General features: G+C 67.1%; 56 protein-coding genes, 1 tRNA gene and 3 pseudogenes. 31 read left to right on the top strand and 29 right to left on the bottom strand.

Features of this window, described 5'->3' with window-relative positions; genetic code table 11:
- Positions 1–45 precede the first annotated feature (45 nt).
- Positions 46–630 carry a hypoxanthine phosphoribosyltransferase gene (hpt, locus tag MSM1_RS04820; protein WP_213440440.1) on the top strand — a complete coding sequence of 195 codons (585 nt, stop codon included), beginning with the start codon at positions 46–48 and terminating at the stop codon, positions 628–630.
- Positions 631–644: 14 nt separating this feature from the next.
- On the opposite strand, the gene MSM1_RS21530 is transcribed toward hpt, so the two are convergent.
- Together MSM1_RS21530 and MSM1_RS04810 are read right to left on the bottom strand one after the other, a co-directional pair.
- On the bottom strand, positions 645–902 hold the full coding sequence (locus MSM1_RS21530; RefSeq protein ID WP_236054748.1) for an SIMPL domain-containing protein: 258 nt from the start codon (positions 900–902) through the stop codon (positions 645–647).
- Positions 903–1,038: 136 nt separating this feature from the next.
- Complete coding sequence (locus tag MSM1_RS04810; RefSeq protein WP_213440439.1) at positions 1,039–2,232, bottom strand: LLM class flavin-dependent oxidoreductase; 1,194 nt, start codon at positions 2,230–2,232, stop codon at positions 1,039–1,041.
- Between the two features lie 253 nt (positions 2,233–2,485).
- On the opposite strand from MSM1_RS04810, the gene MSM1_RS04805 reads away from it, so the two are divergent.
- From MSM1_RS04805 to MSM1_RS04750, 12 genes are all read left to right on the top strand, one after another.
- A complete protein-coding gene (locus tag MSM1_RS04805) occupies positions 2,486–2,764 on the top strand; it encodes a hypothetical protein (RefSeq protein WP_213440438.1) in 279 nt (92 codons plus the stop codon).
- A 60-nt stretch (positions 2,765–2,824) separates the two neighbouring features.
- The gene (ftsH, locus tag MSM1_RS04800) at positions 2,825–5,185 is read left to right on the top strand and encodes an ATP-dependent zinc metalloprotease FtsH (RefSeq protein WP_213440437.1); all 2,361 of its coding nucleotides are present in this window, start codon (positions 2,825–2,827) and stop codon (positions 5,183–5,185) included.
- 14 nt (positions 5,186–5,199) lie between these two features.
- Positions 5,200–5,808 carry a GTP cyclohydrolase I FolE gene (folE, locus tag MSM1_RS04795; protein ID WP_213440436.1) on the top strand — a complete coding sequence of 203 codons (609 nt, stop codon included), beginning with the start codon at positions 5,200–5,202 and terminating at the stop codon, positions 5,806–5,808.
- Between the two features lie 5 nt (positions 5,809–5,813).
- A complete protein-coding gene (folP, locus tag MSM1_RS04790; protein ID WP_213440435.1) occupies positions 5,814–6,638 on the top strand; it encodes a dihydropteroate synthase in 825 nt (274 codons plus the stop codon).
- Complete coding sequence (gene folB, locus MSM1_RS04785) at positions 6,638–7,039, top strand: dihydroneopterin aldolase (protein ID WP_213440434.1); 402 nt, start codon at positions 6,638–6,640, stop codon at positions 7,037–7,039. Before folP ends, folB begins: the two co-directional genes overlap by 1 nt.
- Positions 7,040–7,106: 67 nt before the next feature.
- Positions 7,107–7,652 (top strand): 2-amino-4-hydroxy-6-hydroxymethyldihydropteridine diphosphokinase, encoded by a 546-nt coding sequence (gene folK / locus MSM1_RS04780; protein WP_213440433.1) that lies wholly within the window; start codon positions 7,107–7,109, stop codon positions 7,650–7,652.
- A gap of 10 nt (positions 7,653–7,662) precedes the next feature.
- Entirely contained in the window at positions 7,663–8,148 is a 486-nt protein-coding gene (locus tag MSM1_RS04775; protein ID WP_213440432.1) for a DUF3180 domain-containing protein, read from the top strand.
- A 164-nt stretch (positions 8,149–8,312) separates the two neighbouring features.
- Complete coding sequence (locus MSM1_RS04770; protein ID WP_213440431.1) at positions 8,313–9,785, top strand: DUF6779 domain-containing protein; 1,473 nt, start codon at positions 8,313–8,315, stop codon at positions 9,783–9,785.
- 229 nt (positions 9,786–10,014) lie between these two features.
- Positions 10,015–10,908, top strand: coding sequence for a Rossmann-like and DUF2520 domain-containing protein (locus MSM1_RS04765; RefSeq protein ID WP_213440430.1), 894 nt, complete (start codon positions 10,015–10,017; stop codon positions 10,906–10,908).
- Positions 10,909–10,919: 11 nt separating this feature from the next.
- Positions 10,920–11,828 carry a pantoate--beta-alanine ligase gene (gene panC / locus MSM1_RS04760; RefSeq protein WP_213441431.1) on the top strand — a complete coding sequence of 303 codons (909 nt, stop codon included), beginning with the start codon at positions 10,920–10,922 and terminating at the stop codon, positions 11,826–11,828.
- Positions 11,829–11,866: 38 nt separating this feature from the next.
- Entirely contained in the window at positions 11,867–12,286 is a 420-nt protein-coding gene (panD, locus tag MSM1_RS04755) for an aspartate 1-decarboxylase (RefSeq protein ID WP_213440429.1), read from the top strand.
- A 2-nt stretch (positions 12,287–12,288) separates the two neighbouring features.
- The gene (locus MSM1_RS04750) at positions 12,289–13,104 is read left to right on the top strand and encodes a type III pantothenate kinase (protein ID WP_213440428.1); all 816 of its coding nucleotides are present in this window, start codon (positions 12,289–12,291) and stop codon (positions 13,102–13,104) included.
- Between the two features lie 609 nt (positions 13,105–13,713).
- Here MSM1_RS04750 and MSM1_RS04745 read toward each other — a convergent pair.
- The 3 genes and pseudogenes from MSM1_RS04745 to MSM1_RS04735 form a co-directional block, all read right to left on the bottom strand.
- A complete protein-coding gene (locus MSM1_RS04745) occupies positions 13,714–14,607 on the bottom strand; it encodes an IS3 family transposase (protein ID WP_213440427.1) in 894 nt (297 codons plus the stop codon).
- Positions 14,604–14,894: a transposase gene (locus MSM1_RS04740; protein ID WP_213440426.1), complete on the bottom strand. Its 291-nt coding sequence runs from the start codon at positions 14,892–14,894 to the stop codon at positions 14,604–14,606. Before MSM1_RS04740 ends, MSM1_RS04745 begins: the two co-directional genes overlap by 4 nt.
- 30 nt (positions 14,895–14,924) lie before the next feature.
- Positions 14,925–15,281 (bottom strand): annotated as a pseudogene (locus tag MSM1_RS04735) (transposase); the annotation flags it as partial.
- A gap of 47 nt (positions 15,282–15,328) precedes the next feature.
- Between MSM1_RS04735 and MSM1_RS22875 the strand changes: the two are divergent.
- The 4 genes and pseudogenes from MSM1_RS22875 to clpC1 form a co-directional block, all read left to right on the top strand.
- Positions 15,329–15,497, top strand: a pseudogene (locus MSM1_RS22875) (FAD-dependent oxidoreductase); the annotation flags it as partial.
- Positions 15,498–15,533: 36 nt separating this feature from the next.
- Positions 15,534–17,033 carry a lysine--tRNA ligase gene (lysS, locus tag MSM1_RS04730; RefSeq protein WP_213440424.1) on the top strand — a complete coding sequence of 500 codons (1,500 nt, stop codon included), beginning with the start codon at positions 15,534–15,536 and terminating at the stop codon, positions 17,031–17,033.
- A 124-nt stretch (positions 17,034–17,157) separates the two neighbouring features.
- The gene (gene lsr2 / locus MSM1_RS04725; RefSeq protein ID WP_213440423.1) at positions 17,158–17,496 is read left to right on the top strand and encodes a histone-like nucleoid-structuring protein Lsr2; all 339 of its coding nucleotides are present in this window, start codon (positions 17,158–17,160) and stop codon (positions 17,494–17,496) included.
- Positions 17,497–17,756: 260 nt separating this feature from the next.
- Positions 17,757–20,303 (top strand): ATP-dependent protease ATP-binding subunit ClpC, encoded by a 2,547-nt coding sequence (gene clpC1, locus MSM1_RS04720; protein ID WP_213440422.1) that lies wholly within the window; start codon positions 17,757–17,759, stop codon positions 20,301–20,303.
- A 17-nt stretch (positions 20,304–20,320) separates the two neighbouring features.
- On the opposite strand, the gene MSM1_RS04715 is transcribed toward clpC1, so the two are convergent.
- Together MSM1_RS04715 and mhuD are read right to left on the bottom strand one after the other, a co-directional pair.
- Complete coding sequence (locus MSM1_RS04715) at positions 20,321–21,697, bottom strand: class A beta-lactamase-related serine hydrolase (protein WP_236054747.1); 1,377 nt, start codon at positions 21,695–21,697, stop codon at positions 20,321–20,323.
- Complete coding sequence (gene mhuD, locus MSM1_RS04710) at positions 21,660–21,977, bottom strand: mycobilin-forming heme oxygenase MhuD (protein WP_213440420.1); 318 nt, start codon at positions 21,975–21,977, stop codon at positions 21,660–21,662. Before mhuD ends, MSM1_RS04715 begins: the two co-directional genes overlap by 38 nt.
- A gap of 93 nt (positions 21,978–22,070) precedes the next feature.
- Here mhuD and MSM1_RS04705 point away from each other — a divergent pair, with 93 nt between their 5' ends.
- Positions 22,071–22,829 (top strand): alpha/beta fold hydrolase, encoded by a 759-nt coding sequence (locus MSM1_RS04705; protein ID WP_213440419.1) that lies wholly within the window; start codon positions 22,071–22,073, stop codon positions 22,827–22,829.
- Here MSM1_RS04705 and MSM1_RS04700 read toward each other — a convergent pair.
- Positions 22,826–23,728: an A/G-specific adenine glycosylase gene (locus tag MSM1_RS04700; protein ID WP_213440418.1), complete on the bottom strand. Its 903-nt coding sequence runs from the start codon at positions 23,726–23,728 to the stop codon at positions 22,826–22,828. The genes MSM1_RS04705 and MSM1_RS04700 overlap by 4 nt on opposite strands.
- Here MSM1_RS04700 and MSM1_RS04695 point away from each other — a divergent pair.
- The gene (locus MSM1_RS04695; RefSeq protein ID WP_213440417.1) at positions 23,727–24,356 is read left to right on the top strand and encodes a carbonic anhydrase; all 630 of its coding nucleotides are present in this window, start codon (positions 23,727–23,729) and stop codon (positions 24,354–24,356) included. The two genes, MSM1_RS04700 and MSM1_RS04695, sit on opposite strands and share 2 nt — an antisense overlap.
- A 162-nt stretch (positions 24,357–24,518) precedes the next feature.
- The gene (locus tag MSM1_RS04690) at positions 24,519–25,313 is read left to right on the top strand and encodes a hypothetical protein (protein WP_213441429.1); all 795 of its coding nucleotides are present in this window, start codon (positions 24,519–24,521) and stop codon (positions 25,311–25,313) included.
- Between the two features lie 49 nt (positions 25,314–25,362).
- On the opposite strand, the gene radA is transcribed toward MSM1_RS04690, so the two are convergent.
- Positions 25,363–26,793, bottom strand: a complete 1,431-nt coding sequence (gene radA, locus MSM1_RS04685) for a DNA repair protein RadA (RefSeq protein ID WP_213440416.1) — start codon at positions 26,791–26,793, stop codon at positions 25,363–25,365.
- 261 nt (positions 26,794–27,054) lie between these two features.
- On the opposite strand from radA, the gene MSM1_RS04680 reads away from it, so the two are divergent.
- Positions 27,055–28,455 (top strand): IS110 family transposase, encoded by a 1,401-nt coding sequence (locus MSM1_RS04680; protein ID WP_213441426.1) that lies wholly within the window; start codon positions 27,055–27,057, stop codon positions 28,453–28,455.
- 39 nt (positions 28,456–28,494) lie between these two features.
- Here the strand turns inward: MSM1_RS04680 and MSM1_RS04675 are convergent, their stop codons facing one another.
- Positions 28,495–29,073, bottom strand: a complete 579-nt coding sequence (locus tag MSM1_RS04675) for a hypothetical protein (protein WP_213440415.1) — start codon at positions 29,071–29,073, stop codon at positions 28,495–28,497.
- A gap of 317 nt (positions 29,074–29,390) precedes the next feature.
- Here MSM1_RS04675 and carD point away from each other — a divergent pair, with 317 nt between their 5' ends.
- The 6 genes from carD to MSM1_RS04645 all read left to right on the top strand — a co-directional run bounded on the left by carD (position 29,391) and on the right by MSM1_RS04645 (position 34,511).
- Complete coding sequence (gene carD, locus MSM1_RS04670; protein ID WP_213440414.1) at positions 29,391–29,879, top strand: RNA polymerase-binding transcription factor CarD; 489 nt, start codon at positions 29,391–29,393, stop codon at positions 29,877–29,879.
- A 15-nt stretch (positions 29,880–29,894) separates the two neighbouring features.
- Positions 29,895–30,584 carry a 2-C-methyl-D-erythritol 4-phosphate cytidylyltransferase gene (ispD, locus tag MSM1_RS04665; RefSeq protein WP_213440413.1) on the top strand — a complete coding sequence of 230 codons (690 nt, stop codon included), beginning with the start codon at positions 29,895–29,897 and terminating at the stop codon, positions 30,582–30,584.
- The gene (gene ispF, locus MSM1_RS04660; RefSeq protein ID WP_213440412.1) at positions 30,581–31,057 is read left to right on the top strand and encodes a 2-C-methyl-D-erythritol 2,4-cyclodiphosphate synthase; all 477 of its coding nucleotides are present in this window, start codon (positions 30,581–30,583) and stop codon (positions 31,055–31,057) included. Before ispD ends, ispF begins: the two co-directional genes overlap by 4 nt.
- Before the next feature lie 80 nt (positions 31,058–31,137).
- Positions 31,138–32,550 carry a cysteine--tRNA ligase gene (gene cysS, locus MSM1_RS04655; RefSeq protein WP_213440411.1) on the top strand — a complete coding sequence of 471 codons (1,413 nt, stop codon included), beginning with the start codon at positions 31,138–31,140 and terminating at the stop codon, positions 32,548–32,550.
- Positions 32,540–33,475 carry a 23S rRNA (guanosine(2251)-2'-O)-methyltransferase RlmB gene (gene rlmB, locus MSM1_RS04650; protein WP_213440410.1) on the top strand — a complete coding sequence of 312 codons (936 nt, stop codon included), beginning with the start codon at positions 32,540–32,542 and terminating at the stop codon, positions 33,473–33,475. The genes cysS and rlmB overlap by 11 nt, the downstream gene beginning before the upstream one ends.
- 64 nt (positions 33,476–33,539) lie before the next feature.
- Complete coding sequence (locus tag MSM1_RS04645) at positions 33,540–34,511, top strand: glycerophosphodiester phosphodiesterase family protein (RefSeq protein ID WP_236055375.1); 972 nt, start codon at positions 33,540–33,542, stop codon at positions 34,509–34,511.
- Positions 34,512–34,520: 9 nt separating this feature from the next.
- Here MSM1_RS04645 and MSM1_RS04640 read toward each other — a convergent pair whose 3' ends face one another.
- From MSM1_RS04640 to MSM1_RS04615, 6 genes are all read right to left on the bottom strand, one after another.
- On the bottom strand, positions 34,521–35,762 hold the full coding sequence (locus tag MSM1_RS04640) for an SLC13 family permease (protein WP_213440409.1): 1,242 nt from the start codon (positions 35,760–35,762) through the stop codon (positions 34,521–34,523).
- A gap of 208 nt (positions 35,763–35,970) precedes the next feature.
- The gene (pstA, locus tag MSM1_RS04635) at positions 35,971–36,888 is read right to left on the bottom strand and encodes a phosphate ABC transporter permease PstA (protein ID WP_213440408.1); all 918 of its coding nucleotides are present in this window, start codon (positions 36,886–36,888) and stop codon (positions 35,971–35,973) included.
- 2 nt (positions 36,889–36,890) lie between these two features.
- Positions 36,891–37,952 carry a phosphate ABC transporter permease subunit PstC gene (gene pstC / locus MSM1_RS04630; protein WP_213440407.1) on the bottom strand — a complete coding sequence of 354 codons (1,062 nt, stop codon included), beginning with the start codon at positions 37,950–37,952 and terminating at the stop codon, positions 36,891–36,893.
- Between the two features lie 14 nt (positions 37,953–37,966).
- Entirely contained in the window at positions 37,967–39,091 is a 1,125-nt protein-coding gene (gene pstS / locus MSM1_RS04625) for a phosphate ABC transporter substrate-binding protein PstS (protein WP_213441422.1), read from the bottom strand.
- A gap of 64 nt (positions 39,092–39,155) precedes the next feature.
- Entirely contained in the window at positions 39,156–39,962 is an 807-nt protein-coding gene (gene pstB, locus MSM1_RS04620) for a phosphate ABC transporter ATP-binding protein PstB (protein ID WP_213441420.1), read from the bottom strand.
- Between the two features lie 182 nt (positions 39,963–40,144).
- A complete protein-coding gene (locus tag MSM1_RS04615; protein WP_213440406.1) occupies positions 40,145–41,305 on the bottom strand; it encodes a pyridoxal phosphate-dependent aminotransferase in 1,161 nt (386 codons plus the stop codon).
- 525 nt (positions 41,306–41,830) lie between these two features.
- On the opposite strand from MSM1_RS04615, the gene MSM1_RS04610 reads away from it, so the two are divergent.
- The gene (locus tag MSM1_RS04610; RefSeq protein WP_213441419.1) at positions 41,831–43,378 is read left to right on the top strand and encodes an acetolactate synthase large subunit; all 1,548 of its coding nucleotides are present in this window, start codon (positions 41,831–41,833) and stop codon (positions 43,376–43,378) included.
- Here the strand turns inward: MSM1_RS04610 and MSM1_RS04605 are convergent.
- The 4 genes from MSM1_RS04605 to MSM1_RS04590 form a co-directional block, all read right to left on the bottom strand.
- A complete protein-coding gene (locus MSM1_RS04605; protein ID WP_213440405.1) occupies positions 43,364–44,848 on the bottom strand; it encodes a trehalose-6-phosphate synthase in 1,485 nt (494 codons plus the stop codon). The two genes, MSM1_RS04610 and MSM1_RS04605, sit on opposite strands and share 15 nt — an antisense overlap.
- Positions 44,848–45,012 carry a hypothetical protein gene (locus MSM1_RS04600; RefSeq protein WP_213440404.1) on the bottom strand — a complete coding sequence of 55 codons (165 nt, stop codon included), beginning with the start codon at positions 45,010–45,012 and terminating at the stop codon, positions 44,848–44,850. The genes MSM1_RS04605 and MSM1_RS04600 overlap by 1 nt, the downstream gene beginning before the upstream one ends.
- A gap of 132 nt (positions 45,013–45,144) precedes the next feature.
- Complete coding sequence (locus MSM1_RS04595) at positions 45,145–46,038, bottom strand: NAD(P)-dependent oxidoreductase (RefSeq protein WP_236054743.1); 894 nt, start codon at positions 46,036–46,038, stop codon at positions 45,145–45,147.
- 138 nt (positions 46,039–46,176) lie between these two features.
- Positions 46,177–47,616 carry an LCP family protein gene (locus tag MSM1_RS04590; protein WP_213441417.1) on the bottom strand — a complete coding sequence of 480 codons (1,440 nt, stop codon included), beginning with the start codon at positions 47,614–47,616 and terminating at the stop codon, positions 46,177–46,179.
- Between the two features lie 392 nt (positions 47,617–48,008).
- Between MSM1_RS04590 and MSM1_RS04585 the strand changes: the two genes are divergently transcribed.
- Together MSM1_RS04585 and MSM1_RS04580 are read left to right on the top strand one after the other, a co-directional pair.
- Positions 48,009–48,461 (top strand): universal stress protein, encoded by a 453-nt coding sequence (locus MSM1_RS04585; RefSeq protein WP_213440402.1) that lies wholly within the window; start codon positions 48,009–48,011, stop codon positions 48,459–48,461.
- A 65-nt stretch (positions 48,462–48,526) separates the two neighbouring features.
- Positions 48,527–49,033, top strand: a complete 507-nt coding sequence (locus MSM1_RS04580) for an adenosine-specific kinase (protein WP_213440401.1) — start codon at positions 48,527–48,529, stop codon at positions 49,031–49,033.
- Between the two features lie 190 nt (positions 49,034–49,223).
- Here the strand turns inward: MSM1_RS04580 and MSM1_RS04575 are convergent.
- The 9 genes and pseudogenes from MSM1_RS04575 to MSM1_RS04535 all read right to left on the bottom strand — a co-directional run.
- Positions 49,224–49,295: transfer RNA gene (locus MSM1_RS04575), tRNA-Thr, on the bottom strand.
- Between the two features lie 316 nt (positions 49,296–49,611).
- Entirely contained in the window at positions 49,612–49,971 is a 360-nt protein-coding gene (locus MSM1_RS21520; protein ID WP_236054742.1) for a hypothetical protein, read from the bottom strand.
- A 172-nt stretch (positions 49,972–50,143) separates the two neighbouring features.
- Positions 50,144–50,587, bottom strand: coding sequence for an alpha/beta hydrolase (locus MSM1_RS04565; RefSeq protein ID WP_307857281.1), 444 nt, complete (start codon positions 50,585–50,587; stop codon positions 50,144–50,146).
- Positions 50,588–50,595: 8 nt separating this feature from the next.
- Positions 50,596–51,219: a hypothetical protein gene (locus tag MSM1_RS04560; protein ID WP_213440400.1), complete on the bottom strand. Its 624-nt coding sequence runs from the start codon at positions 51,217–51,219 to the stop codon at positions 50,596–50,598.
- Positions 51,216–51,674 (bottom strand): alpha/beta hydrolase, encoded by a 459-nt coding sequence (locus tag MSM1_RS04555; RefSeq protein ID WP_307857280.1) that lies wholly within the window; start codon positions 51,672–51,674, stop codon positions 51,216–51,218. Before MSM1_RS04555 ends, MSM1_RS04560 begins: the two co-directional genes overlap by 4 nt.
- An 8-nt stretch (positions 51,675–51,682) precedes the next feature.
- The gene (locus MSM1_RS04550; protein ID WP_213440399.1) at positions 51,683–52,300 is read right to left on the bottom strand and encodes a hypothetical protein; all 618 of its coding nucleotides are present in this window, start codon (positions 52,298–52,300) and stop codon (positions 51,683–51,685) included.
- Positions 52,297–54,003, bottom strand: a complete 1,707-nt coding sequence (locus MSM1_RS04545) for an alpha/beta hydrolase (protein WP_213440398.1) — start codon at positions 54,001–54,003, stop codon at positions 52,297–52,299. Before MSM1_RS04545 ends, MSM1_RS04550 begins: the two co-directional genes overlap by 4 nt.
- On the bottom strand, positions 54,003–54,305 hold the full coding sequence (locus MSM1_RS04540) for a hypothetical protein (protein WP_213440397.1): 303 nt from the start codon (positions 54,303–54,305) through the stop codon (positions 54,003–54,005). The genes MSM1_RS04545 and MSM1_RS04540 overlap by 1 nt, the downstream gene beginning before the upstream one ends.
- Before the next feature lie 164 nt (positions 54,306–54,469).
- A pseudogene (locus tag MSM1_RS04535) lies at positions 54,470–54,745 on the bottom strand (helix-turn-helix domain-containing protein); the annotation flags it as partial.
- A gap of 272 nt (positions 54,746–55,017) precedes the next feature.
- Between MSM1_RS04535 and MSM1_RS04530 the strand changes: the two are divergent.
- Positions 55,018–56,433: an IS110 family transposase gene (locus tag MSM1_RS04530; protein ID WP_213440246.1), complete on the top strand. Its 1,416-nt coding sequence runs from the start codon at positions 55,018–55,020 to the stop codon at positions 56,431–56,433.
- Positions 56,434–56,453 lie beyond the last annotated feature (20 nt).

Genomic DNA, 56,453 nt, shown 5'->3' with positions numbered 1-56,453 from the left:
GAGTCGGGGCCCGGCGTTGGTCGCCGGCCGCCAACGTGGCACGCTGTGGACGTGACAGCCCAGTCGGCCGAGCTGTACCCCGGGGATATCAAATCGGTGCTGCTGACCGAGGAGCAGATTCGCACGCGTGTCGCCGAGCTCGGCGCCCAGATCGGTAACGACTACCGTGGCCTGGTGGCCGCCGGCCAGGATCTGCTGCTGATCACCGTGCTCAAAGGCGCGGTAATGTTCGTCACCGACTTGGCGCGTGCGATCCCGCTGCCCACCCAGTTCGAGTTCATGGCCGTCGCATCCTACGGAAAATCCACGTCGTCGTCGGGCGTGGTGCGCATCCTCAAGGACCTCGACCGCGATATCAACGACCGCGACGTGCTGATCGTCGAGGACGTCGTCGACTCCGGGCTGACGTTGTCCTGGCTGCTGCGCAACCTGGCCACCCGGCGTCCGCGTTCGCTTCGGGTGTGCGCACTACTGCGAAAGCCCGACGCGCTGCGCGCCCACGTGGACATCGCCTACGTGGGGTTCGACATCCCCAATGAGTTCGTCGTGGGTTACGGGCTGGACTACGACGAGCGCTACCGTGACCTGTCATACATCGGAACCCTGGACCCGCGGGTCTATCAGGCTTAGGCGAGGCTTAGGCGCTACCTCAGCTCCCAGACCACCGTCACGGGGAAGCTCATCGTCTGCCGGCTGGGTTCCAGCGGGACATTCACGGCCACCGGTATCCGGGGCATCGGAGTCGATGCGGGCGACACGGCAGCCTCCGAGATCGAGATCACCTTGGCCAGCGTGAGCCCTGACAGCTGGGCGTACTGCTCAGCGCGGTTCTTGGCATCGTTGAACGCCCGGGCACGCGCGTCCTTCACCAGCTTCGAGTCGTCCTCGATGTAGTAACGCATTGAGTTGATCCGGGTGGCAGCGCCTCCGGTGCTGACGATGCTGCCGTTGCAAGTGAGTGACGCCGCGTCGGTGGGTGGATCTTGACCCGGATGGAGTTAGTCGCGCGGAACCCCTCACGCAGCACCGCCTCGCGTATCAGCTCTGCTCGCGTTCCATCTTGAGCTCGTCGGTGTGTTCGCTGATCGCCTTCGCCACCGCCTCGCCGGCCCGGCCGAGCAATTGCTCGCGCATACCTTGGGCCCAGTCATGTGATGCCCGCGGTGCTTCTAGTTGTCCTTTGAAATGTGGAATTACCTTGCGGGCGAACAACTCATAGCAGTGGTAGGTCGCCCCCGGGGAGGCCCAGTCGTGGCCCAGCAACAAGAACGTGCCGAAGCCACCCGATCGATCCAGCAGATCCTGGATGTAGGCGATCGCGTCATCAGGTGTGCCAATGCAGCAATTGCCTTTCGCCGCATACTCTTCGACGAACTCTCGGGGTGACTGCGCACCGTCGACCAGGTTGGCCAGCGGAACGAACCCGGCCGCGCCGAAGTACTTGGCGAAATCCCGCAGCCCGTATGTGCAGTCATCGATCGCACGCTCCCGGCTGTCGGCCAGGTGCATGATGCCCAGCACCCGCCAGTTGGCGCGATCCGGTTCTTCGCGGCCGACTTTGGCCGCTTGTTCGCGGACCACCTCCCAAGCGTTTTCTACCGCCGCGTATCCACCGGGCACCGACATCGACAGTGATAACAGCGATGTGCCCAGCGCCCCGGCCAGTCGCGGGCCGGACGGTGAAATCATCGCGGCCGTCGCGATTTCCGGGTAGGGCCAGCTGTAGGGACGAATGTGTAACTGGGCGTCGCGCAGGGTGAACCAGTCGGAGTGCCGGTTGACCCGCTCACCGGGTGCGGCCCGGAAGAGCGCGAGGATCGCCTCAAGGGACTCCTGCATCATGCGCCGCTGCTCGACGGGGTCGATACCCATCATGTAGGCGTCTGAGGGCAGTGCACCGGGCCCGGCGCCGAACATCACCCGGCCCCGGGTCAGGTGATCCAGCAGCACCCAGCGGTCGGCGACCATCAGCGGGTGGTGATAAGGCAGTGACACCACCCCGGTGCCCAGCCGGATGTGCTTGGTGCGCTCCGCGGCCGCGGCGATGAACACCTCCGGGCAGGCGATCAGCTCGTAGCCGCCGGAGTGGTGCTCGCCGAACCACGCTTCGTCGAACCCCAGGCGGTCCAGTGCGCTTACCCGGTCCAGGTCGTATTCGAGCGCCACCGTGGGTGACTGCCCGATCGGGTGAAACGGCGTGATAAAGACGCCGAAACGCAGTGGCGCGCTCATCGGTGCTGGACGCTCCTCGCAAGGACCTAACATTTTTCGCGCAAGCGGTTCATCGCAACTCTAGTTCGGCGAGGTGGGTGGCCCGAGCGGCGCAAGCCCGGTGACGCCGGGGCGGCCTTCTGGTGTGTTGCGATGCCAAAGCAGGTTGCGGTGAACCCGGTCCAGGTGGGGTGGACACGGTGATGTCCTGGCCACGCCGCTGCTCCGTCTCACCGGGCACCTCCTGGAACCACCGTTCGTTGGTGTAAGCAGCATGGTGGCGTCTGCTGCGCCCGGCTCCGCCGGGCTGGCGATCGCCATCGGGTTGCATGGTGGCGACCCGCTGCGCCCGGCTCCGCCGGGCTGGCGATCGCCATCGGGTTGCATGGTGGCGACCGCTGCGCCCGGCTCCGCCGGGCTGGCGATCGCCATCGGGTTGCATGGTGGCGACCCGCTGCGCCCGGCTCCGCCGGGCTGGCGATCGCCATCGGGTTGCATGGTGGCGACCCGCTGCGCCCGGCTCCGCCGGGCTGGCGATCGCCACGAGCGGTAGCCTGAACTATCCCAGCTGCATGTATCGCGGAAGGACATGGCCGGCTACGGCCGATGATTGATGAACCGGAAAAACGTAATCCGCACACTCACGGCGATCGCCGTCGTGTTGCTGCTCGGCTGGTCGTTCTTCTATTTCGGCGACGACACCCGCGGTTACAAGCCCGTCGACACCTCGGTGGCGGTGGCCCAGATCAATGCCGACAACGTCAAGAGCGCCCAGATCGATGATCGCGAGCAACAAGTCCGGTTGACGCTCAAACAGGGCAACCCTGACACCGACGGCTCCGACAAGATCATCACGAAGTACCCCAATGGGTACGCCGTCCCGCTGTTCAACGCCCTCACCAGTAAGAAAGCCCAGGTCAGCACCATCGTCAACCAGGGCAACATCCTGGGATCGCTGTTGATCTATCTGCTGCCGCTGCTGCTGCTGGTCGGGCTGTTCTTCGGGTTTTCCCGCATGCAGGGCGGTGCCCGAATGGGCTTCGGCTTCGGCAAGTCACGCGCCAAGCTGCTCACCAAAGACATGCCCAAGACCACCTTCGCTGACGTCGCAGGCGTCGATGAGGCGGTCGAGGAGCTCTACGAGATCAAAGACTTCCTGTCCAACCCGGGTCGTTATCAGGCGCTCGGCGCCAAGATCCCCAAGGGTGTGCTGCTCTACGGTCCACCCGGCACCGGCAAGACGCTGCTGGCCCGCGCCGTCGCCGGAGAGGCCGGGGTGCCGTTTTTCACCATCTCCGGCTCCGACTTCGTCGAGATGTTCGTCGGCGTCGGCGCCTCCCGGGTGCGTGACCTATTCGAGCAGGCCAAGCAGAACAGCCCGTGCATCATCTTCGTCGACGAGATCGACGCCGTCGGCCGTCAGCGCGGCGCGGGCCTCGGCGGCGGCCACGACGAGCGTGAGCAGACGCTGAACCAGCTGCTGGTCGAGATGGACGGGTTTGACCCGCGGGCCGGCGTCATCCTGATCGCGGCCACTAACCGGCCCGACATTCTGGATCCGGCGCTGTTGCGCCCGGGGCGATTCGACCGCCAGATTCCGGTGTCCAACCCCGATCTCAACGGGCGCAAGGCGATCCTGCGGGTCCATGCCAAGGGCAAGCCGCTGGCGCCCGACGCCGACCTCGACGGGCTGGCAAAACGCACCGTCGGGATGTCCGGAGCCGACCTGGCCAACGTCATCAACGAGGCGGCGCTGTTGACCGCCCGCGAAAACGGCACCGTGATCACCGCGGCCGCCCTCGAGGAGGCGGTGGACCGGGTGATCGGCGGGCCGCGGCGCAAGGGCCGGGTCATCAGCGAGCTGGAGAAGAAGATCACCGCCTACCACGAGGGCGGTCACGCGCTTGCGGCGTGGGCGATGCCCGATATCGAGCCGATCTACAAAGTGACCATCCTGGCTCGCGGCCGCACCGGCGGGCACGCGGTCTCGGTGCCCGAGGATGACAAGGGATTGATGACCCGCTCGGAGATGATCTCGCGGCTGGTGTTCGCGATGGGCGGGCGCGCGGCTGAGGAGCTGGTGTTCCGCGAGCCGACTACCGGCGCGGTGTCCGACATCGAGCAGGCCACCAAAATTGCCCGTGCCATGGTCACCGAGTACGGGATGAGCTCTAAGCTCGGCGCCGTGAAATACGGCACCGAGCACGGCGACCCCTTCCTCGGCCGTGCGATCGGTACCCAGCCGGATTACTCGCATGAGGTTGCCCGCGACATCGACGACGAGGTGCGCAAGCTCATCGAGGCCGCGCACACGGAGGCGTGGGAGGTCCTCACCGAATACCGCGACGTGCTCGACACCCTGGCCGGTGAGCTGCTGGAGAAGGAAACGCTGCACCGCGCCGAGTTGGAAGTGATCTTCGCCAGGGTCGAAAAGCGGCCCCGGCTCACCATGTTCGACGACTTCGGTGGCCGCGTCCCCTCGGACAAGCCGCCGATCAAGACACCCGGCGAGTTAGCCATCGAGCGCGGTGAGCCGTGGCCGCAGCCGGCGCCCGAACCCGCGCTCAAGGCGGCGATCGCCCGGGCGGCTAGTGAAGCCGGCCAGCAGCCGGAGGGAGATCGAATCCCTCAGGGCGCCAACGGCTCTCACCACTTCCCAGGCAGCCAGGGCTCCGCCGAGGGTGACGGTGCGCCGTTGCGGCGTCCCACCCAGCCCGATTACGGTGCTCCGGCCGGTTGGCGCGCCCCGGGATGGCCACCGCAACAGCCACCAAACTACTGGTACCCCCCGCCCCCCTCGCCAGCGCAGTCGCCGTACTGGCCGCAGCACCCAGTACCGAACTATCCGGCTCAGCCCTACCCACCGTATCCCCCGCCGGCCCAGTCACCGCCTCAGGACAGCTCGTCCCAGCAGAAGCCCTCTGGCCAGCGGAGCCAGGACGCGGGCCAGCCCAACCCGCCGGCCCACCGTTGACGAACGGAGATCCGATGGCCCAGTCGAATGCACGCCCGGTAGAACTGCGCACGCCGGTGTTCGACCAGGCGCGTGCCGAGGCGGCGGTTCGGGAGTTGCTGTTGGCGATTGGCGAGAACCCGGATCGGCATGGTTTGGAGGACACCCCGGCGCGGGTCGCGCGAACCTTTCGTGAGATGTTCGCCGGGCTCTACACCGATCCAGACACCGTGCTGGAGACGACATTCGATGAGCAGCACGATGAGTTGGTGCTGGTCAAGGCGATCCCGCTGTATTCCACCTGCGAGCATCATCTGGTGGCATTTCACGGCCTGGCGCATGTGGGCTACATTCCGGGGCACGACGGCCGGGTGACGGGTCTATCTAAGATCGCGCGACTGGTCGACCTCTACGCAAAGCGGCCGCAGGTGCAGGAAAGACTTACCGTGCAGATCGCCGACGCGCTGACCCGCAAACTCGATCCGCGGGGAGTGATCGTCGTGATCGAGGCCGAGCACCTCTGCATGTCGATGCGCGGTGTCCGCAAGCCGGGGGCGATCACCACGACGTCGGCGGTGCGCGGTTTGTTCAAGACCAACCCCTCATCCCGGGCCGAAGCACTCGATCTGATCTTGCGCAAGTGAGGCAAGTGAGCCCGACACGCGTTATCGGGGTGGTGAACGTCACCGATGACTCGTTCTCGGATGGTGGGCGCTACCTAGACGCTGACCGCGCTGTCGACCATGGCCTGGCGTTGGCCGCGGAGGGTGCGGCGGTTATTGACGTGGGCGGTGCGTCGACCCGCCCCGGGGCCACCCGGATCGACCCCCAGGTGGAAGCGGCCCGTGTGGTTCCCGTCATTAAACGCCTTGCAGCACAGGGCATTATCGTCAGCATTGACACCATGCACGCCGGTGTCGCAGGTGCGGCGTTAGACAACGGTGCGCAGATCGTCAACGACGTGTCCGGCGGTCGGGCTGATCCCGCGATGGCCGCTTTGCTGGCCGAGACGGGCGCGACGTGGGTGCTGATGCACTGGCGGCCGCTGTCCGCCGATCACCCGCACCGGGTGCCGCAGTATCGGGATGTGGTGGCCGAGGTGCGCGCCGAGCTGCTCGCCAGCGTCGATCACGCGATCGCCGCCGGTGTCGACCCGGCCAAGCTGGTGATCGATCCCGGTCTCGGGTTTGCGAAAACGGGAGAACATAACTGGGCGTTGCTAAACGCGTTGCCTGAGTTTGTCGCCACCGGGGTGCCGGTGCTCATCGGGGCGTCGCGTAAACGGTTCCTCGGGACATTGCTCGCCGGTCCGGACGGGACGGCGCGGCCCGCCGACGGCCGGGAAACAGCTACCGCGGTGATCACCGCGCTGGCCGCCCTGCATGGGGCTTGGGGCGTGCGGGTGCATGACGTACGGGCCTCGATGGACGCGCTCAAAGTGGTCGCGGCCTGGACACAGGCGGGGACACGGTGATGGTTGACCGAATCGAGTTGCGCGGCTTGACTGTTCGGGGGCATCACGGGGTTTGCCCGCACGAACGGGCTGGCGGGCAGGATTTCGTGGTCGACATCACCGTGTGGATCGACCTGGCTCACGCCGCCGCAAGCGACAACCTTTGCGATACCTATGACTACGGTGTGCTGGCCCAGCGCGCGGCCGATATCGTCGCCGGGCCGGCCCGCAACCTGATTGAAACCGTCGCTGGCGACATCGCCGACGACGTGATGCGCGATGAGCGGGTGCGCGCCGTCGAGGTGGTGGTACACAAACCACAGGCGCCGATCCCCCAGATGTTCACCGATGTGGCGGTGGCGGCCCGGCGCTCCCGGTGCGCTGACCGCGGTTGGGCAATACCGCGCGGAGAGACACCATGACGTGCGACGCCGACACCGGAGTGGCCGGGATCGCGGGGATCGCCGCACCCACGGGAGCGTGGCGCCCATGACCCGGGTGGTGTTGTCGATCGGCTCTAACCTAGGTGACCGGCTGGCTCGGCTGCAGTCGGTCGTCGGGGGCCTTGGCGGGGCGGTGCGGGCAGTCTCGCCGGTATACGAGACGGACCCGTGGGGCGGCATAGACCAGGGGCCTTTCCTTAACGCTGCGCTGATCGCCGACGATCCCGCGCTTGACGCGCGTGGCTGGCTGCACCGGGCTCAGCAGTTGGAGCGGGCGGCGGATCGGGTGCGCGGCCAGCGCTGGGGCCCACGAACCCTCGACGTAGACCTGGTTGCCTGCTACGACGGCGATACCGAATTGATCTCCCGCGAAAACGGGCTGATGCTGCCACACCCGCTGGCCCATCTGCGGGCCTTCGTGCTGGTTCCGTGGCTGGCCATCGACCCGGGCGCCGCGTTGACGGTGGGCGGACGAAAGAGGTCCGCCAGCGATTTGCTGGCTGAGCTCGAGCCGGTCGATCGCGCCGGTGTGCGGCCGACCGGGCTGATGCTGAGCTTTCACCGCGAGGCCGACGCGGAAACGGCTCGGTAGCGGAAATCTGATGGGACCGACTCGCAAGCGTGACCTGACAGTCGGCGTGATCGGCGCCGCTGTGGTCGGTTATCTGCTGGTGGTGCTGCTGTACCGGTGGTTTCCTCCCATCACGGTGTGGACCGGCCTGTCGCTGCTGGTGGTCGCTGTCGTCGAGGCCGCCTGGGGTCGCTATGTGCGGGCCAAAATCAACAACGGCGAGATCGGCGACGGACCGGGTTGGTTGCATCCGCTTGCGGTGGCCCGCAGTGTGATGATCGCCAAGGCGTCGGCGTGGGTGGGGGCGCTGGCGCTGGGGTGGTGGGTTGGAGTGTTGGCGTATTTGTTGCCCCGACGGTCATCGATCCGGGTCGCCGGTGAGGACACCGCCGGTACGGTGGTTGCGGTCATCAGCGCCTTGGCTCTGGTGGTTGCGGCGCTGTGGCTACAGCATTGCTGCAAGTCACCGCCCGACTCCGCCGAGGGGGATCGGAGCGCGGAGGGTGCCGAAACCTAGCCGGTCGCGGCGCCGACGGGAGCGGTGAAGCGGGGCCGCACAATTAGCCGACTCGACGCCGTGAAGGTCGCCGAGCGGTAGCTGTGGTGCTGCGGCGATGGACCGGGTGAGAATCGCCGGAGACGGCGACATGCGGACTGACCTCGGCCCGGTACAGTCGGGCCATGACCGTTCTGTCCCGCCGCGCCCGGGTCCGGAGCAGCGGCCGCAGGCCGGGTTGGCTGCTGTTGACCGCGTTGCTGGTGCTTGCCATCGGCGCCAGTTCCGCGCTGGTGTTCACCAGTCGGGTGGAGCTGTTAAGGCTCGCGGTGATCCTGGCCCTGTGGGCCGCTATCGTCGCGGCGTTCGTATCGGTGATCTATCGTCGGCAAAGCGATGTGGATCAGGCTCGGGTGCGTGATCTGAAGCTGGTTTATGACTTGCAGCTGGATCGGGAGATATCGGCGCGGCGCGAGTACGAACTGACCGTGGAGTCCCAGCTGCGCCGCGAGCTGGCCGCCGAATTGCGGGCCCAGGCGGCAGACGAGGTGGCGGCGCTGCGGGCCGAGTTGGCTGCGCTGCGAGCCAATCTGGAGATCGTCTTCGGCACCGAGCTGACGCACCGCCCGGCCTTGGAGACCGACCGCGCACCCGGGCACGACCACCGTGACTGGGCGCGTACCAGCCATGCCACGCCCGATGACCGTTTTAGCAATCGGGTGACATCGGTGCGTTCGGACGAGTTCTCCGGCCGCGCTGATGAAGGCTCGATCATCGATGTTCCCGAGGAGCCGCTGCCTCCCCGGCCGGCGGCGGACACCGCCGCTGGTGAGGCCGCTGAGGATGCCGCGTTCTACCACCGATCCCAGTGGCGCGGGCCGGGGGACAGCGGTTGGGGTACGGAGCCCCGACAGCAGGAGAACACTGGCCAGCGCGCGGAGCAGCGTGGGTCAGAAGACCGCGGTTGGTCGGAGCAAACGCGATACGGCACCCAGCCGCAGCGGTGGGCCCCGCCTCAGCACGAGGCGCCACCGGCACAATCCGAGCCAGCGCACGCTTCGCCATCGGCGTCACCCGAGCCGCAGTGGCCGCGATGGGACACGAGCCCTGCCGAGGCCCCACAACTCACCAATTGGCAGTCGGGCAGGGCGGATGGGCGGTGGCCGGAGCCCGAGACACCGGGCGGCACTTGGGTGCCCCCACCCTCCGACGGCGTGGTTGACGCGGCCCGCGCCACGGCCGCCGGCGCATCCCCGGCGGCCGCTACCCCGCCAGAGCAGCGCAGCGGTCGCCACGCCGGCTCGGACGAGCCCAGGATTGCTCAGCCCAGCGACGACGAGCCCGGTTGGCACTACAACGCGACCGGCCGTCGCGCTCAGGGGCGTCATTCGACGGACTACTCCGGCCGGGCCGCCGACGACCCGCCGTTATCGTCGTCACGATCAGACCCAGGGATGTCGTGGTCATCGCGTGGGCAGCACACACCCCCGGCAACCGATGCGGCGCAGCCGTCAGCGACCCCGCATCGGCACCACGGCAGGGGATCATCGCGGGCTGGCGATGCCGCGCAAAGCGCTGGGCAGTCGGTTGCGGACTTGCTTGCGCGGCTCCAAACCGAGCCGACCGGAGGTGGCCGGCGGCGCCGTCGCGAGGAGTAACGCGCGCCCCGCTTGGCGGGGCGCATCGTCGCCGGGGCCGGGCTATCTGACCCCGCTCCTCCTCGCCCCGCTTGGCGGGGCGCATCGTCGCCGGGGCCGGGCTATCTGACCCCGCTCCTCCTCGCCCCGCTTGGCGGGGCGCATCGTCGCCGGGGTAGAGTCTTGGGGACCGTCCGGTACCTGCGACGCGGGACTGGAACGACCATGGAGACTTGCGAGGCCGTCTGCGATGGTGCAGTTCAACGGTTTGCGTCCGGCCCGGTTGAAGGTGGGGATCATCTCGACCGGCCGGGTCGGCACCGCCTTAGGGGTCGCTCTGGAGCGCGCCGACCATGTGGTGGTGGCGTGCAGTGCCATCTCCCCGGCGTCGCGGCAACGGGCGCAGCGCTGGCTGCCGGATACCCCCGTAGTGCCGGTTCCCGACGTTGCCGCCGGCGCCGAGTTGTTACTGCTGGCCGTTACCGATACCGAACTTGCGGGCCTGGTGTCGGGTTTGGCCGCCACATCGGCGGTTCGGGGCGGGACGATCGTGGTGCACACGTCGGGCGTGATGGGCATCGATGTGCTGGAGCCGCTGGCCCGGCAGGAGTGCATCCCGCTGGCCATTCATCCGGCGATGACGTTCACCGGATCCGACGACGACATCGCGCGCCTTCCGGGCACCTGCTTCGGGATCACTGCCGCCGATGATGTCGGCGACGCGATCGCGCAGGCGTTGGTGCTGGAGATGGGTGGCGAGCCGTTCCGGGTCGATGAAGAGGACCGCACCCTCTACCACGCCGCTTTAGCCCACGCCGGCAACCATCTCGTCACGGTGCTCGCGGACGCACTGGAGGCCTTGCGCGCCGCCTGCCGGGCCGAGCGGGGGGAAGACCAGCCGAGCGGTCTTGCCGCACGTATCCTCGCACCGCTGGCGCGCGCGGCGCTGGAGAACACGTTGCAGCGAGGACAAGCCGCGCTCACCGGCCCGGTCGCACGCGGCGACGCGGCCGCGGTTGCTGGGCATCTAGCGGCGCTAGCGAGGCTCGATCCGCGGCTCGCGCAGGCGTACCGGGCAAACGCACTGCGCACCGCGCAGCGGGCGCACGCTCCCGACGACGTTTTCGAGGTACTGGCCAGGTGATTGTCAACCACATCCCGGCGTTCGCCGCAGGCGAGCTCAACGTGTACTCGACCCCGCGTGATGTCGCCGCCGTCAGCCGTGGCCTGCGGCACACCGGGCGGCGGGTGATGCTGGTGCCCACCATGGGCGCGCTGCATGACGGGCACCTCGCCCTGATCCGCGCCGCCAAGCGGGTGCCGAGTTCGGTGGTCGTGGTCTCGATCTTCGTCAATCCGCTGCAATTCGGCGCCGGTGAAGATCTCGATACCTATCCGCGCACTTTCGATGACGACGTGGCGCAACTGCGCCGGGAAGGGGTGGAGATCGCGTTCACCCCGACGGTATCGGCGATGTATCCCGACGGACCGCGGACCGCGGTGCATCCGGGCCCGCTGGGCGCCGAACTGGAGGGAGCCTCCCGGCCCGCGCATTTCGCGGGCGTGCTGACCGTCGTGCTGAAGCTGTTGCAGATCGTGCGGCCCGAGCGGGTGTTCTTCGGCGAGAAGGACTATCAGCAACTGGTGCTGGTGCGCCAGATGGTCGCCGATTTCAACCTCGACGTGCAGGTCGTCGGGGTGCCGATCGTCCGCGAGGCCGACGGGCTGGCGATGTCGTCGCGAAACCGCTACCTCGACCCGGAGCAGCGCGAAGCCGCCAGCGCGCTTGCGGCTTCGCTGCTGGCCGCACGGCGCGCAGCCCCTGGCGGGGTGGAAGCGGCGCTGGACGCTGCGCGGGCCGTGCTCAACGCGGTGCCTGCGATAGACGTCGACTATCTGGAGGTGCGCGATGCCGCGCTCGGCCCCGCTCCCCGCCAGGGCGTTGGCCGGCTGCTGGTAGCCGCCAGGGTTGGTAGCACCCGGCTGTTGGACAATGTCGCCATTGAAATCGGGGCGATAGAGACTCATGCCGGCACCGACGCGCTTGCACCCACCGCGTGGTAGGACAGCAATCGGCCTTCCGAATCATCTTGGAGGAATTGATGTTACGCACGATGCTGAAGTCGAAGATCCACCGCGTCACCGTCACGCAGGCGGACCTGCACTACGTCGGCTCGGTGACCGTCGACGCTGACTTGATGGATGCCGCCGACCTGCTCGACGGTGAGCAGGTGACTATCGTCGACATCGACAACGGAGCCCGGCTCATCACCTATGCGATCACCGGCGAGCGAGGTAGCGGGGTGATTGGCATCAACGGCGCCGCAGCGCATCTCGTGCATCCAGGTGATACGGTGATCCTGATCGCCTATGGCGTCATGGACGACGCTGAGGCCCGCGCGTATCAACCGCGGATCGTGTTCGTCGACGCGCATAACCACCCGATTGACCTGGGTCACGACGCTGCGTTTGTGCCGGCGGATGCGGTCGGGTTGGCCTCATCCCGGATCAGTGGGGGATAGCCGTGTTACTGGCGATCGACGTCCGCAATACGCACACCGTCGTCGGACTGCTCTCCGGATCGAAGGAGCAGGCAAAAGTCGTGCAACAGTGGCGAATACGCACTGAACCTGAGATCACCGCCGATGAGCTCGCGCTGACCATCGACGGCCTTATCGGCGAGGATGCCGAGCGGATCACCGGAGCGGTCGCCCTGTCCACTGTGCCTTCGGTGCTGCATGAGGTGCGAATCATGCTCGATCAGTACTGGCCGTCGGTGCCGCACGTGGTGATCGAACCCGGGGTACGCACCGGTATCCCGCTGCTTGTGGACAATCCCAAGGAGGTGGGTGCCGACCGGATCGTTAACTGCCTTGCGGCGTTTCACAAGTTCGGGAGCGCCGCCATTGTGGTCGACTTCGGATCATCGATATGTGTGGACGTCGTGTCGGCCAATGGCGAGTTTCTGGGTGGCGCCATCGCGCCGGGGGTACAGGTGTCGTCCGACGCCGCCGCGGCCCGCTCGGCCGCCCTTCGCCGGGTCGAGCTGGCCAGGCCCCGTTCGGTGCTCGGCAAGAACACCGTCGAATGCATGCAGGCCGGCGCGGTGTTCGGATTCGCCGGGCTGGTGGACGGTTTGGTGCAGCGCATCCGTGACGATGTGAACGGCTTCGCCGGAGACGACGTGGCGGTGGTGGCCACCGGGCACACCGCGCCCCTGATGATGCCTGAGCTGCATACCGTCGACCATTACGACCCGCACCTGACCCTGCATGGTCTGCGGCTAGTCTTCGAGCGCAACCGCGACAGCCAGCGCGGTCGGCTGAAGACAGCGCGCTGAGTCTACGCCGAAGACAGCGGTGAAAGCCGCAAACGGCCAAGGGCTTCAGCAAACCGAGCCTGGCTTTAGATCATACGGTACTGGCCTTAATAGCCGACTCATGCGCGCTCCGCGCGTTCAGATCTCGAGTGTCACACCGGTGGACGTCACCGGCGCCGAGGGTAGCGAACTGTTTACTGATGTGTGAGTAAATGTGATCGAATGTATGTTTTGCTGAGTGTGTGAAGTTGGCTGAGTGGGCTCGTAGCAGCGGTGTTCACCCGCAGACCGCTTACAGGTGGTTTCGGGAGGGCAAGATGCCGGTGGCTGCTCGGAACGTGTCAAGGTCGGTGAGACAGTTTCTTATGCGGATTTGATGAGCGCTTCGGGGGTTGGTTGGTTGATCCAGGCGACGGTTGGCAGTTTCGGTGGGGTGGGTCGGCGATGCCGGAACCTGGCGGGGTTGGCGGCATAGGCCGCGTCGAGTGTGGCGGCGCGTTGGGCCTGGATCTGGGTTGCGGTGCCGTAGTGGACCGACGCCGCGGTGTGTAGTGCGACGCCGCTGTGTCGATGTTCATGGTTGTAGTAATCGAAGAATGTGGGTTTCCCCTGAAAACGTGGAGGTTTCCGTTATGCGGCCTGCGGTTGGATGGCCGTGGTTTTTTCGTATTCGACGGGTGGCAGCAACCCGGCTGAGCTGTGCCGACGTCGGGTGTTGTAGAACTCGTAGCACCAGGTGGTGATGGCCTCGCGTGGCTGTGCCTTGGTGGCGAAGTGGTGGCGGGACAGCACCTCGTGTTCGAGGGTGGAAAAGAACGCCTCGCTGGCGGCGTTGTCGAAGCACGACCCGACACGTCCCATCGATTGGCGCACCCCGAGCTTGCGGCACAGCTTAGTGAAATCATTGGCGGTGTAGGTAGATCCGCGATCAGTGTGAAAGATCACGCCAGCGATCGCTGCGCGCCCGCCACGTACTGCGACGGCCATCTTGATCGCGTCGCTGGCAAGCTCCGCATCGGGGTGCTCCGACATCGGGCAAGCCAGCAAACGTCGCCCGCACAGGTCCAGGACCGAAGCCAAATACAGTTTGCCCTCATCGGTGGGGATTTCGGTGATATCACCGCACCACGCCCGGTTGGGCGCTGCGGCGGTGAAGTCCCGTTTGAGCAGGTCGGGGAACTGAGGTGCCTTCTTGTCCTGGCGGGTCAACCCCCTGGGGCGCTTAGGCTTGCGCCCGGCCAGCCCTTGCCGGCGCATCGAGTCGGCCACCGTGTTCACGCTGACCTTCCAGCCTTCAGCGAGCAGGTCGGCGTGGATCCGCGGCGAGCCGTAGGTGCGCTGGGAGCGCTCGAACAGCTCCGCCACTCGCGCATCCCGCTGCGCGCGGCGTCGCTGCCGCTCAGTGGGCTCGCGGTCCAGCCACTTATAGAACCAGGAAACGCTGACCCCCAAAAGCGCGCAGCACACCGTGTGTGGCACCCGATGCACGGTCCTCTGGTCGGCGATAAAGCGGGCCACACTCACCTCGTCGCCTCCTTGACCCAGCCGACCACGGATCGCTTGAGCACATCACGCTTCATGCGCAGCTCGGCGACCTCGGCTCGCGGCCGCTTCAACTCGGCGATATCACCGGTGGAAAGCCCCTGGGCGCCTTCCCGTTCAGCACGATCTTTGGCAACCCAATTACCCAGGGTGCCCGGATGGATCCCGAGGTCTCGGGCCACCTGCGCGATCGGCTTACCGGTATCCCGGACTATCCGCACCGCTCCCTCCCGAAACTCCCGGTCGAACTTCCTGCGCGTCTCTGACATGCCCTTACCTCATAGTGCATGCCTCCACACTTTCGGGGGATTTCCCGGCAAGTACTTGAGGGTCTTGAAATTGGCCTCCGAGTAGGGGTTGTCGTTGGACACATGCGGGCGGCTGTGGCTGCGGTCCACGCCCAGGTCGGTCAGGAGTTGGGCGACCGGCTTGGACGTCATCGAGGTGCCGCGATCAGCATGGAGAGCCAGTTGGCCGGGCTCGACGCTGTGGTGGACCAAGGTGTCGTCGATGAACTGCTTGGCCAGTTCACCGGTCTCGGTGGCCGCAACGGTCCAACCGACGACGTAGCGCGAGAAGATGTCGATGATCACATACAGTTGATAGAAGGTGCCACGTTGTGGCCCTTGTAATTTCGTTATATCCCACGACCAAACCATAAACCGGCGGATGCTACGGCGCGTTCACCGCGCCGTAGCATCCGCCGGTTGGGCCGCTGCACTGGGCAGGCAGCGAGACGGCCCGTCGCTGGACTTGTTCGATGGACGGCTTCGATGGACGGCGCGGTCGAATCCGGGCACCGGGCGGCCCGCGAGGTCGCCGCCGTTCTCAACGCGTCCCCGGCCCCAACCCGACCACCCCAGCCAGGTTGATATCGGCCCGCGCTGGTTAATTTAAGCTGGCACGTCGTGAGCGCGGCCGATACAGACATTCCCGAGCAATTCCGGATACGCCGGGAAAAGCGCGCTCGCCTGTTAGCGGAGGGCCGCGATCCCTACCCGGTGGCGGTCGAGCGCACCCACACGCTGGCCCAGGTCCGCGCCGCCTACCCCGACCTGCCGACCGACTCGAGGACCGGGGACATCGTCGGGGTTGCCGGCCGGGTGATGTTCGCCCGCGACTCGGGCAAGCTGTGCTTTGCGACCTTGCAGGACGGCGACGGCACGCAACTGCAGGCCATGCTCAGCCTCGCCAGCGTCGGCCGGCAGGCGCTTGATGCGTGGAAGACCGATGTCGATATCGGCGACATCGTTTATGTGCACGGCGAGGTGATCAGCTCCCGCCGCGGCGAATTATCGGTGCTTGCCGATTCCTGGCGGATGGCATCGAAGTCGTTGCGGCCGCTGCCGGTCGCCTACAAGGACATGACCGAAGAGTCGCGGGTCCGCCAACGTTACGTCGATTTGATCGTCCGCCCGCAGGCCCGCACGCTCGCCCGAGCGCGGATCGCGGTCGTTCGGGCGATACGCACCGGGCTGGAACGCCGGGGGTTTGTCGAGGTCGAAACCCCGATGCTGCAGACTCTGGCCGGAGGGGCGGCGGCCCGACCGTTCATCACCCACTCCAATGCCCTCGATATCGATCTGTACCTACGAATCGCCCCCGAACTGTTCCTAAAGCGCTGCGTCGTCGGCGGGTTCGACAAGGTCTTCGAACTTAATCGGGTGTTCCGAAACGAAGGGGCCGATTCCACGCATTCCCCGGAATTCTCCATGTTGGAGACCTACCAAGCGTATGGCACCTATGACGATTCGGCCATCGTCACCAGGGAGCTTATTCAACATGTCGCCGATGAAGCGTTCGGAACCCGGCAACTGCCGCTGCCGGACGGCAGTGTCTATGACATCGATGGCGAATGGGCGTCGATACAAATGTATCCGTCTCTGTCCACTGCCCTCGGTGAGGAGATTACGCCCGACACGACGGTCGAGCGGTTGCGCGCCATCGCCGGGGCGCTTGGCGTCGAGATTTCCGCTGAGCGCGGATACGGGCATGGCAAGCTGGTGGAGGAGTTGTGGGAGCACACGGTCGGCAAGAGCCTCACGGCACCCACGTTCGTGCGGGATTTCCCCGTGGAGACAACGCCTTTGACCCGCCAGCACCGAAGTATCCCCGGCGTCACCGAGAAATGGGATTTGTATGTGCGCGGAATCGAACTGGCCACCGGATACTCCGAATTGATCGATCCGGTGATCCAGCGGGAGCGATTTGCCGCCCAGGCGCGAGCCGCGGCTGCCGGCGACGACGAGGCCATGGCGCTCGATGAGGATTTTCTGGCCGCCTTGGAGTACGCGATGCCGCCGTGCACGGGAACTGGAATGGGTGTCGACCGATTGTTGATGGTTTTGACCGGCCTGTCAATTAGGGAGACAGTTTTGTTCCCGCTTGTTCGCCCGCTTGGCAACTGAACCGCTTCGCTACGATAGGCGGTTTCGGGATTGAATAAGGCGCTCTCTTATGGCAGATTGGTCTGCGGGAAAGCCAATCCAGCTTGCACAGGATGTGCACAGGAAGCAGCGTGAGGGTGAGCTAATGGCGAAGAAAGTGACCGTCACCTTGATCGATGATTTCGACGGCGTGGCTGCCGCTGACGAAACGGTTGAATTCGGGCTCGACGGGGTTACCTATGAGATTGATCTTTCGACTAAGAATGCCGCGAAACTGCGTAACGACCTGAAGCAATGGGTGGAAGCGGCGCGCCGCGTCGGTGGCCGGCGCCGCGGACGTTCCGGCGCGACGCGCAGCCGGGGCGCCATCGACCGCGAGCAGAGCGCCGCGATCCGGGAGTGGGCCCGCCGCAATGGCCACAACGTCTCCAGTCGGGGCCGTATCCCGGCCGACATCATCGAGGCATTCCACGCGGCGACCTGACCGCCCGGGCGGCCGCCCAGCGGGCCTGAGCGACGCTTTTGTTCGCCGGTAGCGAAACCAGTCACCGGCCGATAGGGAAACGATTTGGCGATTCGCCGCGTTCTTCTATTGCGTCCGTGTTACACCGGGGATACGTGTGGTGGTCTGACACGCAAGGTTAGGAACCCGGGGCGGTCGGCCATTACAGTGGATGGCAGGTACGCAGGGGCCGACCAGGGCCGACCACAGTACCGATGGTGAGGGAGAGCAGGTAACCACCGATGTTCGAGAGATTTACCGACCGTGCCCGCAGGGTCGTCGTCCTGGCGCAAGAAGAGGCCCGGATGCTCAACCACAACTACATCGGCACCGAGCACATCCTGCTGGGGTTGATCCATGAGGGCGAGGGCGTAGCCGCAAAGTCGCTGGAGTCGCTGGGGATATCGCTGGAGGGTGTCCGCAGCCAGGTCGAGGAGATCATCGGCCAGGGCCAGCAGGCGCCGTCGGGGCATATCCCGTTTACCCCGCGCGCCAAGAAGGTCTTGGAGCTCTCCCTGCGTGAGGCGTTGCAGCTCGGCCACAACTACATCGGCACCGAGCACATCCTGCTCGGCCTGATCCGCGAGGGCGAGGGTGTCGCCGCCCAGGTCCTGGTCAAGCTGGGCGCCGAGCTGACCCGGGTGCGCCAGCAGGTGATCCAGCTGCTGTCCGGCTACCAGGGCAAGGAGACCGCCGAAGCCGGCACCGGCGGCCGTGGCGGTGAATCCGGCAGCCCGTCGACGTCGCTGGTGCTCGACCAGTTCGGCCGCAACCTGACGGCCGCGGCGATGGAAGGCAAGCTCGATCCGGTCATCGGTCGCGAGAAGGAAATCGAGCGGGTGATGCAGGTGCTGAGCCGGCGCACCAAGAACAACCCGGTGCTGATCGGCGAGCCCGGCGTCGGCAAGACCGCGGTCGTCGAGGGCCTGGCACAGGCCATCGTGCATGGCCAGGTTCCCGAGACGCTGAAGGACAAGCAGCTCTACACGCTGGACCTGGGTTCGCTGGTGGCCGGCAGCCGTTACCGCGGTGACTTCGAGGAACGCCTGAAGAAGGTGTTGAAGGAGATCAACACCCGCGGCGACATCATCCTGTTCATCGACGAGCTGCACACGCTGGTCGGGGCCGGTGCCGCCGAGGGCGCCATCGACGCCGCGTCGATCCTGAAGCCGAAGCTGGCTCGCGGTGAACTTCAGACCATTGGGGCGACCACGCTCGATGAGTACCGCAAATACATCGAAAAGGACGCCGCGTTGGAGCGCCGGTTCCAGCCGGTGCAGGTCGGTGAGCCGACGGTGGAACACACCATCGAGATCCTCAAGGGGCTGCGCGACCGCTACGAGGCGCACCACCGGGTGTCGATCACCGATGCCGCGATGGTGGCCGCCGCGACGCTGGCCGACCGCTACATCAACGACCGGTTCCTGCCGGACAAGGCGATCGACCTGATCGACGAGGCCGGTGCGCGGATGCGGATCCGCCGGATGACGGCGCCGCCGGACCTGCGTGAGTTTGACGAGAAGATCGCCGAAGCGCGCCGAGAGAAAGAGTCCGCCATCGACGCGCAGGACTTCGAGAAGGCCGCCGCCCTGCGTGATCGCGAGAAACAGCTGGTGGCCCAGCGAGCGGAGCGTGAAAAGCAGTGGCGTTCCGGCGATCTGGACGTAGTTGCCGAGGTCGACGACGAGCAGATCGCCGAGGTGCTGGGCAACTGGACCGGCATCCCGGTGTACAAGCTGACCGAGGCCGAGACGTCGCGGCTGCTGCGCATGGAAGAGGAGCTTCACAAGCGCATCATCGGCCAGGACGATGCCGTCAAGGCCGTCAGCAAGGCGATTCGCCGTACCCGGGCGGGGCTGAAGGACCCTAAGCGTCCGTCGGGTTCGTTCATCTTCGCCGGGCCGTCCGGTGTGGGCAAGACCGAGCTGTCCAAGGCGCTGGCGGAGTTCCTGTTCGGCGACGACGACGCGCTCATCCAGATCGACATGGGTGAGTTCCACGACCGGTTCACCGCGTCGCGGCTCTTCGGCGCCCCACCGGGCTACGTGGGTTACGAGGAGGGCGGTCAGCTCACCGAGAAGGTGCGGCGCAAGCCGTTCTCGGTGGTGCTCTTCGACGAGATCGAGAAGGCGCACCAGGAGATCTACAACAGCCTGTTGCAGGTGCTCGAGGACGGCCGGCTCACCGACGGGCAGGGCCGCACGGTCGACTTCAAGAACACCGTGCTGATCTTCACGTCCAACCTGGGCACCGCGGACATCTCAAAGCCGGTCGGTCTCGGGTTTAGCCAGGGCGGTGGCGAGAACAACTACGAGCGGATGAAGCAGAAGGTCAACGACGAGCTCAAGAAGCACTTCCGGCCCGAGTTCCTCAACCGCATCGATGATGTGATCGTTTTCCACCAGCTGACCAAGGATGAGATCATCCAGATGGTGGAGCTGATGATCAACCGGGTCGCGAACCAGCTCAAGAGCAAGGACATGACCTTGGAGCTGACCGACAAGGCCAAGGCGCTGCTGGCCAAGCGCGGGTTCGACCCGGTGCTCGGGGCGCGCCCGCTGCGGCGCACCATCCAGCGCGAGATCGAAGACCAACTCTCGGAGAAGATCCTCTTCGAGGAGGTCGGACCCGGGCAGGTCGTCACGGTCGACGTTGACAACTGGGACGGCGAAGGCCCCAGCGAGGATGCGGTGTTCACGTTCACCGGAACCCCTAAGTCGGCGGTGCCCACCGAGTCGGATCTGGCCAAGGCGGCGGCCCACAGCGCCAGCGGCCTGAACGCGCAGTAACCTCGCCGGGCGGCCGGTTAGCGCCTTGACAGCAGCGCGAAAGCCTGCTTGGCGATCTGCAGCATCCAGCCGGTCGCGGCCGGGCCATGATCGCGTGGCCAGGTCAGCTGAAAGCTGACCACCCACGGCTGTCCCGTCTTGTCGACGGCGTACCAGCTGAAAGTCAAATCGCCCGGCAACCCGCCGGCTTTCGCACCGAGGTACGGCCACTCGCGGGGGTCCAGATCAAGGCCCGGGACAGCGGCCAGAATCTGCTGGACGGGCGCGGCCGCACCGGTCGCGCCCGCCTGCAATGCCGCGTGCACCCGGCAGATGTCCTCGGCGCTGCCGTACCATTCCGCGCCGTAGCTAGACGCCGGGGCGTGGGCTCGAGCTGGGTCCGGTTGGTAGGGACGCGAATCCGCCTCCTGCAGCAGCTGCGCACGCACTTGTGGGGAGGCCTGACGCCACTGGTCGCGAACATCCGGGATGCCCCAGCCGACCGAAAACAGCTCGTGCATGGTGGGGAAGGGGGTCATGCTGGCCGGATCGTGATGGCCGGCTGCGATCAGCGCATTCTCGACTGCGTGGGTGCCCACCTTGTCGATGAGCAGGTCGGTGGACATGTTGTCGCTGGTGGCGATCATTTTTTCGGCGGCGGTGCGAACCGTTACCTGCGCTCCGACCGGCAGCTCCAGCCCGGAAGAGCCGACGGCTTTGCTCTTCGCGGTGATGATCAGCTCGTCATTCCAGGACATCGTCCCCGCTGTGATCGCGTCCGCCACGGCGTAGAGCACATACAACTTGAAAATCGACGCCAGCGGCAGGGATTGGGCGCTGTTGGCGCCCGCGACCCGTTCGCAGCGGCCCTCGCGGACCTTGGCGGCTTGATACGAGTAACGGGCACCGGTCCGGCTCAACGCGGTGTCGACGTCCCGCCAGGACGTGATCGTGGGCGCCTGGGTGGTGACGTCGAAACCGTCGACGAGCCTGTCGTCATCGGTGTGAATCCTGATCTCCTGGCGAGCGCCGTAAGAGCTGGTGAGGTGCAATGTGGCGGCACCGGCCCGCACGTCGACGGCGTCGACGATAAAGGGGCGGTCCCACCACAGCGCCTCCATCATGCCCTCGACCCGCTCGACCATGCCGGCCGCGGCCAGGGTGCGAACACCGGTGGGGCCGATCGGCCAATCCGAGTTGAGCATGTCCACGATCTGCCGGGCGCGCAGACCCGGCGGTGTTCTGATGTCGATCCGCCCCCGGGTATTCGCGGCGTTCGCGGGTGCCGCGGGGGGCGGCGAGCACCCTGCCAGCGGGACGACGGCCAGCAGCGAGATGGCCACCAGCGCCACCACCCGGCGGCGTGGCCGCCTCGGGCTATGCCCGCGCGCCGCTACCGGCAACGTCCAGCACAACCTCGAATTCCAGCAGCGACGCGCCGGTCGCCACGGGGTTGGCCCGATGCCCCGCATGGGCTTCGATAGCGGGCCCGCTCGCCCACGCTTGGAAGGCCTCATCGGACTCCCATTGCGTCACCACGAAATAGCGGTCCTCGCCTTTGACCGGGCGCAGCAACTGAAACCCGAGAAAGCCGGGCGCGTTCTCCACGGCGTGCGCGCGATGGGCGAAGCGCTTCTCCAGTTCGGGGCCGGCGCCCGCGGGAACCTCGATTGCGTTGATCTTTACCACTGGCATGCCAGCTAGGCTACCGTGCCGGCCCGGGAGAACTCCGGTGCTATCACCGGATTACGACAGCGCCACGGCGCACGTCACGCGAGGATAGGGTGCATGGCCACCGAGTTGCTGAGCCGCCGCGGCGGCCGCGGCACGCCGCTGGTCTTGGTCCACGGTTTGATGGGGCGCGGCAGCACCTGGTCGCGTCAGCTGCCGTGGCTGACCCGGCTGGGCACCGTCCACACCTATGACGCGCCGTGGCACCGGGGCCGTGACGTCCCCGGCCCGTACCCGATCAGCACCGAGCGTTTCGTGGCCGACTTGGGTGACGCGGTGGCCACCCTGGGGGTACCCGTGGTCCTGATCGGGCATTCGATGGGCGCCCTGCACTCGTGGTGCCTGGCGGCGGAACGTCCCGAACTGGTCTCAGCGCTGGTGATCGAGGATATGGCACCGGATTTCCGGGGCCGCAGCACTGCTCCATGGGAGCCGTGGCTGCAGGCCCTGCCAGTCGAATTCGACTCCGCTGAACAGATATTCGCCCTATTCGGCCAGGTCGCGGGCCGGTACTTCATGGAATCGTTCGATCGCATCGACACTGGCTGGCGGCTGCACGGCCACGTCGAGCGCTGGATCGAGATCGCCGCCGAGTGGGGTACTCGCGACTATTGGGCGCAGTGGCAGGAGGTGCGGTCCCCGGCACTGCTCATCGAGGCCGGTGACTCCGTCACACCACCTGGCCAGATGCGTAAGATGCGCGAAAGCTCTTGCCAAGCAAGCTATTTGCACGTCCCTGGAGCGGGTCATCTGGTTCACGACGAGGCGGCGCAGATATATCGGCGGGCGGTAGCGTCTTTCTTGGCGGCGTGTTAACCGTCTTCACCCGCCAGCGCGAACCGGCCGTCGGCCGTCTGGGTGACCAGCCCGTCGGCCCGCAGTGATTCCAGCGCCCGGTCGCGCCGGTGGCTATCGCTCGGCCATGCGACATCCAGCTCGGCCCGGGTGACCGGAGAGTCCCGGGCGCGCAGCACATCCAACAGCCGACCCCGGATCTGGCGGTTGGTCCCCGCGTAGCGCTGCACGCGGCGAGCGGGCCCGCCCGCGGGCGGATACCCGGCGTTTCGCCAGCTGCACGTGCTCAGTGGGCACAACCCGCACTTTGGTGCCCGGGCGGTGCACACCGTGGCGCCCAGCTCCATCAGTGCTGCCGAAAACTGGTGTGCTCGTTGGTCGTTCGGGAGTAGCGCGGCAACCTCAGCGTGGTCACGGGCAGCCGACGGCGCGCTGGGCTGGGCGCACCCGTGCACGGCGCGGGCCAGCACCCGGCGCACATTGGTGTCGACAACAGGGACCGGCTTGCGGTAAGCGAAACAGGCCACCGCACGCGCGGTGTAGCTGCCGACGCCCGGCAGCCTCAGCAGGGTGTCAACGTCCTCAGGAACCACATCGCCGTGATCTTGGGCGATCACGGTGGCGCATAGGTGCAGCCGTTTAGCCCGCATCGGATAACCCAGTTTGCCCCAGGCGCGCAGCACGTCGGCCAGGGTGGCCGCGGCGGTGGCCGAGGCGGTAGGCCAGCGCGCCACCCATTCGCGCCAGATCGGCACCACCCGGGCCACCGGCGTCTGCTGGAGCATGAATTCGCTGACCAGGATTGGCCACGCGCCGACACCGGGACCGCGCCACGGCAGGTCGCGCCGTGACCGGCCATACCAGTCGAGCAGTTCACGGGCAGAGATGGTCATGGGTGGTTGGGCCAGAATATCTGCCATGCGCGATGTCGACCCGGTGGCCGCATGGAAGGCACTTAAGGAGGGTAACCAGCGATTCGTCGCCGGCAAGCCCAAGCATCCCAGCCAAGGCGCCGAGCATCGGGCCAGCCTGGCCGCCGCGCAGAAACCCACTGCCGTGATCTTCGGCTGCGCGGACAGCCGGGTGGCCGCGGAGATCATCTTCGATCAAGGCCTGGGCGACATGTTCGTGGTGCGCACCGCTGGGCACGTCATCGACTCCGCGGTCCTGGGCTCGGTGGAGTACGCGGTGTCGGTGCTCGGCGTCCCCCTCATCGTCGTGCTCGGTCATGATGGCTGCGGCGCCGTCCAGGCGGCGCTGACGGCACTCGACGGCGGTGCCCTGCCGGCCGGGTACGTGCGCGACGTCGTGGAACGGGTGACGCCCTCGATCCTGCTGGGCCGCCGTGACGGCCTGAGTCGCGTCGACGAGTTCGAGGCGCGGCACGTGCGCGAGACGCTGGCGCTGCTGATGGCGCGCTCCACCGTCATCGCCGAGCGGGTGGCGGCGGGTACGCTGGCCATCGCCGGTGTCACCTATCGTCTCGCCGAGGGCCAGGTGCTGCTGCGGGATCGCATCGGCGAGATCGGCGACGAGCCGCATAGCTGAATGGCCGCCGCGGGGCGGCGGAGCGGTCCCGGGGGTCTTTCGCTTGCGGCCGGGCGGGGCGGTCGTGAACCATCGAAGGGATATTGCGGCGGTGTCAGCTGACCCGGCGACACGCCGAGCCGGGTAGCTGCTATTGGTATGACCTGGGCTTACGGTGTGACCGTGCTGGATCTGGAACCACGTGGCCCGCTACCGCCACAGGTCTATTGGCGGCGCCGGGGGCTGGCACTGGCGATCGCGGTGGCCGTGATCGGGATTGTGGTCGCCGCCATTGTTGCTCTCCTGGACGGCAGCGCCGGCGCGAAGACCACCAACACCGCCAAGCCCGGCCCCGCAACCACCCCCCAGGCGCCCCCGCCGGCCGCGCAGCCCGAGGTCAAGACTCCGATGGTTCCCCCGGCGGCGCAGAGCGCGGCTCCCGCTCCGACGCCGACCGGGGCCGTGCAACCGCCCCCGGTGCTCAAGGAGGGCGACGACTGTCCCGACTCGACCCTGGCCGTCAAGGGTTTGACCAACCAACCCCAGTACGTCCTGGGTGACCAGCCGAAATTCACCATGGTCGTCACCAACATCGGCCTGGTGGCGTGCAAACGCGATGTGGGGGCCGCGGTGCTCGCGGCCTACGTCTACACCCTGGACAATAAACGGCTGTGGTCCAATCTGGACTGCGCGCCATCGAACGAGACTCTGGTGAAGACTTTTACCCCGGGCGAGCAAGTCACGACCGCGGTCACCTGGACCGGAATGGGGTCGGCACCGGGCTGTCCGCTGCCGCGGCCCGCCATCGGCCCCGGCACCTACAACCTGGTGGTGCAACTGGGCAATCTGCGTTCGGCACCGGTTCCGTTCATCCTGGCTGCGCCCCCGCCGCCGCCTCCGGCGGAAGCCGGCGGTCCCCCGCCGCCCATGGCGCCGCCTCCGCCACCCCCGGCGGCGCCCGGCCCCGCCGGGAACTGACGGCAATTGGGTTGCCGGTGGCGGAGTCATTCCGCTGGGCGTCATTCCGCTATGCGTCGGGATCGTGAGGTGGCGGCGCGGTCAGCCGAAGCGGCGGCGCCGGCGGACTGCCGGGATGGCCGGCGATGTCCAGCAGGTGTTGCAGCGCGGCGACGATGTCGGCCGCCACCAGCGCGCGGAGCCCCGACGGCACGGCCTGGTATCCGGGCGGTATCACCGCGGTGGTGAACCCTTGGCGAGCGGCTTCGCCGAGCCGGTGTTCCATTCCGGTGACTTGTCGCAGGTCGCCGGCCAGCCCCACCTCACCGATCATCACCGCGGCGGCGGGCACCGGGAGGTTGGCGTATGCCGAGGCCAATGCGATCGCCACCGCGAGGTCCGCCGACGGATCGGTCAGCCGCATGCCGCCGACCGTGGACAGGTAGATGTCGTTGGCTGCCACCGCGAGCCCGGCATGCTTTTCTAGCACGGCGGCGATCATTGCGGCCCGGGCGTGGTCTATACCGCTGACGGCCCGCCGCGGCGACTGGCCCGATGGGGCCACCAGCAACGCCTGGACCTCGCCGACAAGGGGCCGCTTTCCCTCCAGGGCCACGGTGATCGCGGTCCCGGCGACGGGTGCGCGCCGTTGCTCCACGAACAGGCCAGAAGTCTCAGCGACGCCTTCAATGCCACTGTCGCGCAACAGAAAACAGCCGACTTCATCGGCTGCGCCGAACCGGTTTTTGACCCCACGGACCATTCGCAGGGCACCGTTGCGGTCGCCCTCGAAGTGCAGCACCACGTCGACCAGGTGCTCCAGTGACCGTGGCCCGGCGATCGCCCCGTCTTTGGTGACATGCCCGACGAGGATCAGCGCCACCCCGGTGGCCTTCGCGGCGCTGGTCAGTGCCGTGGTGACAGCGCGCACCTGGGTGACGCCGCCGGCGACGCCGTCGGCCGTGGTGGTGGAAAGGGTTTGCACCGAGTCCACGACGACCAGTGTCGGCTGTAGCGCCGTGATGTGCTCCAACACCAGATGCAGGTCGGATTCGGTGGCCAGGTAGACCTCGTCGTGGCCGCAGCGGGTCCGGTCGGCGCGCAGGCGGATCTGGCCCGCGGCCTCCTCGGCGGATACATACAGCGCGCGCCGCCCCGACTGCGCCCAGTGGTGGGCGACCTTGAGCAGCAGTGTCGACTTGCCCACCCCGGGATCACCCGCCAGCAGCGTCACCGAGCCGGGTACCAGGCCGCCCCCGAGCACCCGGTCGAACTCACCGACACCGGTGGCGTGGTGGCGGGCGCGACCCGCCTCCACGGAACTGAGCGGAATCGCCCGCGACACCGTGCTGCGTGGATGCCTCCGGGTGTCGCCGACTGCGGCGAGTACCGCCACCTCGCCAACCGTTCCCCAGGTGCCGCACCGCAGGCAACGGCCCACCCACTTGGCGGTGACGTGGTGGCACTCCGAGCAGCGGTACTGCGAACGGGTCTTGGCCACGCCGTGACGGTACCGGGTGGGTCTGACATTTAGCCTCGGTGTGAGTCCACCGGCAGGTCCGAGGGTCCGACTGGGACATTTGGTGATCCCTGAGATTTGAGCGGCCTCCCGTGGACTTTGGTGTCTGGTCGTGCGGTGTTGTTGTTCGGGAACTTGGAGCCAGCCCGTGGTGTGGACTCCTGCTTAGAGAATGTCTGGACCGTGGCCGTGGCGCTCAGTCACCTGGTGATCTGGAAGAGCTTGTGGCAGGAGGGTTGTGCAGTGGCATTGACGTTGGGGATCGACGTCGCGCTCCGGGCGGCGCATCAGGCGACGCTGGCCCGTGAGGGCAAGACGGTGTGGCGGGGCCGTAAGTTCTTGACCCGCCCCGACGAGCTGGAGCGGGTGTGGGCCGATGTGGGTGCCGAGGATCCGGGCGAGCTGACGGTGGTGCTCGAGCCCACCAGAAACGCCTGGATTGTGGTGGCGGGGTGGTTTCGCCGGCGCGGCGCGAAGGTGGTGATGGTGCCGACGACTCAGTCAGCGGACCTGCGCAAGTACTACTCCAAGCACGCCAAGAACGACCGGATCGACTCAAAGCTGTTGGCCCGGCTGGCGCTGCTGCACCCTGAAGGATTGCGTCCCTACACCGGGCAAGGCCCAGCTGATCCGTTGCGGCGGCTCACCAAGCAGCGTTCCACGATGGTCAAGCGCCGCACCGCGGTCTATGCCCGCCTCGACTCCCTCATCGAGCTGCTGGGACCGTCCTGGTATGTGGTGCTCGGGTCGAACTACGGCAACGCCGCGCTGCAGTTTCTGGCGCACTACGCCAATCCCCACGCAGTGATCCGGCTCGGCCAGGCCAGGCTGGCCAGGTTTCTCGCCACGCGGTCCCGTGGCGCCTGGCGTGACGAGCATGCCGCCGGCCTGATCGTCGCGGCCAAAGAAACCCTCGCCCTGTGGAATGTCGACGGCACCGATGGGATGAGCTTCGCCGAACTGGCCGCCGACATCGCCCACGAGGCCGAACAAGCGCTGTTTTTGACCCGTCAGATCAAAGAGATCGACGAACGGATCGCAAACCTCTACGCCCAGGCCGACCCGCAGGGGATTGTCGCGTCCGCGCCCGGCCTCGGAGCCACCATCAGCGCGGTCATCGCCGGCCGGATCGGTGATCCGCGCCGGTTCACCTCGCTCGCGGCGATCCGCGCCTACACCGGAGTGGTCCCGAAAGTCAGCCAATCGGGGGTGGTCAAGACCGAGTCGTCGATCACCAAGGCCGGCGACCCGCTGCTACGCGAAATGCTTTACACCGCAGCCGATCAGGCGCGCAAAGTCGATCCCCAATTTGCCGCGAAGTACCACCGTCTAATGGCCGGGGACCGCCACCACGACTCGGCGATCTGCCACCTGGCCACCATGCTGATCACCCGCATCGCCACCTGCATGCGCAACGGGCAGCCCTACCAACTGCGCGACGTCGATGGCACCGCGATCACCGAATCGGAAGGCCGAGCCATCGTCAAAGAGCGCTACCAACTCGATCCCCGCCGCCGCGACCACGTCCGCCACAAACTCATGCGCCAGCGCCGCAAAAAGGCGGGCCAGGAGTCACAGGAGTCGCCACGCGCTCTAACATCCCAGCCCGCTAAACGCAAGCCTACGAACCCCCAAGTGGCTTGACTTCAGTTAGGAACTCAACTCAGGGATGGTTAGCCGGGGCTAAAGCTGGGCGAAAGCCAGTGCCCGCACCTGCGGTGCCGTCGCCGGTGCCGAGATCGGCACCATTAAGCTTGCGCGCCCTGCATTTTCGAACTCGAAGGTGAAGTTGTAGGTCAGCCCGTTGGTGATCGGCTTGGCCAGCACCACCGTTGCCCTCGCCGCGTTCGCCGGTTCCACCGTGCGCAACGCCCGCACGTTCTGGCTTGCGGTGGCGCCGACGAGCAGCTTGCCGCTAGCGGGCAGGCGGGTATCTCCGGTGAGGGCCACCGCGCCGATCTCGGAGGTGATGCGCACCAGCCGGTCGGCGACATCGGGTGACCGGTTGACGGCCACCAGCGCCAGGTCGACGGCTTGACCGGGTGGCAGGAAGTCACCGGTCTGCACGGCCTGGATGCGAACATCACGCAGCGCCACGTTGTTGACGTTGAGCTTGGCGCCGTTAACTGCGGACTCGACGGTCGCGGTCTGGGCTATTTGACCGGAGCTGCATCCCGACAGCGCGCCGGCCAAGACGATCGCGATCAGGCCCGTGGCCACCGCGCTGACACCGGTCGAGAGGCGGCTGCCGAAAGGGTTCACTCGATGCCTCCTGCTGGGCCTCGTGACTCGACTGGGACGACCGCAAGCCGGCCACCATCGCGAGTGCGGCGGATTCGACTATCCACTGTAGTAGCTAGGGTCTTAGCGACCGTAGCCGAGGGCGTAAGACCAGCGCAACCGCCCTGGGAGAGGCCCTCGACTTGTCGCTGGCCCGCTGGCCTATTGCACGAAATTGCTCTCTTGTCAACCCCCACTTTCCCCTAATTGTTTCCAGGCGGTGCCCCTGACCTGCACCGTTGTTGCCCGCGGGTCGGGGCCACGTGTTAGCATGAAGTAACGAAAGGGGCTCGAATCAGATGATTTTCAAGGTCGGAGACACCGTCGTCTATCCACACCACGGTGCCGCGTTGATCGAGGCGATTGAAACCCGAACCATCAAAGGGGAGCAAAAAGAATACCTCGTCTTGAAGGTGGCGCAGGGAGACCTCACGGTTCGAGTGCCCGCCGAGAACGCCGAGTACGTCGGTGTTCGCGACGTGGTCGGGCAGGAGGGCCTCGACAAGGTGTTCCAGGTGCTGCGCGCTCCGCACACCGAGGAGCCCACCAACTGGTCGCGTCGCTACAAGGCCAACCTGGAGAAGCTTGCCTCCGGTGACGTCAACAAGGTGGCAGAGGTGGTGCGTGACCTGTGGCGGCGGGAACAGGAGCGCGGCCTGTCCGCCGGTGAGAAGCGCATGCTGGCTAAGGCCCGGCAGATCCTGGTGGGCGAGTTGGCGCTGGCCGAAAGCACCGACGACGCCAAGGCAGAGACCATTCTCGACGAGGTTCTGGCCGCGGCGTCCTGAAGCCCTGGGGCTGGAGTGGTCGGGGGAGCCCCCGCGGTTGTCGCGGTGGTGCCGGCCGCGGGCACGGGTCAGCGGCTCGCCGCCGCAGTGCCGAAAGCGTTCCTTTCGCTGGACGGGCAAACCCTGCTCGAACGGGCGGTTGCCGGCCTGCTGGCGGCGGGGGTGGGCCGGGTCGTCGCGGCGGTGCCGGCCGACCGCATCGGTCAGGCCGAGTCGATTCTCGGGCAGCACGCCACCGTCGTGGCCGGCGGGGACAGCCGCCGCAAATCTGTGAGCCTGGCGTTGGCGGCACTGACAGAGTTCTCCGGAGCGGCACTCCCGGAATTCGTGCTGGTCCACGACGCCGCACGGGCGCTGACGCCACCCGGGTTGATCGCACGCGTGGTTGCCGCGTTGCGGGCAGGCCATCCGGCGGTGGTGCCCGCGCTGCCGGTTAGTGACACCATCAAGGCCGTGGACGCCTCCGGGGTGGTGCTGGACACGCCCGAGCGGGCGGGCTTGCGTGCGGTGCAAACGCCCCAGGGATTCACCACCGAGCTGCTATTGCGGGCCTACCACAGTGCTGGTGGGGCCGATTTCACCGACGACGCGACTTTGGTCGAGCGGGTGGGCGGCGAAGTTCACGTCGTCGCGGGAGACCCGCTGGCATTCAAGATCACGACCAAACTGGATTTGTTGCTCGCCCGGGCGATCTTAAGCCAGTGAACCCGTTACCCCGCGTCGGTTTGGGCATCGATGTGCATCCGATCGAGCCGGGACGGCCATGCCGGCTGTTGGGCCTGCTGTTTCCCGACGGCCACGGCTGTGCCGGGCACTCCGACGGTGACGTCGCCGCGCACGCGTTGTGCGACGCGGTGTTGTCGGCCGCCGGGCTGGGTGATATCGGCGAGGTGTTCGGCGTCGATGACCCGCGCTGGACCGGTGTCAGCGGCGCCGAGATGCTGCGCCATGTCACCGAGTTGATTGCCCGGCACGGCTATCGCGTCGGCAACGCGGTAGTGCAGGTGATCGGCAATCGCCCGAAAATCGCTCCGCGCCGGGCCGAGGCGCAGGATGTGCTCTCGGACCTGCTGGGCGCGCCGGTCTCGGTGTCGGCTACCACCACCGACGGGCTGGGGCTGACCGGGCGTGGCGAAGGCCTGGCCGCAATCGCGACGGCCTTAGTAATCCGCGAGTAATCCGCGCTGAACCGGGTGACCCGGGTTAGTAATCCGCACAGCGCCGGGGCAATCTGAGTTAGCCGGTAAGCTGGCAGGTCGTGACCAATCGGGCCGGCCTGCGGCTACACGATACGGCGACCGGCACCGTGCGTGATTTCATTCCGCTGCGGGCCGGGCACGTCTCGATCTACCTGTGCGGCGCCACCGTGCAGGGCCTGCCGCATATCGGTCACGTGCGTAGCGCGGTGGCCTTCGACATTTTGCGCCGCTGGCTGATGGCGCGCGGCAACGACGTCGCGTTCATCCGCAACGTGACCGATATCGACGACAAGATCCTCAGCAAAGCCGCCGCGGCGGGACGCCCATGGTGGGAATGGGCGGCCACCTACGAGCGCGAGTTCACCGCCGCCTATGACGCGCTGGGCGTGTTGCCGCCGTCGGCCGAGCCGCGGGCCACCGGTCACATCACGCAAATGGTCGAGCTGATCGAACGGTTGATCCGCACCGGGCACGCCTACACCGGCAACGGTGACGTGTACTTCGACGTGCTGAGCTATCCCGAGTATGGTCGGCTGTCCGGCCATCGGATCGATGACGTCCACCAGGGGGAGGGAGTGGCGAGCGGCAAGCGCGACCAGCGTGACTTCACCCTGTGGAAGGCCGCCAAGCCCGGGGAGCCGTCGTGGCCCACGCCGTGGGGCCGCGGACGTCCTGGCTGGCATTTGGAATGCTCGGCGATGGCCCGCGCCTACCTCGGCCCGGAGTTCGATATCCATTGCGGTGGAATGGATTTAGTGTTCCCCCACCATGAAAACGAAATCGCGCAAAGCCGGGCGGCCGGCGACGGGTTCGCCCGCTACTGGCTGCATAACGGCTGGGTCACCATGGGTGGGGAGAAGATGAGCAAGTCGCTGGGAAACGTGCTTGCCATACCAGCGGTCTTGCGGCGCGTGCGGCCCGCCGAACTGCGCTATTACCTGGGCAGCGCTCATTACCGTTCGATGCTGGAATTCTCCGAGACGGCGCTGCAGGACGCGGTCAAGGCCTACGCGGGCATCGAGGATTTCTTGCACCGGGTGCGCAGCCGCGTCGGCGCCGTCGCTCCGGGTCGGTGGACCCCGCGTTTCGCCGCAGCGCTCGACGACGACCTGGCGGTGCCGGCGGCGCTGGCCGAGGTACATCACGCTCGCGCCGAGGGCAACCGGGCACTTGACGCCGGCGACCACGAGGGCGCCCTGGAGATCGCCGGAACTATCCGGGCGATGATGGCCATCCTGGGGTGCGACCCGCTCGACGAGCGGTGGGAGTCCCACGGCGAGGCGACGGCCGCGCTGGCCGCCCTGGAGGTGCTGGTGCAGGCCGAGCTGCAGCGACGAGAAAAGGCTCGTGCGCAACGTGATTGGGCGCTGGCCGATGAAATCCGCGACCGCCTCAAAAAGGCCGGCATCGAGGTCACCGACACCGCCGACGGGCCGCAGTGGTCGCTGGGCACCAGAGGCGATGGCCGGTAACTCGCGACGGCGGGGGGCGGTGCGCAAACCCGGCACCAAGAAGGGTCCGACCGTCGGCTCGGGTGGACAGCGCCGGCGCGCCCTGAAGGGCCGCGGCCCCACACCGCCGGCGCAGCTGCGCCCGTACCACCCCGCGGCGCGGCGCGCCGGCCAACAACAGCAGCCGCGCCGCCCGGTCAAACGCGGGGAGGACACCGAGACGGTGCTGGGGCGCAATCCGGTGCTGGAATGCCTGCGCGCCGGGGTCCCTGCTACCGCGTTATACGTTGCCCTGGGCACCGAATCCGACGAACGCCTCTCCGAATCCGTCAAGCGGGCAGCAGATTTACGTCTCGCTATCCTCGAGGTGCCGCGCACCGACTTGGACCGGATCGCCGGCAATGGGCGCCATCAGGGCATCGCGCTCCAGGTGCTGCCGTACCGCTATGCCCATCCGGACGATCTGCTCGCCGCCGCCATCGACTCGCCGCCGGCGCTGCTGGTCGCATTGGACAACATCTCCGATCCGCGCAACCTCGGGGCGATCGTGCGGTCGGTGGCGGCGTTCGCCGGCCATGGCGTGCTGATTCCGCAGCGACGCTCGGCGTCGGTGACGGCAGTGGCGTGGCGCAGCAGCGCCGGCGCGGCCGCCCGGGTTCCGGTGGCGCGGGCCACCAACCTCACGCGAACGCTGAAGGACTGGGCGGATCGCGGGCTGCGGGTGGTCGGGCTGGACGCGGCAGGCGAGACACCCCTGGATGACCTCGACGGCACCGATCCGCTGGTGGTCGTCGTCGGCTCGGAAGGCAAGGGGCTATCACGGCTGGTCCGCCAAAACTGCGACGCCGTGGTCTCGATCCCGATGTCCGGACCCGCCGAATCGCTGAACGCTGCGGTGGCCGCGGGGGTGGTGCTCGCCGAAATCGCCCGTCAGCGTAGGCGTTGAGGTGCGGGTGCGCCTTCGAGCTTTGCGGTTCGCGGTGGTGGTCGTCGCATGGCTCCCGGAGGTATTGGGGCTACCGGGGCCACCGGCGGGGGCGGCGCCGGCGGTATTCGATCTGGTGGCCCACCAGGGTGGTCAAGGCGAGGCGACCGGGGAGTCGTTGAGAGCCTTCGCCAAGTCACTCGAACTTGGGGTGAGCACACTGGAATTCGACGTCGTGATCACCAGAGACGGCCAGCCTCTGGTGTGGCACGATCAGAGGATCTTGCCGCAAAAGTGCGCCGACACCGCGCCCGTGCTCGCCGGTGACCCGCAATATCCCTACGTGGGGAAGCTCGTGCGCAATCTCACCGTCGCGCAGCTGCGCACCCTTGACTGCGGCAAGCCGGCCGGCGAATTTCCCCGCGCTGAAGTGGTGTGGGGCACCAAGATAGCGACGTTGCCGGAAGTCTTTGCGCTCGCCGACTCGTATCGGGCGAAGGTGCGCTACGACATCGAAGCCAAGGTGGACGCCGAGCACCCAGCTGCATCGGCAGACCCCCGGGAATTCGTCGACACGATCATTGCCGCGGCCAGGTCCGCAGGCAAAGCCGATTGCGTTGAAATCGAAAGCTTCGACTGGCGAGTGCTGCCGATGGTGCATCAGGTGCAGCCGTCGATTCCCGTGGCAGCCCTGTGGAATGAGACGACGTGGGCACCGGATTCGCCGTGGCTGGGCGGGATCGATCCGGCTGTCGTCGGTGATCCGATTCTCGGGGCAATGATGGTCGGCGCGAATATTCTCTCGCCCGGGTACTCGGTGCCATACGGTCAGACGACCCGGGATCCGGGCTTCACCCTGGTAGCCGACAAGCCATTTGTTGATAGGGCACATGCCTTGGGCCTCAAAGTGATTCCATGGACGATCAACGACGCGGATACCATGCGCGCGCAGATCGCCGCGGGTGCGGACGGCATTATCACCGACTATCCCGCGTTGCTGCGCAGCCTGATGGCCCGTGACGGGATGCCGTTGCCGCAGGCGTATCACCCAAAGTAGCGGGGGGCTTTAGATGCCCAGGACCCGCACACTGGCCCACAGTGCCAGCACCGCCGCCGCCAGGGCCGCGGGCACAGTGCACAGGCCGAGCCGGGTGTACTCGCCAACGCCGCTTCGCACGTTATGCCGGCGCAGCACGCGGCGCCACAGCAGGTTGGACAGCGAGCCGGTATAGGTCAGGTTGGGGCCGATGTTCACCCCGATCAGTACCGCCAGGATCGCCGCGGGGCCGCTTCCCGCCACCAGCGGCAGCAACACCAGCGTTGCCGGCAGGTTGTTGACGATGTTGGCGAGCACGGCGGCCATCGCCGCGATACCGAGCAACGCGGGCAACCCGGAGCCGGTGGGCAGTATCGCGCCCATGCCGGTGCCCAGCCCGTTGCGCGTGGCCGCCCGCACGACAACCCCCAGCGCCAGCACGAACACCAGAAACGGCAGGTTCACCGCGTGCACGATCGCCACGACCGAGGTGCGCCGATGGCCGAGGCTGCGGACGGCCAAGATCGCGGCGCCCCCGAGCGCCGCCCATACGGGAGCGACGCCAATTGCCTCGGCGCCCGCGAGGCCGGCCAGTGTCAGCGCCACCACCACCACAACGAATACCGGCGGTCGCGGCGCGGGCCCGGTCCGCCGCTGCGCGGGTGCCACGCGCAGGTCCCGGGCGAAAAACCAGCGGAAGACCACGTAGACGGTTGTGACGGCGGCCAGCCAGGGCAGCGTCATCACCAGCGTGAACTTCGTGAACGGCAGCTGCGTTCGGTGAAAGGCCAGCAGGTTGGTCAGATTCGACACCGGCAGCAGCAGCGAGGCGGCGTTGGCCAAGTGTGCGCTGGCATAGGCGTGCGGGCGCACCGGTGCCCGCAGCCGGCGGACAGTGACCAGTATCACCGGGGTCAGCAGGACCACGGTGGCGTCCAAGCTGAGCACAGCGGTAATGGTGGCCGCGATGACGAACACCCGACGCAACAGCTGACCCGATCCGGCGCGCGCCCGTGCCATCGCCGCGCCGGCCGCCTCGAACAGGCCTTCTTCGTCGCACATTTTGGCCAGCACCAGCACCGCTCCTAGAAAGGCGATTACCCGCAGCAGCCGGGCCGCCTCGGCGGCCGCCTCGGGCAGGGGGACCGCGCCGATGAGGATCAGGACCAGCGCCGCGGGCACCGCCGCGCAGGCCTCCGGCCAGCCCCGGGGGCGTGCGACCGCGAATGCCAGGACGACACCAAGAAGCAACAGCGCAACGGTCAGTGTCAATGCTCAGCCCCAGGGATCCTCGGCGCGCCGTATCGGCAGCCGCGGCGCGGTAGTGTCCGAAGCGGCCAGCTCTCCCGGGATGCGCATGGACGCGCCCCGCTTATCGGGTGCGTTCGGTAAGACGCGCGCCTGCCACCATCTCGCCGGCAGCGTGGGGCAGAATCGGGCAATCGAGCCCCGATGCTGCTGTCTAACCTGATGTGGCTGCCTAAGAAGATTCCGTCTGCCGTCGCGCGTACCAACTGACCACCCGCCCGATGATGATCAGCACCAGCACGAAGAGGATCAACAGCAAGGCGGCATCGTAGGACAGGTCGAGGGCTGACTTCCACGGCATGTTGTAGAAGGTCCAGATCGGGTAGGTCAGATAGCCCACCGGCGAGCCGGTGAGCTTCCCGGTGGGCGCGGAGTCCGACCAGCCCGCCGTGTACAGCAGCGGTGCCGTCTCACCGATCGCGATCGCGACCGCCACCAGCATGCCGGTGACGATTCCGGGCATTGCCGACTTCAGCACGATTCTGCGCAGCGTCCAGCCGACCGGCAGCCCGAGTGCCTCCGCCCCTTCCCGATACGAGGTCGGCACCTGACCCAGCGATGCCTCGGTGGCCTTGGCGATATACGGAATGATCATCACCGACAGCGTCAGCACCCCGGCCGCCAGGGAAAACCCCCAGCCGAAATACACCACCAGAGCCAAATAGCCGACGTAGCCGAGCACAATGGACGGGATGCCGGAGAGCACCTCGTAGGCGCCGCGCAGCACCGACCGCGTGCGGCCGGTGGCGAATTCGGACAAATAGATGCCGGTCAGCACGCTCACGGTGCCGCCCACCAGCATGACCCCCAGACCCAGGACCGCGGTGCCGACGATGGCGTTGCGCAGACCGCCCCCATTGCCCTGGGTGTTTTCGATCAGGACGCTCCAGTGAAACACCGGCACAGCACGGGCCACGACGCCGATGAGCATCCACAAGGTCGGGCCGACCACCACCACCAGACAGCCGAAGCATGCGGCCCAGAACAGCGTGTTGACGATCTTGCGCCGGGTAGCGATCGACCGGCGCCGGGCGGCCAGCGTCGGCGGTCGCAGCACCCCGAGGGATAGTAGCGCCCCGGTTTCGCTCATTGTTAGATTCCTCGTCCCACGGGCAGGGCGGTGCCCGACGCCCGGCGCACCAGCGCGCGGGCGGCGACGTTGGTCAGCAGGGTGATCACCATGAGCACCAGGCTGACTTCGGCGAGGGTTTTCACCGCGAAGTTGGTGGAGTCGGTCAGCGCGGAGTCCAGTTGGGAGACCACGGTGGCGGCGATGGTGGTCATGGTGGCATAGATGTTGGTGGGCAGGGTGCCCAGCACCGCGCCGGAGACCATGGCCACCGCCATGGTCTCCCCCAGGGCCCGCCCGAGCCCGAGCACCACCGCGCCGATGATGCCGCTGGACACCCAGGGCAGGGTGACCCGCCGGGCGCACTCCCACTCGGACATGCCCAGCGCGATGGCGCCCTCGCGGGGCAGCAGCGGCACCTGGCGGATCAGGTCCCGGCTGGTGCTGGCGATGATGGGAATGACCATCACCGCTAGCACCAGACCCGAGACCAGCAGGCCCTCCCCGTTTCCGGTGTCGCCGCGAAAGTAGTTCAGCACCGGCACGTCGGGGGTGTGGCGCGCGATCAGCGGGGCGATGTGGTGGGCGATCACCGGCCCGAAGGTCATCGCCCCCCACAGCCCGACGATCACGCTGGGGATGCCGGCCAGCAGCTCCAGGGTCATGCCCACCGCGCCGGCCAGCCGTTTGGGGAGGCGCTCCACGATCACCAGCGCCGCCCCGATCGACACCGGCACCGCGATGATCAAGGCGATCGCCGAGGTCGCCAGGGTGCCCACGATCAGCGGCAGCGCCCCGTAGTAGGCGCCCACCGGGTGGGCCACCCCGTGGGTGACTTCGGTGTTGCCGTAGGTGTTGCCCGGATCCCAGGCGGTGGCGGTGAAAAAATGCAGCCCGTTGACCCGGATCGCCGGCAGCGCCTCGATGAGCAGCGTCGCCAGCACAAACACCAGCGCCAAAAGCGGGACCACCGCGCCTAGCCCACCGGCCCACCGCAGCAGCACCCCACCGCGGCGCACCCCACGAGCCCGGCCCGCCAGCGCAGCCGCGTCGGCCACCGCATCGGCGGTTAGGTGATGGGCCATCGCACGCGCCCCCTTTAGCCGGTGATCTTGGCGATCTGGGCGTCAGACAGCTTCACCACCGGGGCCGGCAGCGGCTGAAAATGCACCCGGTCCAAAAACGCGGGGCTGTTCCCGTCGGTCAACGCCCAGTGCAGAAACGCCTGCAGCGTCTGGGCGGTGGCGGCATCTTTTTGCTTGCTGTTGACGATGGCGTACTCGTAGTTGACGATCGGGTACCCGTCGGGGGCGGGCCCGTTGATCAGCGAGATTGCCTCGTTCTCCGGGGTTTGCGAGACAAAGCCGGCGGCCTCGGCCTGAATGCTTTTGGCGTCGGGAAGCAGATACTTCCCGGAGGCGTTGCCCAACTGGGCCTCACCTAGCCCCTTCTGGTTGGTCTGGTCCAGGAAGCTGATGCCGATGTAGGCCACACAGCCGGGGGTGTTGGCGCAGCCGGTCACCATGCCGCCGTTGCCGTCTTCGCCCAGCGCGCTCGGGATCGCGGGGAAGGCGACGGTGGTGCCGAAACCCGGTGACTTCCCCCAGCCGTCGGGATCCTGCTTGGACAGGTACTGGGTGAAGATGAAGGTGTCACCGGAGCCGTCGGAGCGGTGCAGCGGAATCACCGGAGTGGCCGGCAGGTTCACCCCCGGGTTAAGCGCGGTGATCTGCGGGTCGTTCCAGGCTTTGATGCTGCCCTCATACATGGCGGCCAGCACCTTGCCGTTGAGCTTGAGGTGCTCGGTGACGCCGGGCAGGTTGTAGTTGATCTGCTGGGCCGAAATGGTCAACGGGATGTTCATCAGCCCCTTGTGCTCGGCCATGTCGCTTTCCGACAGGTAGGCATCGGAGGCGCCGATGTTGACCGCCCCGGCAAGAGCCTGGGCGATCCCGGTGCCCGAACCGGTAGTCTGCGGGGTGATCGTGACGTTCGGATACTTCTGGTGATAAGCCGGAGCCCACAGGGCGAAGAGCGGATAGAGCAGTGTGCTACCGGTTTCCGATAACGCCACCGGCGAGGTCGCCGGTGTGGTGGCGATCTTGCCGGCGGGGGCGGCCGCGGGGGCCGACGGCGGGTTGGCCGGCTTCGACCCGCAGGCCGCGGCCACAACCAGCGAAGCCGCGGCCGAGACCGCCAGCATCGCGCGCAAACGAATGTTCACCATTGCTTACCTTTCTTATCCGCCACACCTGGTGGCCTCGACACCGCCGGCACGCGGTTGGGGGTCAGCCGAAACGCCCGGAGACATAGCGGATGGTCTCCTCCCGCTTGGGTGAGAGAAACACCTGCTCGGTGGGCCCTTCCTCGATGAGCCTGCCGTCAAAGAAAAACGCCGTGCGATCGGCGATGCGGGAGGCCTGCGCCAAGTTGTGGGTCACGATGATCACACTGAGCCGCCCGGTGAGCGACCGGATCAACTCTTCGATCTTTTCGGTCGCGGTCGGATCCAGCGACGAGGTGGGCTCATCAAGCAGCAGCACCTCGGGGTTGACCGCCAGCGCCCGGGCCAAACACAGCAGCTGCTGCTGGCCCCCGGAAAGCCGAAACGGGGAATCCCCCAACCGATCCTTGACCGCCTCCCACAACCCGACCTCGCGCAGGCGATCCTCGGCGATCAGCGCGAATTCCTTGCGCGCCGCCATCTTGTGCGCACGCACCCCGGCGACCACATTGTCAAGGATCGACATCGGAAACGGGTTGGGGCGCTGAAACAGCATCCCCACCCGCCGGCGCAGCTCCATCGGGTCGTGCTGCTCACCATAGATGCTGCGCCCACCCAGCAACACATCACCGCGGCGGCGATACCCCGAAACCTTGTCATTCATCCGGTTTAGGGTCCGCAAAAACGTCGTCTTGCCCGACCCGGTGGGCCCCAGCAACGCCGTCACCGCGTGCGCCGGAAAATCCAGGCTCACCTGATCCAGCACCGTTTTCGCGCCAAAACCCAGGGTGAGGCTCACCGCCTGCATGACCCCCGCAGCGACCCCGGCATCGGCGGCACCCGCGCGGGCGTCGAGCCGCTCAGAATCCATCAGCATCTGCTACTCCCTAATAGCCCCACGTCCTACTGATCTGCCAATGGGGGGTGGGCAACTACCCCGCCAGCCGCTCGCGGGCTAACGCTAGGGACTTCGGGTAAACACCGGGTGACCAAGACGAGACGGATACGCGAATAGCATGTGCGTTGGACGCCGGGCAAAGCGTGCCACCGCGCCTAGCTGAGCCAGGATGCCATGCGGCGCAGCGCTTCCTCGATATCGCTTGTCGGACCGGCAAAGGACAACCGGACAAATGAGCTGCCATGTGCGGTGTCGAAGTCGATGCCGGGCGCGATCGCAACGCCGGTGTCGGCCAATAACTTCGAACAGAATGCCATTGAATCTGTGGTCAAGTCCGAGACATCGGCGTACACGTAGAACGCGCCGTCGGTGGGTGCCAGCCGGTCGATGCCGAGGCCGCGCAGGCCGTCGAGCAGCAGCTCGCGGTTGAGCGCGTATTGGCGCAGGTGCCCGTCGGTCTCGGCGACGGCTTGGGGCGTGAACGCCGCGATGGCGGCGTACTGGGAGAGCACGGGCGGGCAGATGGTGAAGTTGCCGGCGAGGCAGTCCACCGCGCGGCGCAATTCCGGCGGCACCAGCAGCCAGCCCAAACGCCACCCTGTCATCGCGTAGTATTTGGAAAAACTGTTGATCACCACGGCTTTTCGCGATGCCTGCCAGGCGCAGCTGGTGTTCGGCGCGCCGTTGTAGACCAGCCCGTGGTAGATCTCGTCGCTGATCAGTCTTACCTGCGACGCCTCGCACCAAGACGCGATAGCCGCGAGGTCGGCGGGTGCAATGACGGTCCCGGTCGGATTGGCGGGGCTGGCCACCACCAGGCCCTGCACCGGCGGGTCAAGTTCGGCGAGCATTCTCACGGTGGGCTGGAATCGGGTCTGTGGCCCGCATTCGATTTCGACGACCTCGCACCCGAGCGCCGTGAGAATGTTGCGGTAACAAGGGTATCCGGGCCTGGTAACCGCGACTCGGTCCCCGGCGTCGAAACAGGCCAGAAACGTGAGCAGGAAGCCGCCCGACGAACCCGTCGTCACCACCACCTCGTCCGCGCCGACCTGTAGCCCGTATCGAACCCGGTAGGACGCGGCGATCGCTTCGCGCAGCTCGGGAATGCCTACCGCCACCGTGTAACGCAGTTGGTTGAGATGCAAAGCGGCCGCTGCGGCGGCTCGCACCGGTTCGGGGGCTCCCGCGCTGGGCTGGCCCGCGGACAGGTTCACCAGATCCCCATGGGTGCGTTGGCGTTCGGCTGCCGCCAGCCACACGTCCATGACGTAGAACGGGGGGATGCCGGCGCGCAGCGCGACGTGGTCATTCACGTGGTCAGAACCCCTCGGATGCCAGTCGTTTTCGGCTGCTCTCGTGGCGGTCCGGGCGGTTGGGCACTGGTTAGGTGCGGCATGAGCACCAGGATCGCCATCAGGCTTGCCAGCGGGATGGAAATACCCATGCCTGTCCGCTCCCGGGGGATCGCGATGCCCTTGCGCCTGGGGATGGCCCCGGAAGCCACCTTACAAAACGCCGTGCAGGCACCGGCACGGGCAAGGGCGCCTGGGTGTCGCCGCGCGGCCTGGACGGCATCCGTGACACCCCCACCGGCTACAGTCGAGGCTGATGACGGTCGACGTACGCACGCATCCGGCACAGCGGTTTTGCGTGACCGACGCCACGTCTTGGAGGATTCTATTGTGCGCCAACCGATTTTGTGATATTCGTGCGCCCGGTAGGCGCCCCCGGCAGGCTCGACGGGCCCGGGTCCGCCGAGCACACCCGCGGCCATCAGCACAGGAACGCCGATCAGATCATCGGCGTGGGGAGCGGAAGGTGGACACATGAATGGGCACATGAACGGTGCCCGGGCGCTGATCAACACGCTGGTCGACGCCGGGGTCGAGGTATGCTTTGCCAACCCCGGCACCTCGGAGATGCACTTCGTGGCGGCGCTGGACGCCGTCCCGCGCATGCGCGGGGTGCTGGCGTTATTCGAAGGCGTCGCCACCGGCGCGGCCGACGGCTATGCCCGCATCGCCGAGCGGCCGGCAGCGGTGCTGTTGCACCTGGGTCCCGGGCTGGGCAACGGCCTTGCCAACCTGCACAACGCCCGTCGTGCCCGAGTTCCGATGGTGGTGATTGTCGGCGACCACGCCACCTATCACAAGAAGTATGACGCCCCACTGGAATCCGACATCGACGCGCTGGCGGGCAGTGTCTCGGGCTGGATGCGCCGCAGCGGGGACGTCGCCGAGGTAGCGTCCGACGCCGCTGCGGCCGTCGCCGCGAGCCGGGCCGGCCACGTGATTTCGACGCTGATCCTCCCCGCGGACGTGTCCTGGTCCGAGCCCGCACAGACCGCGAACGCGGTGGTGTCCGCGCGGCCGACGCCGGTTGCCGAGACGGACCGCGCGGCCAAGGCGCTGCGATCGGGCGAACCGACGGTGATCTTGGTGGGTGGGGATGCCACCCGCGAGCCCGGGTTGACCGCGGCCGCCCGCATCGCCGCGGCCACCGGAACGCGCTGGTACTGCGAGACCTTCCCGACGGTGCTGCAGCGCGGCGCCGGCATCCCCACGGTCGGCCGGCTCGCCTACTTCAGCGAGGACGTCGCGGTGCAACTTGCGGGCGCCAAGCACCTCGTGCTGGCCGGCGCCAAGTCGCCGGTGTCGTTTTTCGCCTACCCGGGAAAGCCGAGTGACCTGGTTCCGCAGGGTTGTGAGGTTCATGTGCTCGCCGAGCACGCCGGGGCGGCCCAGGCGCTGGTCACCCTCGCCGAGGAGATAGCGCCGGGAACCGGGGCGCCGCTTGCCGCGCCGTCGCGTCCCCAGCTGCCCACGGGCAGCCTGACGGCCGAATCGGCGGCCGACGTCATCGGCGCGCTGCTGCCGGAACGGGCGATCATCGTCGACGAGTCCAACACCTCAGGCCGGCGGTTGGCGCACGCCACCGCGGGAGCCCCGGCCCATGACTGGTTGACCTTGACCGGCGGGGCCATCGGCTACGGCATCCCGGCGGCGATCGGCGCGGCGATCGCCGCGCCTGATCGCCCGGTGCTGTGCCTGGAGTCCGACGGGTCGGCGATGTACACCATCTCCGGGCTGTGGACGCAGGCACGGGAGCACCTCGACATCACCACCGTCATCTTCAACAACGGGTCCTATGACATCCTGCGGCTCGAGTTGCAGCGTGTGGGGGCGGAGGGCACGCCGGGACCAAAGGCCCGGGAAATGCTTGACTTGACCCATCCCGCAATGGATTTCGTCAAGATTTCCGAGGGCCTGGGAGTGCCGGGGCGCCGCGTGACTACCGCCGAGGGGTTTGCCGAGGCCCTGCGCGCGGCCATCGCCGAACCCGGGCCGCATCTCATCGACGCGGCAGTGCCCTCACTGTTCGGGTAACGCCGCCGCGCTGCGCGGCCGGCCGCTCGGGCCCGGCGGATGCGCGTCGGCGAGCGCATCAAGAAAAGATCGCGCCCAGCGATCCACGTCATGGGTGAGCACCTGGCGACGCAGCGCGCGCATGCGGTGCCGGCCCGCCTGGGCGGTTTGGTTAAGCGCCGCCTCGATCGCGTCCTTGACCCCTTCCAAGTCATGCGGGTTGACCAGATAGGCCTGCTTGAGTTCGGCTGCGGCCCCGGTGAATTCGCTGAGGACGAGCGCGCCGCCGAGATCGCTGCGGCAGGCGACATACTCTTTGGCCACCAAGTTCATCCCGTCGCGAAACGGTGTCACCAGCATGACGTCGCTGGCAACGAAGAACGCGATGAGCTCATCGCGGGGGACCGGCCGGTGAATGTAGTGCACCACCGGATGGCCGACCTCACCGTACTCGCCGTTGATGTGGCCCACTTGCCGTTCGATATCGCTGCGCAGCAGCTGGTAGCTCTCCACGCGTTCCCGGCTCGGTGTCGCCAGCTGGACCAGCACGGTGTCGTCGCGTTTCACGCGACCCTCGGCGAGTAGCTCAGCGAAGGCTTTCAGCCGGACATCGATGCCTTTGGTGTAGTCGAGCCGGTCGACACCGAGCATGATCTTGCGGGGATTGCCCAGCTCGGCCCGGATCTCGCGGGCCCGCCGGCGGATGGTGCGGTCACGGGCCTTGCGGTCAAGCGCGGTGGAGTCGATCGAGATGGGGAAGGCACCGACGCGCACGGTGCGCGATCCGAGTTGCACCTCACCCAGGCGCGACCGCACACCGACCGCTCCCCGCGAGGTCTCCGCGCCGATGAGGCGCCGGGACAAGATCACGAAGTTCTGCGCGCCGCCCGCCAGATGAAAGCCCACCAGATCGGCGCCCAGCAGCCCTTCGACGATCTCGGTCCGCCACGGCAGCTGCATGAACAGCTCTACCGGCGGAAACGGAATGTGCAAAAAGAAACCGATGGTCACATCGGGCCGCAGCGTGCGCAGCATTTTGGGGACCAGCTGCAGCTGGTAGTCCTGCACCCACACCGTCGCACCCGGGGCGGCAGCGCGCGCGGCGGCTTCGGCGAACCGGCGGTTGACGTCGACATAACGATCCCACCATTGCCGGTGGTAGATCGGCTTGACGATGACGTCGTGATACAGCGGCCACAGGGTGGCGTTGGAGAAACCCTCGTAGTACTCGGCGACGTCCTCGGCGCTCAGCCGCACCGGATGAAGCCGCAGGCCTTCTGCGACGAGGGGCTCTTCGATGACGTCCACGTCGGTGTCGATGATGCCCGGCCAGCCGATCCAGGCTCCGCGCCGCCGGCGCAACAGCGGCTCTAACGCGGTGACCAGCCCACCCGGGCTGTGTTTCCAGGTCGTGGTGCCATCGGGAAGCCGCTCCATATCGATCGGCAGCCGGTTGGCGACCACCACGAAGCCGGAATCCCCGGAGGGCATTACGTCTCGAGCTTCGACGGCCCGATGCCAAGCATCGCCAAGAAGATCCGGCACTCATCCGCATCGTTGGCGTACGCGGCGACGACACGCCGGGCCTGACGTGCCGCGCTGTCGGTCATCGGTTCCACGTCGCCGATATCGCCAGGATCAGATTTAGCGGCCATGACATTAACTGTAGGCGAAACTCCGGGCGAACTGCGCATGGCCAGGCGTGTGCCGTGCGGTGCTGACGGCGGCGGGCCGGGGGCAACCACGGATCGCCGTGCGGTGCTGACGGCGGCGGGCCGGGCAGCGGCTCACGCGAAACGGTCGGCGACCATTCCTGCGTCGCGGCCGGCCAGCGCGGCGATCGCCGACCAGTCCAGGTGCCCCCGTTCGGCGGCCAGCAGCGCCAGGAACCGGTCGCGGAGCAGGCTGGCCACCGGAAGCGGCACCCGCAACTCCTCGGCCGCGGCCAGCGCCAACTCGACGTCTTTGAGGCCGAGCGCCGCGGCGAACCCGGCGGGTTCGAACCGCCCGCGCGCGATCAACTCCCCGTAGGTTTGGTAGGCCGGGGCGCTGAACAGGCTCGAGGTGAGGATGTCGACGAACTGCAGCGGGTCCACCCCGGCCTTGGTGACCAGGGCTATCGTTTCGCCGAGGGACTCGATGGCCGAGGCGATGAGAAAGTTGCCGCAAAGCTTTACCAGGTTGGCGGTGTGCTGGTGCTCGGAGACCACGAAGGTCCGCTGGCCGATCGCGTCGAACAGCGGGGCCAGCGCTTCCAAGACCTGCGGGGCACCCGCAGCGAGGATGAAAAGCTTCGCGGCAGCGGCCGCTTCGGGTCGGCCGAACACCGGTGCAGCGACGTAGTGCCGGCCGGTCGCGGCGTGCGCTGCAGCCAGGCGCTTGGAGAGCGCGACGCTGATGGTGCTCGACGAGACATGGGTGGCGCCCGGCGCCAGCGACGCGAGGATGCCGTGCTCGCCGAAGGTCACAGTCTCCACGGCCCGGTCGTCGGCCAGCATGGTGACCACCGCATCACCGCCACAAGCATCGGCTACGGTGCGTGCCAGGGTGGCGCCCTGCCCGACCAGGGCGTCGGCTTTGCCGGGGGTGCGGTTATAGACCGTGACGTTATGGCCGGCGGCGACCAGGTTGGCGGCCATGCCGCGGCCCATGTTGCCCAGCCCGATAAATCCGATGTCCATAGAGTCCACCATGCCGTGTTTTCGGCCGGTGAGCCGCACGGCTGATGCTCAAGACGGCACCACCTTTGGTAGTGGCACCACCTTTGGTGGTGGCACGCCGGCGTTTCTGCTGGGCGCCGGCGTGATCGTGTCGAGCGGCTAGTTCACGCAGGGCACGCCGCCGCCGTCGATGGGCGCGCCCCGGTCGGGCGTGGGCTCGGTGGTGGCAGGGCGCTGTGGGCGCGGGGAGCCGGAAGCCGCCGTTGCTGCTGAGGCCCCGTCCGGAGCGGGGAGGGTGTAGTCGTCATCGACGAGGACGACGACAAGGCCGGCTTTGACGGCGGAATCTGGACGCTCGGGGGCGTCGATTCCCAGCAGCGCCGCCACGGTGCGCGCGTCGGCGTCCGCGCCCACCCCGTATTCGATTGCGGTGGCGGCCGGTTCGCCGGAGAGGCGGTCGCGGACCTGGCCGGTGGTGTAGCCGTTTTTCTTCAGCGTGCGCGACACTGCGGCGGCGAGGCCGCTGGTGCTGCCGGCGTTGACCACATCAACGATGGCGGAGGGATGGGGCGCCGCGACGGTGGTGGTCGTGGGCGGCGTGATGCCGAACGCCGCCGCCACTTCGGCCTTGATCGCGGCCGGGTCGACGATGTTGACGTCTTGACCGTCGATGGTGTCGTAGCGGACCACGGGCAGCGTCCGGTACTCCACGCTGGTGCCTGCGAGCCGACCCATTCTGCGGAACAGGCTCTCGTCCCAGCCCGCGGACAGCACCACGTCTTTGCGCGCCACCGCCATCAGGCTCTTGAGCTTGCCGAGGTCGGTGAAGGTGCCAGAGTCTTGCAGTTGCCGCGCGACCGAGGACAAGAAGGCCTGCTGGCGGTGGGTGCGGTCCAAGTCGCCGTTGTCCAATCCCTGGCGCTGCCGGACGAACGCCAGCGCCTGCGCGGCATCGAGCGTCTGCCGGCCCGCCGGGAAGTCGGCCCCGGAATATGGGTCGTAAACGGCGTGTTTGAGACACACTTGTACACCGCCCAAGCTCTGGGCCAGGTCATAAAAGCCGGCCAGGTTGATCTCCGCGAAATAGTCGATCGGAGCGCCGGTGAGGTTGCGCACTGCCCGTACTGTCGCCGCCCTGCCGGCTTCCCGGCCCCGGGTCTCTAGTTCCTTCTGGTCGCTCACCCCCTGATCCAGCAGCTTTTGCTCGACGTATTGCTTGGTGAGCCCGTACGCCTCTTTGATCTTGATGTGGTGGTATCCCGGCACCGCGCTGAAGGGCACCCAGTCGTCGCGGGGAATCGAGAAGGCGACCATCTTGTCGTCGGCCCCCACGTGCACGAGGATCAACGTGTTGGTGTTGTAGCCGCCCGCATCGGAATCCCCCGCATGCAGGTGCTTCAAGATCGACCAGGGCAGGGGGTTGCCGTTTTGATCCTTTCGCGAATCCAGCCCAATGAGCAAGATGTTCACGGCGTCGTCGCTGGAATGCGCGGCGTCCGAACCCAGCGCCTGCGAAACGGTGATCCCACCCAGCGCACCGTGGGCCACCCACCAGCCCACTCCGGTCAGCGCCAGTGCCGCGACCGACACCAGCGCCATCCCGCCGCGGGCCAGCCCGCGACGGGCCCGCGCCACCGGCCCAACCCCCCGATGGCGATGCCTGCCGCGCGATCGCGTCGATTTCTCCGCCACACTTTCGACTGTGCCATAAACGCTGCACCCGCTCCTCGCACGTTGTGGCCCGGACCGGCGGACACCGGCACCAGCGGGTCGGCGTCGCCGTGCCACCGCCGCACCGGCGGCCAACCCCAACAGCGCCGGGGCGACGCGGCGCGCACGGTGCGTGGCCCGCTGGGTTCGCGCGGCACCGTTGCCGATCTTTTGGGGTCCGCGGACGGACGGGTAGCTTATAGTTCGCGGAATTTGCGAGCCCTCCCGCATCGGAGCGCTAGTGTCTTCAACGGGCAATGCAGACGAGGCCGGGAGGGTGGATGAAGGCTTACCAGACTGTGGTCGTCGGGACCGACGGCTCCGAGTCGTCGCTGCGCGCGGTCGACCGGGCGGGCCAGATTGCCGCCGAGTGCGACGCGAAGCTGATCATTGCGACGGGGTACCTTCCCCAGAAAGAAGATTTGCGCGCCGCCGACATCCTCGGAGACGAGGCCTACATGGTGCGCGGCAACGCCCCAATTTACGCGATCCTGCGCGATGCCCGTGACCGGGCCAAGGCGGCCGGGGCGAAAAACATCGAGGAGCGGCCGATTCAGGAGACCCCGGTGCATGCGCTGGTGGATCTCGCCGAAGAGGTGCACGCCGACCTGTTGGTGGTCGGCAATGTGGGCCTGGATGCGCGATCCGCGCTCATCGCGCGGGTTTTCTCGGTTCCCGCCGGCGTCGCCAGCACGGCCAAGGCCGATGCGCTGATCGTTCACACCACCGACTGACCGGTGGGCGCTGCTCGTTGCCAGATAGGTGAGTGTGCGCCCGGCCGCACCGTGCCGGTGGCAGCATGGGGTGCGTGGTGACGGGGACACTGTCCTGGGATGTGGTTTCCATCGAGAAGCCGGACGACGTCAACGTCGTCATCGGGCAGGCGCATTTCATCAAAACGGTCGAAGACCTGCACGAGGCGATGGTTGGGGTGGCGTCGTCCCTGCGGTTCGGGCTGGCGTTTTGCGAGGCGTCCGGGCCGCGGCTGGTTCGCCGCACCGGCAACGACGACGAGCTGGTTCACCTCGCGACCCGCAATGCGCTGGCCATCGCGGCCGGGCACTGTTTCGTGATTTTCTTGCGTGCGGGGTTCCCGGTGAACATCCTCAACCCGGTCAAGGCGGTGCCGGAGGTTTGCACGATCTACTGCGCCACCGCGAATCCGGTCGACATCGTGGTCGCGGTGACGCCGCGTGGCCGGGGCATCGCGGCCGTTGTCGACGGCGAGACGCCCCTTGCAGTGGAAAGCGATCGGGACGCGGCCGAACGCCACGACCTGCTGCGCACCATCGGTTACAAGCTCTGAGTGCCCGAGGCGTGCCCGGGCCGAATCCCGGTGGTCTGGACGAAATCCCCAGTGGACCATGGGAAATCACCGGTTTACCCGCAAAGTGCCGGTGGGGCTGCTCCGCGCCTGGCCTACGAGGTGCCGGCGCGTGCCGTGCGCCGAGCGAGGCGCTTATCGATCTGGTGCCGGCCGGTGTCCGCAGTTGTTGAGCCTCCTGTCAGGATCGAACTGACGACCGCTCGCTTACAAGGCGAGTGCTCTACCGCTGAGCTAAGGAGGCCGGTCTGACCGGTGCCAGCCTAGACGGTATGACGAGGCTGAGGTGTGGACCGTTGAAGTTGCGTCCAGTGTTCATACTCGGTCGGTGGCTCACCCGGCACGGTGCCGGCCGGCAACCCATGGACGGTTTTCTGCAGGTACTGAACTACCGTGTCTTGCGCTTGCTGCTGACTGCTGGGAACTAGAGATTCCTTTAACTGCTCGTGCCAGTTTGCGTGATGACGGGCGGATTCCAAAGAATGTCGCGGCGAAGGTTGCCGGGAAAGCACGGTGATGAACCGATGAGAAACGGGGTCGGGCCCGCTTTGTTCCTGGCCTCAAGATGCAGCGTTCCTGGCCTCAAGATGCAGCACGTAGCCGTCTGGGGTGTACCCGAAGCGGTTCGGCTTCTCGAAGCCCGCCCGTTCGATTATCTGCCACCCCCACTGTTGCCAAATTTGGCCTGTGCGGCTGATCATTGCGTCGAAGTCGGTGCCGGCCGGTAGGTTCACATCGCGCCAGACTTCAACATGCACTGGCGCATCAGGGCCACTGGGGTCGTTTGCGCAATACCGCGTCATCTTCCTGATGCGGTATCGCGTGCGGTCCAAGTCGCTGCCTGCAGGCAGTATGTCAAGGGTTTGCTGCAGGTATCGCAATCCCGTGTCTTGGGCTTGCTGCTGGGAAGTCGGGATCACGGGATGCTCCTTCCAGCCCGGCGGCGGTGGTGGATACGACGTCATATCTGGTCCTCCAATATGATGGTTGCCCCAGACGGGATCGGCGGGCCGAGCCTGCCGGGATGCGTGCACCCCCCGGCCAGCACCCCCGCCAGCAGGACGACGGCGACGCGCGCCATGAGGGGATGCCTCATCGGCCCCCGATCACAAAGGGCGGGGGTTTGCCCGCGATGATCGCCCCCATATTGAGCAGCGCCTTGTTTCCCGGGTCCCAGTAGCTGCTGTGGGCCGCCACCGACGGCACGCCCAGGGGGCCGGCCGGTCCCGGGTCGGCCTGCAGGCGGATCGCCCCGAAACCTGGCGTGTCGGGCTCTGGCCCCAGCGTCCACTCGGTGGCGATCCCGGCCACGCCGATGATGTCGTTTTGCGCGCGCATCGCATACACCTGTCCACCGGAATCCAGGCTCAAATCCCCGGCATGCCCGACCAGCATGCCCGGGCTGCCCACCGCGATGACGTTGTTGGCGCCCAGGTGATGCCCGCCCGAGGCGGCCGCGCCCACCACCGTGGAGCCGTAGCTGTGCCCGATGGTTGGGCGAGATGGTAGGCCACGCGATGCCCGGTGAGGCGGCACGATCCAGCTCAGTCGGCCTTAAGCACCATCGGGAAGGGGCTGCGGTCATCGGGCAGATCCCCCGGGAAACACGGGGAGATACCCTCAAGGGTTAGTGGAATACCCGGTGGCGGTCGGGCAATGATCTGCAGGCCGTAGCCGTCGGGGCCATAGCCGAAGCGATTGGGTTTGTAGAAGCCCTCGCGTTCGATGACATACCAGCCCCAGCTTTTCCAGATATCGCCGACCTTGGCGATGATGGCCGCCGGATCGACGCCGGCAGGAAGTTTGAGTTCACCGATAGTTGCCATATCCTTCGGGGACTTCGGGCTGGTTGCGTTGTCGTCGCAGGGAGCTGTGCTGGTGCCTCCGCTGTAGCCGGTGGCGTCTAAGGTGGTGCCGGCCGGCAGCGCCCGCAGTGTTTTCTTCAGGTAGCCAAGAATGGTGTCTTGGGCTTGCTGCTGGGAAGTCGGGATCACGGGACGCTCCTTCCAGCCCGGCGGCGGTGGTGGATACGACGTCATATCTGGTCCTCCAATGATGGTTGCCCCAGACGGGATCGGCGGGCCGAGCCTGCTGGGATGCGTGCACCCCCCGGCCAGCACCGCCACCAGCAGGACGGCGGCGGCGCGCGCCATGAGGGGATGAGTCATCGGCCCCCGATCACGTAGGGCGGGGGTTTGCCCGCGATGATCGCCCCCATGATGATCGCCCCCATATTGTCCAGCGCCTTGTTTCTGGGGAACCAGTAGCTGCTGTGGGCGTCGACGCTGGGCAACCCCAGGGGGCCGGCCGGTCCGGGGTCGGCCTGCAGGCGGATCGCCCCGAAACCCGGCGTGTCGGGCTCTGGCCCCAGCGTCCACTCGGTGGCGATCCCGGCTGCGCCGATGATGTCGTTTTGCGCGCGCATCGCATACACCTGTCCACCGGAATCCAGGCTCAAATCCCCGGCATGCCCGACCAGCATACCCGGGCTGCCCACCGCGATGACGTTGTTGGCGCCCAGGTGAAGCCCGCCCGAGGCGGCCGCGCCCACCACCGTGGAGCCGTAGCTGTGCCCGATGGTTGGGCGAGATGGTAGGCCACGCGATGCCCGGTGAGGCGGCACGATCCAGCTCAGTCGGCCTTAAGCACCATCGGGAAGGCGCTACGGTCATCGGGCAGATCCCCCGGGAAACACGGGGAGATACCCTCAAAGGTTGGCGGATAACCCGGCGACGCTGGGGCCATGATCTGCAGGCGGTAGCCGTCGGGGCCATAGCCGAAGCGATTGGGTTTGTAGAAGCCCTCGCGTTCGATGACATACCAGCCCCAGCTTTTCCAGATATCGCCCACCTTGGCGATGATGGCGTCCGGATCGACGCCGGCAGGAAGCTTGAGCGCGCCGATCGTCGAAAACGTGACAGGTGGAATCCCCGTTTCGACGTCCTCGCAGGGAGGTGTATTGGGAACGCCGTAGCCGGTGGCGTCTAAGGTGGTGCCGGCCGGCAGCGCCCGCAGTGTTTTCTTCAGGTAGCCGAGAATGGTGTCTTGGGCTTGCTGCTGGGAAGTCGGGATCACGGGACGCTCTTTCCAGCCCGGCGGCGGTGGTGGATACGACGTCATATCTGGTCCTCCAATGATGGTTGCCCCAGACGGGATCGGCGGGCCGAGCCTGCTGGGATGCGTGCACCCCCCGGCCAGCACCCCCGCCAGCAGGACGACGGCGGCGCGCGCCAAACGGGAATGCCTCATCGGCCCCCGATCACAAAGGGCGGGGGTTTGCCCGCGATGATCGCCCCCATATTCAGCAGCGCCTTGTTTCCCGGGTCCCAGTAGCTGCTGTGGGCGTCGACGCTGGGAAGGCCGAGCGGGCCGGCCGGTCCGGGGTCGGCCTGCAGGCGGATCGCCCCGAAACCCGGCGTGTCGGGCTCTGGCCCCAGCGTCCACTCGGTGGCGATCCCGGCTGCGCCGATGATGTCGTTTTGCGCGCGCATCGCATACACCTGTCCGCCGGAATCCAGGCTCAAATCCCCGGCATGCCCGACCAGCATGCCCGGGCTGCCCACCGCGATGACGTTGTTGGCGCCCAGGTGATGCCCGCCCGAGGCGGCCGCGCCCACCACCGTGGAGCCGTAGCTGTGCCCGATGATGGTGTCAATCGAGGGCGCACCCACATGGGAGGCGCGCTGGCCGTTTTCGAACGCATCCAGGCTGGCCGCGCCCGCCCGCGCCGGATCAGGGAATGCCGCGTGCTCAAGGCTCATCGGGCGGTCATAGCCCATCCACGTCGTCACCGCGACCATCTGACTGGGGTCGGCTCTGTGCGCCGCGTTGTACATGGCCAGCGCTTTATTGTCGGCCCCGCCGATGGTGGTGACGTCCTGGCCGGTGCCGGGCACCAAGATGGCGTTGCGGGTGGCCGTGTCGGGATTGTTGATCGATATCGCCGCGTGGCCCTTGTCGTCGATATACCCGAGGTAACGTTTGAGCCCGTCGTTGCGGGCCAACTCGGCCTGCACGGCCTTGTAGCACTGCAGACTATGTCTGGCCGCTAACAGTTGCGGCGTCAACGCGTTGAGCTCGCCGGTTGTGGCGGTGCTGTGGTCACCCATATACACCTGACGCGCCAGCTCATCGACGCGGCGCTGCAGGCGGTCAACGTCGGCCTGAGCGCTGTTGGTTAGTTCACCCAGACGTAGCTGGTCGTAGTGGTCTTTGCCCAGACCATCCGGCGGGTCCCACGGCATCCCGGGGTGGTTGCCGATGTTGTGGTCATGGTCGTAGGCCTGGTCTTTTTGCTGCGGTGTCAGGCTTTGCCACCAGTCGTGAAACTGTTTGGGATCCTCCGGCGGCAAATCATCTGGCCCGCCCTGCTTCCAATGATGGTCCAGCGGCTGCGTGTTCGCGCCACCCGACTCCGGAAACGTCAGGGTGCCCCAGGTTGCGGTGGCCTCGTTGAGTTCGGCGGTCAAATGCTGGTCGTTGGCGACCAGCTGGGCCACGCGGTAGCGGATGAAATCCGCGTGCGCCTGGGCGGCGGCTTGCCGCTGGGCCAGCTGCTGGAGGGTGGCGGCTTCGCGGGTGTCGGTCACGCTGTAGTCTTCGCCGACCTCAAAGCCGTCCCGGTGGGCGTCATCAACGGCATCCAGCGCCAGCCGCTGACCGGCCTGCAGCACGTCTTGGCCGCGGCGCGCGATCGCCGCCGCATCGGATAAGCCCCACACAAACGGGCGCGCGGTGATCACATCGGCGTCGGCCTGGGTGATCGCCGCATCCCCGGCCGCGCCCTCCCACTCCACCCCGCCGGGGGCGCGCACCTCACGGGCCAGCCGCTCTAAGGCGCGCTCGGCCTCACCGCCAACACGCTCACACCAGTCGGCGAACCGCCCCAAATGATCAAACGTCGATGCCTGCAACTCCGACAGCGTGGGCCAGCCCTGCGCCACCGCCGCCATCAGCGCACCAGCTCACCCAACGCGGCCGCATTGCCCCGATCGGTCCCCGCATAGCAGCCGCCCGCCGCGCTGTAGCGGCCACCACGGCCAGCTATCCGCGCCGTGATCGCGCCCAGGTCCTTGCGCGCCGTGGCGGCGGCGCGATTCACCGCGCCCGCGTTGCACTGCCAGCCCGACACCGCCACCACCGGCACCCCGGCAGCACCGGCCAGCGAGGCGCTAAGCGTCTGGCAGGTCGCGCCCAGCTGCGCCAACCCGCCGGTCAGCACCCGCAAACGCCGACCCGGCATATCGGCTGGCATGGGGGGGATCGTAACCCGTGCCCGGCCAGGCCACAACCTCATCCTGCCCCTCCCCCGCGGGGGCGCCACAATCCCGCCGATAGCGGGGGAGGGGCCGTGGTTACGAGAAGCCGGCCAGTGTGCGGTAGACGCAGGAGCGGGAGATCGATCCTCCGATGCAACGGTTACTGCGCGAGATAGCGGTACGCGGTGGCGCGTCCAATGCCGAACGCGGCGGCGAGTTCGCGCACCGGCTCACCTCTGGTGGCGAGGCGGCGGAGTTGTTCTTGCCGTTCCGCGCTGAGCTTGGGAGGTTTGGTGGGCGGCAGTTGCCGTGCCCGGCGCGACTCCCGCGCTGCGGCACGGCGCTCTTTCCCGAGTTCGAGTTCCAGCTCGGCGATGGTGGCCATGATGGCGTCGACGGCACGGCTGGCCGGGGTGGCGGTGTGGATGCTTTCACGTGAGTTCCCTATCCCTTCCGGGGGACGCCTTGCGGGCGTGAAAATGGGGTCGGGTCGCCTGCCGACGCCGATGTTTCCTTGGGCGTGTGAGCCCGCATGTGAGTTTGGTGCCGGGGCCCGACCTGGAAGGGTCACGCACTGTTGCTTCGAGCACGCCGGTCAGAATTTCGGTTCCCTTGACCGAGGCCCCAGGCGACCCACCCGATATGGATGGATTCGATGGGAGGGTAACAGAAGTGGCGGCACGACGCAGGAGCAAGCAGAAGCAGGTAGTGACAGCCACGCCGCAGGAGATTCCCGACGGCGACCATGAGGTGGTGATCGAGCGGGCCGCGGCGGTCGACGTGGCCAAGGTGACCGGCACAGTGTGTGTGCGGCTGCCCGGCAAGTCCGGGAGGCGGTTTTCTCGGGTGTGGGAGGTGTCTGCACGCACCGGCGCGATCGGAGAATTGGCCCAGCAGCTGAGGCAGCAGGGTATCGAGAAGGTGACTGTCGAATCGACTTCGGACTATTGGCGGATCTGGTATTACCTGCTCGAAGACCAGGGTTTGGATGTGCAGCTGGTCAACGCCCGCGATGTCAAGAACGTGCCCGGCCGGCCTAAAACCGACAAACTCGACGCTGTCTGGCTGGCTAAGCTGACCGAGAAAGGCCTGCTGCGGCCAAGTTTCGTGCCGCCGGCGCCGATCCGGCGGCTGCGGGACTACACCCGGCTACGCGAAGACCTGACCCGGGAACGCTCGCGCTACTGGCAGCGGCTGGAAAAGCTGCTCGAGGACGCCGCGATCAAGGTGTCGGCGGTGGCCTCCACGCTGGACACCCTGTCCACTCGGGACATGATCGAGGCGCTCATCGCCGGGCAGCGCGACCCGCGCCGGCTGGCCGACCTGGCGCGGGGGCGGATGAAAACCAAGCGATCGGAGCTGATCGCCGCGCTCGACGGCCGTTTTGATGACCATCACGCCGAACTGGCGCGGATGCTGCTGGGCCAAATCGATGCACTGTGCGCCCAGATCGACACCCTGACCGCGCGCATCGAGGAGCTGATCGCCGAACTGCCCGACGATGCTGTGGCCATCGATTCCTCCGGCAGCGGCGATGGGCCCGGCACCAGCGCGGGTGCGGGCACCGACGCCGATCCTGACGCCGGCGGCAGCGATTCGGCCCCGCTCGATCCCGCCCCGGCGGCCGATGACCTGCCAGGTGTCATCGGCCGCCTTGATGAGATCCCGGGCATCGGCCAACGCGCCGCGCAGGCGATCATCGCCGAGATCGGACTGGATATGAGCAGATTTCCCACACCTGAGCATCTGGTGTCGTGGGCGCGGCTGTGCCCACGCACCATCCAGTCCGGGCCAATCACCCGCGGCGGCAAGACCGGCAAAGGCAACCCCTACCTCAAAGGCGCGCTCGGTGAGGCCGCGGTCGCGGCCGCCAAAACCGACACCTTCTTGGGCGAACGCTACCGGCGCATCGTTAAACGCCGCGGCAAACTCAAAGCCCTGGTCGCGGTCGCCCGCTCCATCCTGGTCGTCATCTGGCATCTGCTTTCCAACCCGGCCGCCCGCTTCTGCGACCTCGGCTCCGACTACCACACCAACCGCGTCGCCGTCGAACGCCGGGTACGCAACCACATCGCACAACTGACCGCGATGGGCTACCGAGTCACCCTGCAGGCCGCCGCCTAACCTAAACCGAGACCCTCAAT

This window comes from Mycobacterium sp. SM1, from assembly GCF_018361265.1.
Classification (GTDB): Bacteria; Actinomycetota; Actinomycetes; order Mycobacteriales; family Mycobacteriaceae; genus Mycobacterium.
Note: the sequence above shows the minus strand (reverse complement) of the source record. Positions and strands in the feature narration are given on the sequence as shown.

Coding starts and splice junctions, on each gene's coding strand:
- MSM1_RS04605 (WP_213440405.1), bottom strand. CDS start 44,848: ATGCCCTCCGGGGATTCCGGCTTCGTGGTGGTCGCCAACCGGCTGCCG.
- MSM1_RS04595 (WP_236054743.1), bottom strand. CDS start 46,038: ATGGACATCGGATTTATCGGGCTGGGCAACATGGGCCGCGGCATGGCC.
- rlmB (WP_213440410.1), top strand. CDS start 32,540: ATGGCCGGTAACTCGCGACGGCGGGGGGCGGTGCGCAAACCCGGCACC.
- folK (WP_213440433.1), top strand. CDS start 7,107: ATGACCCGGGTGGTGTTGTCGATCGGCTCTAACCTAGGTGACCGGCTG.
- MSM1_RS21530 (WP_236054748.1), bottom strand. CDS start 902: ATGCGTTACTACATCGAGGACGACTCGAAGCTGGTGAAGGACGCGCGT.
- MSM1_RS04540 (WP_213440397.1), bottom strand. CDS start 54,305: ATGCCAGCCGATATGCCGGGTCGGCGTTTGCGGGTGCTGACCGGCGGG.
- MSM1_RS04695 (WP_213440417.1), top strand. CDS start 23,727: ATGCGCGATGTCGACCCGGTGGCCGCATGGAAGGCACTTAAGGAGGGT.
- MSM1_RS04705 (WP_213440419.1), top strand. CDS start 22,071: ATGGCCACCGAGTTGCTGAGCCGCCGCGGCGGCCGCGGCACGCCGCTG.
- pstC (WP_213440407.1), bottom strand. CDS start 37,952: ATGGCCCATCACCTAACCGCCGATGCGGTGGCCGACGCGGCTGCGCTG.
- lsr2 (WP_213440423.1), top strand. CDS start 17,158: ATGGCGAAGAAAGTGACCGTCACCTTGATCGATGATTTCGACGGCGTG.
- panD (WP_213440429.1), top strand. CDS start 11,867: ATGTTACGCACGATGCTGAAGTCGAAGATCCACCGCGTCACCGTCACG.
- MSM1_RS04550 (WP_213440399.1), bottom strand. CDS start 52,300: ATGAGGCATTCCCGTTTGGCGCGCGCCGCCGTCGTCCTGCTGGCGGGG.
- mhuD (WP_213440420.1), bottom strand. CDS start 21,977: ATGCCAGTGGTAAAGATCAACGCAATCGAGGTTCCCGCGGGCGCCGGC.
- pstA (WP_213440408.1), bottom strand. CDS start 36,888: ATGAGCGAAACCGGGGCGCTACTATCCCTCGGGGTGCTGCGACCGCCG.
- MSM1_RS04810 (WP_213440439.1), bottom strand. CDS start 2,232: ATGAGCGCGCCACTGCGTTTCGGCGTCTTTATCACGCCGTTTCACCCG.
- MSM1_RS04770 (WP_213440431.1), top strand. CDS start 8,313: ATGACCGTTCTGTCCCGCCGCGCCCGGGTCCGGAGCAGCGGCCGCAGG.
- MSM1_RS04610 (WP_213441419.1), top strand. CDS start 41,831: ATGAACGGTGCCCGGGCGCTGATCAACACGCTGGTCGACGCCGGGGTC.
- MSM1_RS04600 (WP_213440404.1), bottom strand. CDS start 45,012: ATGGCCGCTAAATCTGATCCTGGCGATATCGGCGACGTGGAACCGATG.
- MSM1_RS04590 (WP_213441417.1), bottom strand. CDS start 47,616: ATGGCGCTGGTGTCGGTCGCGGCACTGGCGCTGACCGGAGTGGGCTGG.
- pstB (WP_213441420.1), bottom strand. CDS start 39,962: ATGGATTCTGAGCGGCTCGACGCCCGCGCGGGTGCCGCCGATGCCGGG.
- MSM1_RS04805 (WP_213440438.1), top strand. CDS start 2,486: ATGGTGGCGTCTGCTGCGCCCGGCTCCGCCGGGCTGGCGATCGCCATC.
- MSM1_RS04740 (WP_213440426.1), bottom strand. CDS start 14,894: ATGTCAGAGACGCGCAGGAAGTTCGACCGGGAGTTTCGGGAGGGAGCG.
- MSM1_RS04580 (WP_213440401.1), top strand. CDS start 48,527: ATGGGGTGCGTGGTGACGGGGACACTGTCCTGGGATGTGGTTTCCATC.
- MSM1_RS04560 (WP_213440400.1), bottom strand. CDS start 51,219: ATGACTCATCCCCTCATGGCGCGCGCCGCCGCCGTCCTGCTGGTGGCG.
- ftsH (WP_213440437.1), top strand. CDS start 2,825: ATGAACCGGAAAAACGTAATCCGCACACTCACGGCGATCGCCGTCGTG.
- MSM1_RS04700 (WP_213440418.1), bottom strand. CDS start 23,728: ATGGCAGATATTCTGGCCCAACCACCCATGACCATCTCTGCCCGTGAA.
- MSM1_RS04775 (WP_213440432.1), top strand. CDS start 7,663: ATGGGACCGACTCGCAAGCGTGACCTGACAGTCGGCGTGATCGGCGCC.
- MSM1_RS04585 (WP_213440402.1), top strand. CDS start 48,009: ATGAAGGCTTACCAGACTGTGGTCGTCGGGACCGACGGCTCCGAGTCG.
- MSM1_RS04545 (WP_213440398.1), bottom strand. CDS start 54,003: ATGGCGGCGGTGGCGCAGGGCTGGCCCACGCTGTCGGAGTTGCAGGCA.
- folE (WP_213440436.1), top strand. CDS start 5,200: ATGGCCCAGTCGAATGCACGCCCGGTAGAACTGCGCACGCCGGTGTTC.
- carD (WP_213440414.1), top strand. CDS start 29,391: ATGATTTTCAAGGTCGGAGACACCGTCGTCTATCCACACCACGGTGCC.
- MSM1_RS04765 (WP_213440430.1), top strand. CDS start 10,015: ATGGTGCAGTTCAACGGTTTGCGTCCGGCCCGGTTGAAGGTGGGGATC.
- clpC1 (WP_213440422.1), top strand. CDS start 17,757: ATGTTCGAGAGATTTACCGACCGTGCCCGCAGGGTCGTCGTCCTGGCG.
- folB (WP_213440434.1), top strand. CDS start 6,638: ATGGTTGACCGAATCGAGTTGCGCGGCTTGACTGTTCGGGGGCATCAC.